This is a genomic window from Pollutimonas nitritireducens (assembly GCF_002849615.1).
In the GTDB taxonomy this organism is placed as follows: Bacteria; Pseudomonadota; Gammaproteobacteria; order Burkholderiales; family Burkholderiaceae_B; genus Pollutimonas; species Pollutimonas nitritireducens.
This window is the reverse complement of the sequence record NZ_PDNV01000002.1, coordinates 1-57,671: the sequence shown is the minus strand read 5'-3', so window position 1 is coordinate 57,671 and position 57,671 is coordinate 1. Positions and strand designations below refer to the sequence as shown.

The 57,671-nt window shown below is 57.7% G+C and carries 54 protein-coding genes (1 of these 54 running past the window's edge); 37 read left to right on the top strand and 17 right to left on the bottom strand.

Going from position 1 to position 57,671, the window contains the following annotated elements; translation table 11 throughout:
• On the bottom strand, positions 1-23 hold the beginning of the coding sequence (locus CR155_RS02725; protein ID WP_102068470.1) for an aromatic ring-hydroxylating oxygenase subunit alpha. 1,129 nt of this gene lie to the left of the window's left edge; 23 of the gene's 1,152 nt are visible here — the first part of the coding sequence; it begins with the start codon at positions 21-23; the stop codon falls past the left edge of the window.
• 289 nt (positions 24-312) lie between these two features.
• Here CR155_RS02725 and CR155_RS02720 point away from each other — a divergent pair, with 289 nt between their 5' ends.
• From CR155_RS02720 to CR155_RS02680, 9 genes are all read left to right on the top strand, one after another.
• Positions 313-576 carry an exodeoxyribonuclease VII small subunit gene (locus CR155_RS02720; protein ID WP_199171668.1) on the top strand — a complete coding sequence of 88 codons (264 nt, stop codon included), beginning with the start codon at positions 313-315 and terminating at the stop codon, positions 574-576.
• Position 577: 1 nt separating this feature from the next.
• Complete coding sequence (locus tag CR155_RS02715; RefSeq protein ID WP_102068468.1) at positions 578-1,492, top strand: polyprenyl synthetase family protein; 915 nt, start codon at positions 578-580, stop codon at positions 1,490-1,492.
• A gap of 77 nt (positions 1,493-1,569) precedes the next feature.
• A complete protein-coding gene (gene dxs, locus CR155_RS02710) occupies positions 1,570-3,468 on the top strand; it encodes a 1-deoxy-D-xylulose-5-phosphate synthase (RefSeq protein ID WP_102068467.1) in 1,899 nt (632 codons plus the stop codon).
• 103 nt (positions 3,469-3,571) lie between these two features.
• On the top strand, positions 3,572-4,411 hold the full coding sequence (gene folE2, locus CR155_RS02705) for a GTP cyclohydrolase FolE2 (RefSeq protein WP_102068466.1): 840 nt from the start codon (positions 3,572-3,574) through the stop codon (positions 4,409-4,411).
• A gap of 201 nt (positions 4,412-4,612) precedes the next feature.
• On the top strand, positions 4,613-4,990 hold the full coding sequence (gene rpsF / locus CR155_RS02700) for a 30S ribosomal protein S6 (RefSeq protein ID WP_102068465.1): 378 nt from the start codon (positions 4,613-4,615) through the stop codon (positions 4,988-4,990).
• A gap of 23 nt (positions 4,991-5,013) precedes the next feature.
• On the top strand, positions 5,014-5,331 hold the full coding sequence (priB, locus tag CR155_RS02695; protein WP_102068464.1) for a primosomal replication protein N: 318 nt from the start codon (positions 5,014-5,016) through the stop codon (positions 5,329-5,331).
• 94 nt (positions 5,332-5,425) lie between these two features.
• On the top strand, positions 5,426-5,698 hold the full coding sequence (gene rpsR / locus CR155_RS02690) for a 30S ribosomal protein S18 (protein ID WP_073108404.1): 273 nt from the start codon (positions 5,426-5,428) through the stop codon (positions 5,696-5,698).
• A gap of 16 nt (positions 5,699-5,714) precedes the next feature.
• Positions 5,715-6,170 carry a 50S ribosomal protein L9 gene (gene rplI / locus CR155_RS02685; protein WP_102068463.1) on the top strand — a complete coding sequence of 152 codons (456 nt, stop codon included), beginning with the start codon at positions 5,715-5,717 and terminating at the stop codon, positions 6,168-6,170.
• A gap of 121 nt (positions 6,171-6,291) precedes the next feature.
• Entirely contained in the window at positions 6,292-7,671 is a 1,380-nt protein-coding gene (locus tag CR155_RS02680; RefSeq protein WP_102068462.1) for a replicative DNA helicase, read from the top strand.
• Positions 7,672-7,678: 7 nt separating this feature from the next.
• Here CR155_RS02680 and CR155_RS02675 read toward each other — a convergent pair whose 3' ends face one another.
• The 5 genes from CR155_RS02675 to CR155_RS02655 form a co-directional block, all read right to left on the bottom strand.
• Positions 7,679-8,644: a bile acid:sodium symporter family protein gene (locus tag CR155_RS02675; RefSeq protein WP_102068461.1), complete on the bottom strand. Its 966-nt coding sequence runs from the start codon at positions 8,642-8,644 to the stop codon at positions 7,679-7,681.
• 51 nt (positions 8,645-8,695) lie between these two features.
• Positions 8,696-9,712, bottom strand: a complete 1,017-nt coding sequence (gene pdxA, locus CR155_RS02670) for a 4-hydroxythreonine-4-phosphate dehydrogenase PdxA (RefSeq protein WP_102068460.1) — start codon at positions 9,710-9,712, stop codon at positions 8,696-8,698.
• Positions 9,713-9,727: 15 nt separating this feature from the next.
• Complete coding sequence (locus tag CR155_RS02665) at positions 9,728-11,404, bottom strand: PhoH family protein (protein WP_102068459.1); 1,677 nt, start codon at positions 11,402-11,404, stop codon at positions 9,728-9,730.
• A gap of 82 nt (positions 11,405-11,486) precedes the next feature.
• Positions 11,487-11,954, bottom strand: a complete 468-nt coding sequence (locus tag CR155_RS02660; RefSeq protein ID WP_102068458.1) for a peroxiredoxin — start codon at positions 11,952-11,954, stop codon at positions 11,487-11,489.
• Positions 11,954-12,403 (bottom strand): Mth938-like domain-containing protein, encoded by a 450-nt coding sequence (locus tag CR155_RS02655; RefSeq protein ID WP_102068457.1) that lies wholly within the window; start codon positions 12,401-12,403, stop codon positions 11,954-11,956. The genes CR155_RS02660 and CR155_RS02655 overlap by 1 nt, the downstream gene beginning before the upstream one ends.
• 185 nt (positions 12,404-12,588) lie before the next feature.
• On the opposite strand from CR155_RS02655, the gene alaC reads away from it, so the two are divergent.
• The 5 genes from alaC to crcB all read left to right on the top strand — a co-directional run bounded on the left by alaC (position 12,589) and on the right by crcB (position 17,343).
• Entirely contained in the window at positions 12,589-13,779 is a 1,191-nt protein-coding gene (gene alaC, locus CR155_RS02650) for an alanine transaminase (RefSeq protein ID WP_102068456.1), read from the top strand.
• Complete coding sequence (locus tag CR155_RS02645; RefSeq protein ID WP_102068455.1) at positions 13,780-15,084, top strand: homoserine dehydrogenase; 1,305 nt, start codon at positions 13,780-13,782, stop codon at positions 15,082-15,084.
• Entirely contained in the window at positions 15,081-16,490 is a 1,410-nt protein-coding gene (gene thrC / locus CR155_RS02640) for a threonine synthase (protein WP_102068454.1), read from the top strand. Before CR155_RS02645 ends, thrC begins: the two co-directional genes overlap by 4 nt.
• A 95-nt stretch (positions 16,491-16,585) precedes the next feature.
• The gene (locus CR155_RS02635; protein ID WP_102068453.1) at positions 16,586-16,909 is read left to right on the top strand and encodes a hypothetical protein; all 324 of its coding nucleotides are present in this window, start codon (positions 16,586-16,588) and stop codon (positions 16,907-16,909) included.
• 26 nt (positions 16,910-16,935) lie between these two features.
• A complete protein-coding gene (gene crcB / locus CR155_RS02630) occupies positions 16,936-17,343 on the top strand; it encodes a fluoride efflux transporter CrcB (RefSeq protein WP_102068452.1) in 408 nt (135 codons plus the stop codon).
• On the opposite strand, the gene hpnE is transcribed toward crcB, so the two are convergent.
• From hpnE to hpnC, 3 genes are read right to left on the bottom strand one after another with little or no spacing between them, the layout of a single operon-like run.
• Positions 17,335-18,669, bottom strand: a complete 1,335-nt coding sequence (gene hpnE, locus CR155_RS02625) for a hydroxysqualene dehydroxylase HpnE (protein WP_102068451.1) — start codon at positions 18,667-18,669, stop codon at positions 17,335-17,337. The genes crcB and hpnE overlap by 9 nt on opposite strands.
• Positions 18,666-19,529: a presqualene diphosphate synthase HpnD gene (gene hpnD / locus CR155_RS02620; protein WP_102068450.1), complete on the bottom strand. Its 864-nt coding sequence runs from the start codon at positions 19,527-19,529 to the stop codon at positions 18,666-18,668. Before hpnD ends, hpnE begins: the two co-directional genes overlap by 4 nt.
• 58 nt (positions 19,530-19,587) lie before the next feature.
• The gene (gene hpnC / locus CR155_RS02615) at positions 19,588-20,415 is read right to left on the bottom strand and encodes a squalene synthase HpnC (RefSeq protein WP_102068449.1); all 828 of its coding nucleotides are present in this window, start codon (positions 20,413-20,415) and stop codon (positions 19,588-19,590) included.
• Positions 20,416-20,575: 160 nt separating this feature from the next.
• On the opposite strand from hpnC, the gene alr reads away from it, so the two are divergent.
• From alr to phoU, 13 genes are all read left to right on the top strand, one after another.
• Complete coding sequence (gene alr / locus CR155_RS02610) at positions 20,576-21,706, top strand: alanine racemase (RefSeq protein WP_102068448.1); 1,131 nt, start codon at positions 20,576-20,578, stop codon at positions 21,704-21,706.
• A gap of 91 nt (positions 21,707-21,797) precedes the next feature.
• Positions 21,798-22,514, top strand: a complete 717-nt coding sequence (locus tag CR155_RS02605; protein ID WP_102068447.1) for an SDR family oxidoreductase — start codon at positions 21,798-21,800, stop codon at positions 22,512-22,514.
• Positions 22,515-22,543: 29 nt separating this feature from the next.
• Entirely contained in the window at positions 22,544-23,896 is a 1,353-nt protein-coding gene (gene radA, locus CR155_RS02600) for a DNA repair protein RadA (RefSeq protein ID WP_102068446.1), read from the top strand.
• Positions 23,897-23,912: 16 nt separating this feature from the next.
• A complete protein-coding gene (locus CR155_RS02595; RefSeq protein ID WP_102068445.1) occupies positions 23,913-24,692 on the top strand; it encodes a sulfite exporter TauE/SafE family protein in 780 nt (259 codons plus the stop codon).
• Positions 24,693-24,696: 4 nt separating this feature from the next.
• Positions 24,697-27,201, top strand: coding sequence for an ABC transporter permease (locus CR155_RS02590; protein ID WP_102068444.1), 2,505 nt, complete (start codon positions 24,697-24,699; stop codon positions 27,199-27,201).
• Positions 27,198-27,914, top strand: coding sequence for a 3-deoxy-D-manno-octulosonic acid kinase (locus CR155_RS02585; protein WP_102068443.1), 717 nt, complete (start codon positions 27,198-27,200; stop codon positions 27,912-27,914). Before CR155_RS02590 ends, CR155_RS02585 begins: the two co-directional genes overlap by 4 nt.
• Positions 27,915-27,972: 58 nt before the next feature.
• On the top strand, positions 27,973-29,073 hold the full coding sequence (locus tag CR155_RS02580) for a polyamine ABC transporter substrate-binding protein (RefSeq protein ID WP_102068442.1): 1,101 nt from the start codon (positions 27,973-27,975) through the stop codon (positions 29,071-29,073).
• 4 nt (positions 29,074-29,077) lie between these two features.
• The gene (locus CR155_RS02575) at positions 29,078-30,208 is read left to right on the top strand and encodes an ABC transporter ATP-binding protein (protein WP_102068441.1); all 1,131 of its coding nucleotides are present in this window, start codon (positions 29,078-29,080) and stop codon (positions 30,206-30,208) included.
• A complete protein-coding gene (locus CR155_RS02570; protein ID WP_102068440.1) occupies positions 30,205-31,125 on the top strand; it encodes an ABC transporter permease subunit in 921 nt (306 codons plus the stop codon). Before CR155_RS02575 ends, CR155_RS02570 begins: the two co-directional genes overlap by 4 nt.
• Positions 31,122-31,922, top strand: coding sequence for an ABC transporter permease subunit (locus CR155_RS02565; protein WP_102068439.1), 801 nt, complete (start codon positions 31,122-31,124; stop codon positions 31,920-31,922). The genes CR155_RS02570 and CR155_RS02565 overlap by 4 nt, the downstream gene beginning before the upstream one ends.
• A gap of 17 nt (positions 31,923-31,939) precedes the next feature.
• A complete protein-coding gene (locus CR155_RS02560) occupies positions 31,940-32,305 on the top strand; it encodes a Spx/MgsR family RNA polymerase-binding regulatory protein (protein ID WP_102068438.1) in 366 nt (121 codons plus the stop codon).
• 80 nt (positions 32,306-32,385) lie between these two features.
• Entirely contained in the window at positions 32,386-33,069 is a 684-nt protein-coding gene (gene rpiA / locus CR155_RS02555; protein WP_102068437.1) for a ribose-5-phosphate isomerase RpiA, read from the top strand.
• A gap of 152 nt (positions 33,070-33,221) precedes the next feature.
• A complete protein-coding gene (gene phoU / locus CR155_RS02550) occupies positions 33,222-33,947 on the top strand; it encodes a phosphate signaling complex protein PhoU (protein WP_102068436.1) in 726 nt (241 codons plus the stop codon).
• A 64-nt stretch (positions 33,948-34,011) separates the two neighbouring features.
• On the opposite strand, the gene CR155_RS02545 is transcribed toward phoU, so the two are convergent.
• Positions 34,012-34,284: an oxidative damage protection protein gene (locus CR155_RS02545; RefSeq protein ID WP_102068435.1), complete on the bottom strand. Its 273-nt coding sequence runs from the start codon at positions 34,282-34,284 to the stop codon at positions 34,012-34,014.
• A gap of 75 nt (positions 34,285-34,359) precedes the next feature.
• Complete coding sequence (gene argA, locus CR155_RS02540; RefSeq protein WP_102068434.1) at positions 34,360-35,718, bottom strand: amino-acid N-acetyltransferase; 1,359 nt, start codon at positions 35,716-35,718, stop codon at positions 34,360-34,362.
• 79 nt (positions 35,719-35,797) lie between these two features.
• Between argA and hrpA the strand changes: the two genes are divergently transcribed.
• The 8 genes from hrpA to CR155_RS02500 are packed head-to-tail and all read left to right on the top strand — an operon-like array spanning position 35,798 to position 48,988.
• Positions 35,798-39,670 carry an ATP-dependent RNA helicase HrpA gene (gene hrpA, locus CR155_RS02535; protein WP_102068433.1) on the top strand — a complete coding sequence of 1,291 codons (3,873 nt, stop codon included), beginning with the start codon at positions 35,798-35,800 and terminating at the stop codon, positions 39,668-39,670.
• A 36-nt stretch (positions 39,671-39,706) separates the two neighbouring features.
• The gene (gene dnaE / locus CR155_RS02530) at positions 39,707-43,198 is read left to right on the top strand and encodes a DNA polymerase III subunit alpha (RefSeq protein ID WP_102068780.1); all 3,492 of its coding nucleotides are present in this window, start codon (positions 39,707-39,709) and stop codon (positions 43,196-43,198) included.
• A complete protein-coding gene (locus CR155_RS02525) occupies positions 43,195-44,295 on the top strand; it encodes a glycosyltransferase family 4 protein (protein ID WP_102068432.1) in 1,101 nt (366 codons plus the stop codon). The genes dnaE and CR155_RS02525 overlap by 4 nt, the downstream gene beginning before the upstream one ends.
• The gene (locus CR155_RS02520) at positions 44,292-45,134 is read left to right on the top strand and encodes a polysaccharide deacetylase family protein (RefSeq protein WP_102068431.1); all 843 of its coding nucleotides are present in this window, start codon (positions 44,292-44,294) and stop codon (positions 45,132-45,134) included. Before CR155_RS02525 ends, CR155_RS02520 begins: the two co-directional genes overlap by 4 nt.
• Entirely contained in the window at positions 45,131-45,892 is a 762-nt protein-coding gene (locus CR155_RS02515; RefSeq protein WP_102068430.1) for a glycosyltransferase family 2 protein, read from the top strand. The genes CR155_RS02520 and CR155_RS02515 overlap by 4 nt, the downstream gene beginning before the upstream one ends.
• Before the next feature lie 41 nt (positions 45,893-45,933).
• A complete protein-coding gene (locus CR155_RS02510; RefSeq protein WP_102068429.1) occupies positions 45,934-47,070 on the top strand; it encodes a glycosyltransferase family 4 protein in 1,137 nt (378 codons plus the stop codon).
• A gap of 23 nt (positions 47,071-47,093) precedes the next feature.
• On the top strand, positions 47,094-47,801 hold the full coding sequence (locus CR155_RS02505; RefSeq protein ID WP_102068779.1) for a polysaccharide deacetylase family protein: 708 nt from the start codon (positions 47,094-47,096) through the stop codon (positions 47,799-47,801).
• Between the two features lie 41 nt (positions 47,802-47,842).
• Entirely contained in the window at positions 47,843-48,988 is a 1,146-nt protein-coding gene (locus tag CR155_RS02500; protein WP_102068428.1) for a glycosyltransferase family 4 protein, read from the top strand.
• A gap of 131 nt (positions 48,989-49,119) precedes the next feature.
• Here the strand turns inward: CR155_RS02500 and CR155_RS02495 are convergent, their stop codons facing one another.
• The 4 genes from CR155_RS02495 to CR155_RS02480 all read right to left on the bottom strand — a co-directional run bounded on the left by CR155_RS02495 (position 49,120) and on the right by CR155_RS02480 (position 52,711).
• Positions 49,120-50,505 (bottom strand): FAD-binding oxidoreductase, encoded by a 1,386-nt coding sequence (locus CR155_RS02495; protein WP_102068427.1) that lies wholly within the window; start codon positions 50,503-50,505, stop codon positions 49,120-49,122.
• 197 nt (positions 50,506-50,702) lie between these two features.
• Positions 50,703-50,966, bottom strand: coding sequence for a YkgJ family cysteine cluster protein (locus tag CR155_RS02490; RefSeq protein ID WP_102068426.1), 264 nt, complete (start codon positions 50,964-50,966; stop codon positions 50,703-50,705).
• A gap of 3 nt (positions 50,967-50,969) precedes the next feature.
• Entirely contained in the window at positions 50,970-51,734 is a 765-nt protein-coding gene (locus CR155_RS02485) for a YdcF family protein (RefSeq protein WP_102068425.1), read from the bottom strand.
• 20 nt (positions 51,735-51,754) lie between these two features.
• Positions 51,755-52,711: a glycosyltransferase family 9 protein gene (locus CR155_RS02480; protein ID WP_102068424.1), complete on the bottom strand. Its 957-nt coding sequence runs from the start codon at positions 52,709-52,711 to the stop codon at positions 51,755-51,757.
• 119 nt (positions 52,712-52,830) lie between these two features.
• Between CR155_RS02480 and msbA the strand changes: the two genes are divergently transcribed.
• Both msbA and CR155_RS02470 read left to right on the top strand, forming a co-directional pair.
• Positions 52,831-54,612 carry a lipid A export permease/ATP-binding protein MsbA gene (msbA, locus tag CR155_RS02475; RefSeq protein WP_102068423.1) on the top strand — a complete coding sequence of 594 codons (1,782 nt, stop codon included), beginning with the start codon at positions 52,831-52,833 and terminating at the stop codon, positions 54,610-54,612.
• Positions 54,613-54,631: 19 nt separating this feature from the next.
• On the top strand, positions 54,632-55,054 hold the full coding sequence (locus CR155_RS02470) for a hypothetical protein (protein WP_102068422.1): 423 nt from the start codon (positions 54,632-54,634) through the stop codon (positions 55,052-55,054).
• Here the strand turns inward: CR155_RS02470 and rng are convergent.
• Together rng and CR155_RS02460 are read right to left on the bottom strand one after the other, a co-directional pair.
• Positions 55,047-56,510, bottom strand: a complete 1,464-nt coding sequence (gene rng / locus CR155_RS02465; protein WP_102068421.1) for a ribonuclease G — start codon at positions 56,508-56,510, stop codon at positions 55,047-55,049. The two genes, CR155_RS02470 and rng, sit on opposite strands and share 8 nt — an antisense overlap.
• Before the next feature lie 55 nt (positions 56,511-56,565).
• Positions 56,566-56,862, bottom strand: a complete 297-nt coding sequence (locus CR155_RS02460; protein ID WP_102068420.1) for a hypothetical protein — start codon at positions 56,860-56,862, stop codon at positions 56,566-56,568.
• Positions 56,863-57,671: the final 809 nt, after the last annotated feature.

The window sequence follows — 57,671 nt, the reverse complement described above, 5'->3', positions numbered from 1 at the left end:
GCTTTCCGACCAATGTCGGTCATAATTCGCCCCCGCGGTGAAAAACCAGGAGGATGGCGCGTCCTGGTGCGACGAAAAAAGGCCTGGCCGATAAATTGAGTAAGGGGGGAATTGTACCCCAAGTAGGGATCGTGACAGGCACAAACGAGAGTGCGATTTGCAGCTGCATGGGCGCCGACTAGAGGCCCGAATAAGGGTTTTCGGCAATTCGCAGGGCATCTCGTACAATTTGGACGAGATGCATAAAATGTGGGGCGTTCCCGACCCGCCTATCTTCTGGAATGAATCATGGTTGACACGAAAACAAGCGCTCTGCCTGAGAGCAAGAAATCGGCTGCCGAAGCAACCGCGTTGCCCCAGGATTTCGAAACGGCACTCGCGCAACTCGAAGCGCTGGTCGCGAAAATGGAAAATGGGTCATTGGCCCTGGATCAGTCGCTGGCCGCCTATGAAGAGGGCGTCGAGCTGGCCCGGATATGCCAGCGCCGGCTTGATCAGGCTGAACAGCAGGTCAAAGTGCTGCAGGGCAACCTGCTCAAGCCGTTGGCCGATGCACCAGAAGGCGATGAGGAATAGGATGGGTCGAGAACCGATCGATTTTTCCGTGTGGCTGCGAGAGCGTGTCGAACATATCGAGGACGTGCTCGATCGCCTGCTGCCGCCTCCCGAGACCATACCAGAAGGTCTGCACCAGGCGATGCGCTACGCGGTGCTTGGTGGCGGCAAGCGAGTGCGGGCGGCTTTGGTCTATGCTGCTGGCGAAGCTTCCCTGCAAACCGGCTCGGAAGCTTCGGCGCAGCGCATCGCGCTGGATCACGCCGCCGCCGCTGTTGAGTTGATCCATGCGTATTCGTTGATACACGATGACCTGCCATGCATGGATGACGATGACTTGCGTCGGGGCAGACCCACCGTGCACGTCAAGTTCAATGAGGCGACGGCCATGCTGGCCGGCGACGCTCTGCAGCCATTGGCCTTCGAGTTGCTTGGCCTTATGCCGATCGCACCCGCCCTTACCGTGCAGGCGACGCTGCTATTGGCGCGTTCGGCCGGCAGCCTTGGAATGGTCGGCGGGCAGGCCATTGATTGCGACAGCGTAGGCCACGCGCTGACAGGCGACCAACTGCAGCAGATGCACCGCATGAAAACAGGTGCATTGCTGGAAGCAAGCGTTTTACTGGGCGGGATAGTCGCCGGGGCCAGCTCGGCCACACGCGCCGGTCTGGAGAGCTATGCCGGCGCCATCGGCCTGGCGTTTCAAGTCGTCGACGACATTCTGGATGTCACTTCCGATACCGCCACGCTCGGTAAGACAGCCGGCAAGGATGCCGCTGAAAACAAGCCCACTTACGTGTCCATCATGGGGCTGGACGGATCCCATGACCTTCTGCACAGCCTGCGCGATCAGGCACAAGCCGCATTGCTGCCGCTGGGACCCTCGGCAGCCCACTTAGCCGGCATTGCGAACTACATCGTCGGACGCGATCGCTAGGTTCATTTCGCGGCGCCTGCGCTTACTGTTATTGTTGACGGTCTAAAATGCTGTCTGGACACTACTCTATCACTCGTATGACCCACGCTACTCTCGAACAAATTCATTCACCGGCGGACCTGCGTCTGCTGGATCGACGCGAGCTCAAAGATGTCGCAGAGCAATTACGTGAGTTTGTGCTGCATACCGTCTCCAAGACCGGCGGCCATCTGTCATCGAACCTGGGCACGGTCGAGCTGACTATTGCCTTGCATCATGTATTCAACACGCCTGACGATAGAATTGTCTGGGACGTGGGACACCAATCGTATCCACACAAGATCCTTACCGGCCGGCGCGAACAAATGGCCAGGCTCCGACAGAAAGGTGGCATTTCCGGTTTCCCCAAGCGCAGCGAGTCGGAGTACGACGCATTCGGCACGGCGCACTCGTCCACGTCCATATCGGCGGTGCTCGGTATGGCAGTCGCGTCGCGCAACGCGGGGCTCAGCGACCGTCAACATATTGCGGTGATCGGCGATGGCGCCATGACGGCTGGCATGGCCTTCGAGGCATTGAATAATGCCGGGGTAACACCGGGCGTCAATGTCCTCGTGGTGCTCAATGACAACGACATGTCGATATCGCCGCCGGTAGGGGCGCTGAATCACTATCTGGCGCGGCTTCTGTCGGGGCGTTTTTATGCCACGGCAAAGAACGTCGGGCGGGCGGTCCTGCAGCATGTGCCTCCCGTTCTCGAGCTGGCGCGGCGTTTTGAAGGGCATGCCAAAGGCATGGTCTCGCCTGCCACCTTATTCGAGGAGCTTGGCTTCAATTATGTCGGGCCTATCGATGGGCACGATCTCGATGCGCTCGTTCCAACGCTGGAAAACCTGCGCAGTCTTGGCGGTTTGCAGTTCCTGCATGTCGTCACAAAGAAGGGGCAGGGTTATAAGCTGGCTGAAGCTGATCCGGTTTTGTATCACGGGCCTGGCAAATTCGATCCCAGTGTCGGCATCCAGAAACCCAAATCACCGCCGAAGCAAACTTTCACCCAGGTTTTCGGACGCTGGCTTTGCGACATGGCTGCCGCGGACAGCCGTCTTTATGGGATCACCCCGGCGATGCGCGAAGGCAGCGGCATGGTCGCATTCGAGCAGCGCTTTCCCGCCCGATATATCGATGCCGGCATAGCCGAACAGCACGCCGTCACGTTTGCAGCCGGCCTGGCCTGCGAGGGCGAAAAGCCCGTCGTTGCCATTTACTCGACATTCCTGCAACGTGGTTACGACCAGTTGATTCATGATGTTGCCTTGCAGAATCTGGATGTGACCTTCGCCCTGGACCGTGCCGGAATTGTAGGCGCCGATGGCGCAACGCATGCTGGAAACTTCGATATCGCCTTTCTGCGCTGCATACCGAATATGGTCATCGCCGTTCCCTCCGACGAGAACGAGACCCGCTTGTTGCTGAGTACCTGTTATGAGCATCCCGGTCCTGCTTCAGTGCGATATCCGCGCGGACCGGGTTGCGGCGCCGAGGTCCAGGCCGACCTCGAAACAGTTGATATCGGCAAGGCAGTGCTCAAGCGTTCCGGCGAAAGAATCGCGATCCTGGCCTTTGGTCCTTTGTTGCACGAAGCCTTGCTGGCGGCGCAGGAAATCAATGCGACAGTCGTCGACATGCGTTTTGTAAAGCCGCTGGATGAAGCGATGTTGCAGGCGCTGGCCCAAGAACACGACGCCTTTGTTACTATTGAAGAGGCCGCGATCATGGGCGGAGCGGGCAGCGCCGTCCTGGAATATTTCAGCCGACAAGGGATTTTGCGCCCAGTGCTCCAGTTGGGCCTGCCCGACCAGTTCATCGATCATGGCGAACAAACCGTTATTCTCGGCGAGTTGGGGCTCAATGCACCGGGCATTCAGCTCTCTATACAGCAGCGTTTCGGCGCCCTGTTGACGGAGCAAGCCGTTCCCGTCGCTAGGCAAAGTACCTAATACCACCATGGTTATAGGGTTATACGGTGGCTCTATGCCGCATAATAAGCGGTTGTCTGCAAACCGGCGCTTCGTATAGTGAGTGCTTTATAGGTCTTTTATCATGAATATAATGATTGATTCTGCTGTTGCCATGCCTGACGTGCAAAGCAGCGTCGATATCCGGCATATTGCCATCGAGCGTGTGGGTGTGCGTGGCGTACGGCATCCCATGCTGATCGCCGCCGAGTCGGGTGGGTCGCTTCCTACGGTTGGCACCTGGGAGCTCACGGTATCTTTGCCGGCACACGAAAAGGGTACCCATATGTCCCGTTTTGTGGCCTTGCTCGAGCAGCACCGGCAAACACCCATGACACCCGCACGGTTCTGCGACATGGCGGTTTCCATGCTGGTGCTCCTTAATTCCGAAAAAGGCGATATCGCAGCATCGTTTCCGTATTTCATGACCAAGGTGGCTCCTGTTTCAGGAGTGGCAAGCCTGATGGACTACGAAGTCAAATGGACTGCCCGCGTGCAGACGGCGGCCGCATGCGGGTCCGCGGCGGCGAACACGGTTGGCCAGGCCGAATTCGAACTGTCCGTGCTCGTACCGGTAACCAGTCTTTGTCCTTGCTCCAAGGCCATTTCACAATATGGTGCGCACAATCAACGATCCCATATTACGGTCAACGCCGTATTTGCCGACCCGGCACTGGTTGAAGTCGATACGCTCATCCGCGGAATTGAACAGCAGGCGTCATGTGAACTGTGGGGGCTGCTCAAGCGCAGCGACGAAAAATACGTTACCGAGCGCGCCTACGAGAACCCGAAATTCGTCGAGGATCTCGTACGCGACGTGGCGGTGCAACTCCAGAACGTAGCAGGTGTCCAACGGTTTCGCGTCGAGGCCGAGAATTTTGAATCCATACACAACCATTCCGCCTACGCCGTAGTCGAAGGGTAAATCGCCACGACACCTTTCCATGGCGCTTGCGGTGGTTTACGCAACGATGGTAGAATGCTTGGTTGTTTCTTGCTCGACCCACATGTTTTCATACTGCTTGAGCCGCTATGGCGGCCCCTGGAGTTTTATGGGCGGGCTGTTCCTTTTGATGGCAGCGATATCGCTGGTCGCATCAAAAGATATCCACAAGGAGTGTAGTTTATGCGTCACTACGAGGTAGTGTTTATTGTGCATCCCGATCAAAGCGAGCAAGTGCCCGCCATGATCGAACGTTATTCGGCAGTGGTTACCAGCAATGGTGGTCAGATTCATCGCCTGGAAGATTGGGGCCGCCGCCAATTGGCTTACCCTATCCAGAAGCTGGTGAAGGCTCATTATGTTTGTTTCAACATCGAATGCGGACAGACCGTGCTCGACGAACTCGAACATTCCTTCCGCTACAACGACGCCATCTTGCGCCACCTACTCATCAAGACCAAGAAAGCGCACACCGCGCCGTCACTCATGATGAAGTCGGTCGAGCGTGAAGAAGCCCGCAAGGCAAGCGCTGAAGTCGCGCCGGCTCCACAGGCGGAATAAGGACCTGTGTCCCGAGTCAACGCGTGAATCAACTTCTGTTGTCTGCTTCAGCCCTCGAGGTCAAGCCATTACGGTATACCCCGGCCGGCCTGCCAGCAGTTGAAATGATGTTGAGCCACGAATCAGAGGTCCAGGAAGCCGGTCATATGCGTCGGATAGAGCTGGTACTTACTGCAGTTGCTCTTGGAGACATCGCTTTGTTGTTGGCCGATACCCCTTTGGGTGCATCTTTATCGATACAGGGCTTTCTTGCCCCGGCACGTAAAGGCTCCAACAAACTGGTATTGCATATACAACAGGCAAATCGGGTTTTTGCCGGCGGCGCAAGCGCCGTTGTATAGCAGGAATTCATGGTAAATCGCTGCGCGAGCGAATAAACGCTCGATGCATGGAACAGACAGCTTGGGCTAAGCCCAGACATTAAAGAGGCACATTATGGCTTTCTTCAAAAAAGGCAAAGAAAAACGCAAGTTCACGCAACAAAATCCGCTGTTCAAACGTCGCAAGTTCTGCCGTTTCACAGCTGCCAATGTTGACGAGATCGACTATAAAGATCTGGATACACTGCGTGACTTCATCCAGGAAAATGGCAAGATCATTCCTGCGCGTTTGACCGGTACCAAGGCACATTACCAACGTCAGCTCGATACAGCGATCAAGCGTTCGCGTTTCCTGGCCTTGCTGCCTTACACCGATAACCACAACTAATCCGGGGCCTATCGTCATGCAAATCATCCTGCTCGAAAAAGTCGTCAATCTAGGCAATCTCGGTGAAGTCGTCCGCGTACGCGACGGTTATGCCCGTAATTTCCTGATTCCCCAGAAAATCGCCCGTCGCGCCACTGAAACCGCTCTGAAAGAGTTTGAAGAGCGTCGCGCCGAACTTGAAAAAGTGCAAGCCGAGAAACTGGCGGCAGCACAGGCCACCGGCGAAAAGCTGGCCGACCTGTCTATTGTCATTTCACAGAAAGCCGGTGTCGACGGCCGTTTGTTCGGTTCCGTCACCAGCATGGACATCGCTGAAGCGTTGGCCAAGCAAGGCTACGACTCGGTCCAGAAATCGCAGGTTCGCTTGCCCGACGGCGCGCTCAAGGCTGTCGGTGAGTTTCCCGTGTCCGTTGCTCTGCATGCTGATGTAGTGGTCGAGATCACGGTTCGTGTACAAGGCGAAATGGCCTGATTCCAGATCAGCCACGTGGTACATTCCTTTGTTCCGGAATGTACGCCTCGCCCGCATGAAGCAAGAAGCCGGTGTATGCCGGCTTTTTGTATTTTGATCTGATTTGTTCCGGAGCGTCAATTTGGACAGCAAGAAAAAAAACAGTGATGCGCAGCTGGATTACCTGCGCGTGCCGCCGCATTCGGTCGAGGCCGAGCAGTCTGTGCTGGGCGGTCTGTTGCTGGACAACGCCGCCTATGACCGCATCACCGATGTGTTGAATGAAGACGATTTCTATCGTTTTGATCACAAGATCATCTGGCAGCACATCACGCGTCTTATCAGCCTGGCACGCCCGGCCGACGTAGTTACCGTCAATGAGTCGCTCGCCAGTGCAGGCAAGTCCGACGAGGTGGGCGGTCTGGCCTACCTGAATGCCTTGGCACACAACACACCCTCCGCCGCCAATATCAGGCGTTACGCTGAAATCGTTCGCGAACGCTCGATGCTGCGTAAGCTGGTGTCGGTTGCCGACGAAATATCGGCCGCCGCGTTCAATCCGCAAGGAAAAGAGGCCCGGCAGTTGCTGGACGAGGCCGAGTCTCGCGTGTTCCAGATTTCACAAGAGGGCTCGCGCGGTACTACCGGTTTCCAGGAAATCCAGCCGTTGCTGACACAAGTCGTCGAACGCATCGACGAACTCTATCACCGGGAAGGCGATTCCGACATTACCGGCGTGCCGACCGGCTTTACCGACCTCGACCGAATGACGTCGGGCCTGCAGGCGGGCGACCTGGTCATCGTTGCAGGCCGTCCGTCCATGGGCAAGACGTCGTTTTCCATGAATATTGGCGAGCACGTTGCCATTGAGCAGGGCTTGCCGGTTGCTGTGTTCTCCATGGAAATGGGTGCCGTGCAGTTGGCCATGCGCATGGTCGGTTCGGTGGGCATGCTGGACCAGCACCGCATGCGTACTGGCAAGCTGACGGCAGACGACTGGCCACGGCTTACGCATGCCGTACAGCAAGTCCAGGAAGCCCAGATCTACATCGACGAAACGCCGGCACTGACATCCATGGAAGTTCGCGCGCGTTCACGCCGGTTGGCCAGGCAGTGCGGCCAGTTGGGACTGATCATTATCGACTATATGCAGTTGATGTCCGCGAACTCTTCGGGCGAGAACCGCGCTACCGAGATCTCCGAAATCAGCCGATCGCTGAAAGGCCTCGCCAAAGAGCTGCAATGCCCGCTGATTGCCTTGTCGCAGTTGAACCGCAGTCTTGAGCAGCGCCCCAACAAGCGCCCGGTGATGAGCGATCTGCGGGAGTCGGGAGCAATCGAGCAGGATGCCGACCTTATTTTGTTCATCTATCGCGACGAGGTCTATAACCCCGATTCGCCCGATAAGGGTACGGCGGAAATCATCGTGGGCAAACAACGTAATGGCCCGATTGGGAGCGTGCGCTTGACATTCCAAGGTGCCAGCACCCGTTTCCTGAACTTCACCTCGGGCATGGGCTAGGGTTGAACTACTCGCGCCTTGCGTAGGCGCCGGCGATCATGGCGCAGATAATCAGCTGTATCTGGTGGAATATCATCAGCGGCAGCACGATGGTGCCGACCGAGCCGCCCGCAAAAAGGATATTGGCAATGGGAATGCCGCTGGTCAGGCTTTTCTTTGAACCGCAGAACATCAAGGTGATTCGATCTGCCAGGTCGAACTTGAGCAAACGTCCAAGCAGCAGCGAGATACCCAGTACGAGTCCGAGCAGGACCAGGGATATGAACACCAGGGCGACCAGGGCCGACAATGGCGTCTGTGACCATAATCCGCCGATCACGGCTTCTGAAAACGCGGTATAGACGACTAGCAGGATGGATCCCTGATCGACGATCTTGAGCATCCGGCTGCGCTTGACGACCCATGCGCCGATCCAGCGGCGAGCCATTTGTCCCAGTATGAATGGCAGAAGCAACTGAAGCATGATCTTGCCGATGGCATCGAAGGACAAGGGCACATTATTGACGCTGCTGCCGGCCAGCACCAGGCCGACAAGCAAGGGTGTGATGAATACGCCCAGCAAACTCGATGCCGAGGCACTGCATACCGCCGCCGACACATTTCCGCGGGCAATAGACGTAAACGCGATGGCCGACTGCACGGTTGCCGGCAAACAGCACAAGAACAGGATGCCGGTGTACAGGTCCGGGGTGAGGAACGGCTTTAAAAGCGGTCCCGACAAGATGCCCAACACCGGGAAGACCACGAAGGTCACTGCGAATATCGTGCTATGCAGGCGCCAATGCGAAGCCCCCGCAACGATCGCATCGCGGGACAATCGTGCGCCGTGCAGGAAGAACAGCAGGGCGATGGCCAGATTGGTGATCCAGCCGAAAATTGGCGTGCCTATGCCGTGGGCGGGGAGGAAGCTGGCAAGCAGGATGGCAAAAAAGAGTTTGATCAGGAAGGGATCGATGGAAATTCGCGGGGTCATCAGGGATACAGCAGAGAAGTTGCAGAGGATTGCACCAGCGGAAGACCACTGTCACAGGCTGGGATTATAGGCGCTGTCGGGCGTCATGGATAAGGCAAGGTCATAAGCGCAACGTAGAGAACCCGGATCGGCAATACCCTGCCCGGCAATGTCGAAGGCCGTGCCATGGTCGACGCTGGTGCGCACGAAAGGCAGTCCCACTGTTACGTTGACACCCTCGTCGACGCCCAGATATTTGACGGGTATCAATCCTTGATCGTGATACTGCGCGACGACGATATCGAATTCGCCTTGGCGAGCCCGCATGAACACAGTGTCGCCCGGAAGCGGGCCATGGACGTTCATTCCTTCGGCCCGGGCCTGATTGATGGCGGGCGTGATGACTGTAATTTCCTCCTGTCCGAATCTTCCGTCCTCGCCCGCGTGCGGATTCAGTCCGGCGACGGCGATGCGGGGATATTCGACTCCGGCTTGCCGGCAAGCCCGGTGAGCCAGCCGGATTGTGTCAAGCTCGGTCTCGTAGGTGATTAGGCGGCTGACCTGTTGCAACGGCAGGTGTATGGTGACCAATATGACCCGTAGCTCAGGGTTGACGAGCATCATCGCATAGTGCGAGGTACCAGTGCGTTCAGCCAGAATTTCAGTATGGCCCGGAAAATTGATACCAGCGGCCTGCATGGCTTTCTTATTGAGCGGGGCCGTAACAACGGCGCGCAGTTGCCCGGCTTGCGCGTCGTCGATGGCATGGCATAAATATTCATAGGCGCCACGCCCCGCTTCGGCACTGAGGCGGCCCGGGGGAAGGCTGGCCGGCAACGCCTGCCACCGGTTTAATACGGGGATCGAACCAGGGCTGTGCCCCGCGAGTTCCGCTGCGCTGACCAGTTCCACGTGCAGGGCATCCGACATATCCAGCTGTCCGATGGTGGATTGCAGGACCCCCGCGTCACCGTAGACGACTGTAGGGTAGGGCAGGCCGGCTGCAAACAGCTTGACGATTATTTCGGGGCCGATGCCTGCGGCATCGCCCATGGTGAGCCCGACCGGTGCGAGTGAAGGTTTGCTCATGTCGGTAGCAAAGACTTAAAGCGCTTCGCTGGCGTAGTCGGCCAGGCGGGAGCGTTCGCCTCGCTGCAAGGTGATATGCCCGGCATGTGGCCAGCCCTTGAAACGATCCACGACGAAGGTAAGGCCAGAGCTGCCTTCCGTAAGATACGGAGTGTCGATCTGGGCAATATTTCCCAGGCAGATGATTTTTGTTCCCGGGCCCGCACGGGTGACAAGCGTTTTCATTTGCTTGGGGGTAAGATTCTGTGCCTCGTCGATGATCAGGATCTTGTTCATGAAGGTGCGTCCGCGCATGAAGTTCAGGGACTTGACCTTGATGCGCGAACGTATGAGTTCCATCGTTGCATTCTTGGTCCAGTCCTGCCCGCCGGCGGCAGGCACGATGTCGCCATTGCCTGGCCCCAAATGCAGTACTTCCAGGTTGTCTTCGAGCGCGCCCATCCAGGGAAGCATTTTCTCTTCCTCGGTTCCCGGCAGGAAGCCGATATCGTCGCCCACCGGCACAGTGGCCCGGGTGATGATGATTTCGTTGTAGCGCTTGGTTTCCAGTGTTTGCGTCAAGGCGGCCGCCAGGGCCAGCAGCGTCTTACCCGTACCTGCCTGCCCCAGCAGGGACACGAAGTCGCAGTCGGGGTTCATGAGCAGATTGAGGGCGAAATTCTGTTCTCGATTGCGGGCCGTGATGCCCCAGACATTGTTTTTGCCGTGGCTGTAGTCGCGCAATGTCGCCAGCACGGCGCTTGTGCCGCTGACTTCCTTGACCTGAGCCTGCAGTGGAAGCTCGCCATCGAGATACACGAACTCGTTGACGATGAATTCGGAGCATAGAGGCCCTTTGATACGATAGAACGTTGTGCCCCCTTGTTGCCACGATTCCACGTCCTTCCCATGCTTGAGCCAAAAATTTTCCGGCAATGGCATGACCCCGTCGTAGAGAAGATCGGAGTCATCCAGGACGTGGTCGTTCAGGTAGTCTTCGGCGGGCATGCCCAGCGAGCGCGCCTTCAGGCGTATGTTGATGTCCTTCGATACGAGCACCACCGCACGCTTGGGATGCGATGCCTGGAGCGCGTGCACCACGCTAAGGATGACATTGTCAGCCTTGCCCAGCGGCAATTCTATGGGCAAATTCGAGTGCAGCGCGGTGGTCTGAAAATGCAATCGGCCCAAGGCTTCCTGATTGCCCAATGTGTCAAGCTCGACGCCGGGTTCCAGTTCGGTCGACGTTCCAACCAAGCCGTCGAGAAAGCGGCTGACCTGGCGTGCGTTGCGTGCGACTTCGGACATTCCCTTTTTTTGGTGATCGAGCTCTTCGAGCACGATCATCGGCAGAAAAATATCGTGTTCCTCAAACTTGAACAGGGAATTCGAGTCGTGCAGCAGTACGTTGGTATCCAGTACAAACAGCTTGCGCTTGGCCGCGGGCAGGCGGGCCTTGCGTGGATTGCGCGATGGGACGACCGCCAGCGGGGGCGCACTTGCCACCTTCGCCGGCGCGGGGGCTGGACTGGCGTTTATTGCCGGCGCGGCGGCCGGTGTGGCGGCGGCGCGTTTCGTGGAGGCCTTACGTGCAGGAACGCCCGCAGCGGGAGCCACTACTGCTTCTGCAGGTTCGGGTGCATTGCTTGCATCGTTGGATGCGGCAGGGGAAATCATGGCTCCCATGCGGGTCGGCAACTTCGGTAGCGGCATAAGGTGTGTGCTCCCTGAGCGTTCAGATAAGTAAGTGATCGTAGCAATCGAAATCAGGGCATTGCAGTTCGTGCCGGTGGCGTCATGCCTTTTCCCGCACGGCCTTCAACACCTCGTCAACGTGGCCGGGAACCCGTAGGCCTCGCCATTCTTGAATCAGCACGCCTTGTTCGTCGATCAGGAACGTGCTGCGTTCAATCCCCCGTACCTGTTTACCGTACATGTTTTTCAATTTCATGACCTTGAACATTTCACACAGATTTTCGTCGGGGTCGGCAATGAGCGCAAAGGGAAGACTTTGCTTTTCGGTAAAACTCGCGTGCGACTTCAGTGAGTCGCGCGAGACGCCTACGATCTGACAGCTGGCGTCGGTAAACTCGTGGTGGTTATCACGAAAACCCTGGGCCTGCGTCGTGCATCCCGGGGTACTGTCTTTGGGGTAGAAATACATGACGGTGCTGCGCCCGAGCAGCGTTTCGCGGCTTATGTTTCCGTGTGTACTGGCGGCGACGAAGTCTGGAATGGGTTTTCCAACGGCTACTTCGCTCATTATTTTGCCTCCCCGAGGGGCAATAGCGCGGCAATGACGCGGCGCCCTTCGGCCATCAGGATGTTGTAGGTGCGCGCCGCGGCCTGCGTGCTCATGGCTTCGACACCTATGCCTGCTTCAAGCAGCGGACGCGTGACGTGTGCCGGCAGCAGGTGCTGGCGGTTGCCGGTTCCGATCAGAAGAACCTCTGGCGCTCCCGCCGGCTTTTGCGGCGCGGCATCGGCATTCAGGAAAGCCAGGGGATCGATACTGGCGGTCGTGATGCCGGCGATCGCGCGCAGCGTATCGGCGGTGATGTCGCTGACCACATGCACCGACCAGGTATTGATGTCACCTTCAGGCGCGAAATAGACCGCGTGCCCATAGGAGACTTCATTGATTTCTATGTAATCATGCCCGTAGGCGGTCACGGTATTGAGCGCCGGGTTGGATTCGCTTTGCAATTGCACAAAAAAACTCCCAAAGTCTTGAAGATCATAGCGCAAAGACGGTCGATTTATGGCGACCCCGCGTTTTTTTTGGATCGTTTAAACTACTCAGCTGTTTCGCGCTCGCACGTTCGAACCGAACCCTCTTTTTTATTGCGCCGCATTCACCACTACCCATTTCCCATTTTTGTCGCCCAAGGACCATCATGACGAGTTTTCCGCGTATAGAGCGCTTACCGCCCTATGTATTCAACATTACCGGCGAACTGAAAATGGCGGCACGGCGACGAGGCGAAGACATCATCGACATGTCCATGGGAAACCCTGATGGCCCGACTCCCAAGCATATCGTGGATAAACTGGTCGAGGCTGCATCCCGGCCTGATACGCACGGATACTCGGTGTCCAAAGGCATACCGCGATTGCGCAAGGCAATTTCCGGATGGTACGAACGTCGATACGGTGTACAAATTGACCCCGAGACGGAAGCCATCGTCACAATAGGATCCAAGGAAGGTCTCGCACACCTTATGCTGGCCACGCTGGATCGGGGCGATACCGTGCTCGTGCCGAACCCCAGTTATCCCATCCATATCTACGGGGCAGTGATTGCAGGCGCCAACATACGTTCCGTGCCCATGACACCCGGCCTGGATTTTTTTGAAGAGATCGACAGGGCAGTACGTGAGTGCATCCCCAAGCCCAAAATGATGATACTGGGTTTCCCCAGCAATCCGACTGCCCAGTGTGTCGATTTGTCGTTCTTCGAGCGCGTCATTGCCCTGGCCAAAGAACACAATATCCTGGTCGTGCACGACTTGGCCTATGCCGACATCACCTTCGACGGCTACGTCGCGCCATCCATCATGCAAGTCGAAGGTGCACGCGATGTGGCCGTTGAATTCTTCACCATGAGCAAAAGCTACAATATGGCGGGCTGGCGCGTCGGCTTCATGGTCGGCAACCAGGAACTGGTCAACGCGCTCGCACGCATCAAGAGCTATCACGATTACGGCACATTCACGCCGATTCAGGTCGCTTCGATCGCCGCATTGGAAGGTCCTCAAGATGGAGTAAAGCAGGTCGTCGAGCAATATCGGATTCGGCGCGACGTCCTGGCCAAGGGCTTGCACGAAGCCGGCTGGATGGTCGATATACCGAAGGCGTCCATGTATATCTGGGCAAAGATTCCCGAGTTCTACCAGAAGCTCGGTTCGCTCGAGTTTTCCAAGAGGCTGCTGGCCGATGCCAAGGTGGCGGTCTCGCCGGGAATAGGCTTCGGCGAATACGGCGACGACTATGTGCGCTTTGCCCTGATCGAAAACGAGCAGCGCACCCGTCAGGCGGTGCGCGGCATTAAAGAAATGTTCCGCAAGGACGGGTTGGGTAGTAAATAAATGAGTCCTATGAAAGTTGGTTTATTGGGTCTGGGCGTTGTCGGCGGCGGGACCTGGAAAGTATTGACGCAAAACGCAGAAGAAATCGCGCGCCGGGCAGGCAGACGGATCGAAATCGTCGCCGTGGCGGTGCGCGACATTGAAAAAGCCAGGCGCCTGGTAGGCGACCAGGTTACGGTCACGACGGACGGCATGGAAATCGTGCGTAACCCCGATATCGATATCGTGGTGGAGTTGATCGGCGGCGATACGCTGGCACGCGACCTCGTCATGGAAGCCATCAACCAGGGCAAGCATGTGGTCACTGCCAACAAGGCGCTGCTCGCCAGGCATGGCAACGAGATATTTGCCGCGGCACATAAGAAGGGCGTCATGGTGGTATTCGAAGCCGCCGTCGCTGGTGGCATACCCATCGTCAAGGCCATACGCGAAGGACTTACTGCCAATCGTATCCAATGGCTGGCCGGCATTATCAATGGCACGACCAATTTCATCCTCTCGGAAATGCGTTCGCGCGGTCTTCCTTTCAACACAGTGCTTTCCGAGGCACAGCGCCTTGGGTACGCTGAGGCCGATCCCACCTTCGATATCGAAGGCATCGACGCGGCGCACAAGCTTACGTTGCTGGCCTCGCTGGCCTTCGGCATTCCGGTGCAATTCAACAAGGCTCATGTCGAAGGGATATCCTCGCTGGCACAGGAAGATATTGCCCACGCCGAGCGCCTGGGGTACCGCATCAAGTTGCTCGGTATTACACGCCGGCGCCCCGACGGAATCGAGCTGCGCGTGCACCCCACCCTGGTGCCTATGGAATGCCTCTTGGCCAACGTCGAGGGCGCCATGAATGCAGTGCTGGTACATGGCGACGCGGTCGGTCCCACGCTTTATTATGGCCAGGGTGCCGGGGAGCTGCCTACGGCCTCCGCCGTCATCGCCGATCTGATCGATGTCACGCGTCTGCAGTCGGCCGATCCGGATCATCATGTGCCTCATCTGGCTTTCCAGCCAGATGCCATGGATGACATTGCCATCCTGCCCATTGCCGATATCCAGTCCTCCTACTATCTGCGCTTGCGCGTCGAGGATCGTCCGGGCGTGCTGGCCGACCTGGCCCGCATATTGTCCGATGCCGGCATTTCAATCGGTTCGATGTTCCAGGAGCCCCATGGGGCCACAGAGGCCGACATAATCTTCCTGTCGCATTCGGCGCGGGAAGGCGACGTCGACACCGCACTTGCCAATATCCAGGCTTTGCCGTTTGTGCGTTCCCCGGTAACACGCTTGCGTGTGGAGAATCTAGTATGAAATATCGCTCAACGCGGGGTGCGATGGCGCCCATGGACTTTTCCGATATCCTGCTTGAGGGCCTCGCGCCAGATGGCGGCTTGGCGCTGCCTGCCAGCCTTCCGAAAATCAGTGCGGAAACGCTCGAGTCGTGGCGTGCTCTTGATTACGCCGACCTGGCCACTGAAATACTGGGCCTGTTCATCGACGACATTCCTCGCGCCGATCTTTCCCGCCTGACCCATGCGGCCTATAACGCCGAGGTGTTTCCTGGAGCGCAAATGGTGCCGCTCAAGCCGCTGGGCAAGGGCGTCAGTTTGGTGGGTTTGTCCGAAGGCCCTACCCTGGCATTCAAGGACATGGCCATGCAGTTCCTTGGCCAGGTTTTTGAGTATGTGCTGGACAAGCGCCAGGCAAGCCTGAATATCCTGGGCGCGACGTCAGGAGACACCGGGTCCGCCGCGGAGTATGCCTTGCGCGGCAAGCGCGGAGTAACGGTTTTCATGCTTTCGCCGCATGGCCGCATGAGCGAATTCCAGCGCGCGCAAATGTATTCGCTGCAGGACGGGAATATTCATAACATCGCCCTGAAAGGCGTGTTCGATGAATGCCAGGATATCGTCAAGGCGCTGGCCGGCGACCTGGAATTCAAATCGCGCTACCACCTGGGCGCGGTCAACTCCATCAACTGGGCCAGGATCGCCGCGCAGGTGGTTTATTATTTCTGGGGCTGGCTTCGTGCCACCACGGCACCCGGGCAGCGAGTTTCGTATGCCGTGCCGTCGGGCAACTTCGGCAATATTCTCGCGGGCCATGTCGCCCGCCAGATGGGCTTGCCGATACGCCGGCTGGTCCTGGCGACGAACGAGAACAACGTGCTCGAGGAATTCTTCCGCACCGGAATCTATCGTCCTCGTTCAGCTTCGGATACCCATGCAACCTCCAGTCCTTCTATGGACATTTCCCGGGCATCCAATTTCGAACGTTTCGTGTTCGACTTGCTGGATCAGGACGCCGGGCAGGTCCGGGATTGCTGGAAGCAGCTTGAAATCAAGGGAGAATTCGATTTGAGCCGACTCTTGCCCCTGTTCGAATCGCGTTACGGATTCGTGGCTGGCGTAAGCACTCATCAGGACAGGCTGGCAACGATCAAGAAGGTGTTCGGTGAAACCGGCTTGCTGATAGACCCGCATACCGCCGACGCGGTAAAGGTTGCCGCCGCCTACATCGAAGAAGGCATACCCATGCTCGTGCTCGAGACCGCACTGCCGGCCAAATTTGGCGAGACCATACAGGAAGCGATAGGCCAACCCGCTCCGGTTCCCGAACACCTGCGTGAACTGGCGGCGCTTCCGCAGCGCGTGCAAGTTATGGACTGCGACGTCCATGTGGTTCGAGATTACATCAGGCAGCATGCGCCCGCGTAGGAGCGCGTGGAATTGTAACAAAACCGCAATGAACCGTTGCAATCATGGACATTGCGGCTTGTTACACTAGCTGGGCACCTCATAAGGAGCTCTATATGCCAAATCAGAATCTCGCAGAAACTGAAGTCGCTGAAATACACCCGGACGGTCGGCGCGCTGTCGTTACCATCCGGACTGCTGGAAAGTCGTATTACCATGCGTTTGGACCCGATGGTCTGTCGGTGGGCGTTTATGATCTGGCCGATGAGGCCAAGTCCGCTGCGGAATGGGCATGGGACTTCTTGGAAGAGCGCCCGGCCATCAAACGTATTACCCTCATGCAGCTTATTGTCGACAAGCTGGTCGAGCAATATCCGCTGGAATCCGCCGACGTAACCTTGTCTCCCAAAGGGGCCCCCAAAGGGTCTTCGAAAGGTTAGGGTCCAAGCAAGGCACACGGAATTCCATGTTGACACCTATTAATTTCATGGCCATAGGCATAGGTGCCGCCGCGGGAGCAATATGCCGTTGGGCGCTGGGCCTATGGCTGAACCAACCCGGCTGGCATTTGCCGTGGGGTACATTGGCCGCCAACCTGATAGGCGGCTATTTTGTCGGACTGTTATTGGGCGGCCTGTCAATGTATCCGGAAGCGCCAATATGGCTCAAGCTCATGCTTATAACGGGCTTTCTGGGCGGGCTGACCACATTTTCGACGTTTTCCGGCGAGGCCGTGGGTCTGCTCGAGCGTGGCGCGTACTTGTCGGCGTTTGGCTATATCGGTTTCAGTCTTGTCGGCAGCTTGGCCCTGACCTGTCTTGGTTTTGCCACGGCCAGCCTGATATCCACCTTGAGCCAGGCCGGGTCACCTTAACGAACTGTAAATTGCCTGCGCGGCCTGCTTGCCGCTGCGCACCGCGCCCTCCAGAACCGCCGGATATCCTGTATCGGTCCAGTCTCCCGCGACCCATACCCGTGGCCAGGGTGTTTGATTCGGCGGCCGCTTCAGCCCCGGGACGGCGGCGAATGTCGCTCGTTTTTCAATGATGACCTCATGGTTGCGAACCTTGGGCATGTCTAGTCCTGATCCGCTCTGTTCCCTTACCTGATCTATCGTTGCGGCGATAACCTGCGCACGGGGATGTTCCATGAAGGCACGCGCATCGCTGATGACTATGTTCAGCAGGCATTGCGACTCTGCCGGGCCGCTGGCGCTGCGGTCGAAAAGCCACTGGCCATATTGCATATGTTGGGGACTATCCTTTAGCAGCAGTATGGGGCGTGTCCTGTTCCAGGGACGTTCCAGTTGCAGCGTGACGGTGGCGATCGGCAGGTACTGGAACGCCGACAGCATTGAAAGGTATTCAGTGCCCGATGCGCAAGGGTCCAGCTGTTGCAACAGCCGATGCGTAGCCGAAGCATTGGCGGCTACGATGACAGCGTCGAACGGTGTTCCGTCCAGTGTGACCTTCGATGACGACGTCTGCAATCCTCTCACGGCACTTCCGCGGCGCACTTCCAGTTCGCAGGCGCTATCGTCGGGCCGGTAATGCGCGACATGATCTGGCCATAACTCCGACAGATTGACCCGGGGTATGAGCACATCGGACGCGTGGGCAGGTCCGCCGAGACTGTCTTGCAGGACACGTGCGAACAACTGGGCACTGGCAGCGCCCATCGGCGTGTTGAGTGTGGCAAGGCACAACGGCTGCCAGAATGACTGGATCGCATGGTCCGATTGCGCGCCCTGATCCAGCCATTGCGCAACAGTCATATCCGGATGGACTTTCCAGCCCTGTCGGCGCAGCCCGGCGGTGACCGCGACGATGCGCAATCGTTCCATGAGACTTAACCCTCTCGCGCCGAGGATGGCACCCAGCAAGTGGAGGGGAGCGGGCAGCGCCGCGGCACGCAGGCCGAAGCAGCCGTCGGCTGAATCCAGCTGCAGGCATTCGCGCAAGAACAGCTTGTCCGGTTCGAGGCCGAGTTCCCGCATAAGTGCCAGCGTCTCGGTGTAGGCGCCCAACAATATGTGCTGGCCATTGTCGATGCGAGTATCGAGCGATGCCGAATGCACGCTGCGGGCCCGTCCGCCCAGGGTCCGTGATGCCTCGAATACGACAACGGAGCAGCCGTATTTTCTCAAGCGGATTGCTGCGCTGAGACCGGCCCAGCCGCCGCCGACTACCGCGATATTCATCTTGCCAGACGTTTTACCAGCCCGCGCCCGCCTCCTACCCAGATTTTCCAGGCCAGCCAGAATTTGCGAATAGGTGTCAGCGAGATACGCTGGTCCAGTACCTGCCAGTTGTCGCGTTCGATTTCCTCGAGCAGGGCGTGATAGATCGCGGCCATCATCAGTCCGGGTCGCTGCGCACGGCGGTCGACCTCGGGTAATGCCTGCATGGCCTCGCGGTAGCACGATCGCGCTCTTTCGGTCTGGAATCGCATCAGTTCCACGAAGCGTTCTGAATGTTGCCGGTCGATGATCTCGGATGCCGTGACGTTGAAGGTCTGCATGTCGTTGACGGGCAGATAAATCCGGCCGCGACGCGCGTCGTCGCCCACGTCGCGGATGATATTGGTGAGTTGGAATGCAAGACCGAGTTTCTCGGCATAGATCAGTGTTTCAGGCCGCGTATAGCCGAATATGCAGGCCGACAATTCGCCCACCACTCCTGCAGCATGCCAGCAGTATTTGCGCAGTTCCGGCCAGTCCACATAGCGGGACTGGTCCAAGTCCATTTCCATGCCTTCCACGATGGCGTGCATGCGTTTCGCCGTCAGCGTATAGGTATGAATGTGTGGCAGCAGGGCCTGCATGACGGGATGCTCGGCATGGCCTTCATACAGGCGTTCGACCTGCGTGCGCCACCATGCCAGCTTCATGCGCGCGACCGACGATTCGTTGCATTCGTCGACCACATCGTCCACCTCTCGACAGAACGCATAGAGCGCGGTTATGGCCTTGCGCCGTTCAGGAGGCAGGAAAAGGAAAGCGTAGTAGAAGCTGGAGCCGCTTTGGGCGGCCTTGTTCTGGCAGTATTCGTCGGGGCTCATGCGTAATGGTAGCGGGGCTCGGTAAGGCACAGTGGTGACTGGACCGCGGCAAGGCGTCTTACCATAGGGAGCGCCAAAGCAATAGGGTCCAGTCGCGTTTTGTCAAGGTGGGGCGGTGAAAGAACACGTCATAGTGTAATTGGTTGAGGCGTTCAAGGATACGCAATCCCCCATGGATGACAAGCTTGAGTTCCAGGCCTATACGCCCGGGCAGGCTTCGCGCCAGCGGCAACCCTGAACTTAACAGCTCGCGCGCCTGCTGGACCTGCACTTGCATCAGCGTTTGCCATGCTGGATCAGCGTACCGTTTTTGCGCAATGTGATTCTCGGTGGCGCCGTAAAGTCTGAGCTTCCCCTGTGGTAAATAGACCCGCCCTTTTTGCCAATCAACGGCAATGTCCTGCCAGAAATTGGTGAGCTGCAGGCCGGTGCAAATGGCATTGGACTGTGCCAGGTTCTGGGGCGTCGCAGCCTCATACAAATGCAGCATCAAGCGTCCCACCGGGTTGGCTGAGCGGCGGCAATAATCCAGCAGCTGCATGTCGTCCTCATAGCGAGTCGTGGTCACGTCTTGCTCGAAGGCCGATATCAAATCGAAAAAAGCCTCCATGGGAAGGGCGTACTGAGTGATGGATTGAGCCAGAGGATTAAACACTTGTGCTCTGGCGTCGTGCTCCGGCAGCGCGAGTGTGCCGGCTTCTATCTGCATCAGGGCGTCACGATACGTGGCAAGGTGCCGCAGGCGCTCGGCAGGAGTCGCATCGCCTTCATCCGCAATATCGTCGGCGCTTCGTGCAAAGCGATAGATATTTCTTACGGGAGCTTGCAGGCGGCGCGGCAACAGCAAAGATGCCACAGGGAAGTTTTCGTAGTGATCGACGGCCATAGGCGGGAAGTATAAGACATGGCATCCCGTCGTTTGCACCGCCCACAACGATCAGGGCTTTCATTGTGCCGCTTGCGGCGTTCCGGCTTGCACTGGCCGACCTCATGGTCGTACCATTCACGTCTTTGCGCTGTCATATCCTGGTCTTTTGGAAAGAATCATGCCACGTCCTATTTCGGCGACGATTTCGTTGTCGTCGCTCAGTCATAACCTGCACACTGTAAAGCGGAGATTAAGTGGCGCAGACACGCCGGCCGGCAGGAGGTCGCCCAAGGTATGGGCGGTCATTAAGGCCAATGCTTATGGGCATGGCATTGAAAATGCCATTCAAGGCTTCGGTGCGGCCGACGGATTGGCCATGCTGGATCTTGACGAGGCAGTGCGATGCCGGGAAGCGGGGTGGACCGGTCCCATCCTTTTGCTGGAGGGATTTTTCGAACCGGCAGATATCGCTATCATGGACCACTATCGTGTCGTGACCGTCCTGCATTGCCGGGATCAGCTGGATATGCTGGCGTTAGCCAGGATGGCCCACGCGATGGATGCCTTCGTGAAACTTGATACCGGCATGAGCCGACTTGGATTTTCCGTTGGCGATTACCCGGGAGCCTATGATCGGGCCCGAGCCATGCAGGCACAAGGCGTCCTCAACGGTCTGGGCAAGATGACGCATTTTGCGCGCGCGGACGATGACTCCAATCTCACACAACAGCAACTGCGGCTATTCCATCAGGTCACCATGGGTTTGCCCGGCCGGGTAAGCGTCTGCAACTCGGCAGCAACCTTGACGCCCGAGATCTGGGCATCCATTCCCGACGAGCAGGAACAGTGGGTGCGCCCGGGGATTTGCCTTTATGGCGCTTCTCCTTTTGCCGATAAGTCGGCCGAGTCGCTTCAGTTGCACGCAGCGATGACGCTGTCATCCCGCCTGATCAGTGTGCGCGATATACCGGAAGGTGGATCCGTAGGCTATGGCCATATGTTTACGTCCAGCAGTTCGATGCGGATAGGCGTCGTGGCCTGCGGCTATGCCGATGGTTATCCCAGGCATGCCGGCACCGGCACACCCGTCTCTGTCGATGGCGTGCGCACCCGTCTGCTGGGCCGCGTATCCATGGATATGCTTGTCGTCGATCTGACCCCGGTGCCTCAGGCCCATATCGGTTCACGCGTGGTGCTGTGGGGTGAAGATGGTCCGTCGGTCGATGAAGTGGCCGGCACGGCCGGAACGATAGGCTACGAACTGTTATGTGCCGTGGCGACTCGCGTACCTAAAATTGTCATTGCTTAGCGACGCGCGAGGCTAAACTGGAGTTTAATCGCTGCTTGGAATGGGCCCGGACATCCGGGCAGGCTCTCTACGACCGCTCAAAGGAATTCGCGTGAAAGACAAATGTGTATTGGTAACCGGAGCTACCAAGGGAATAGGGTGGGCAATAAGCCGGCGTCTGGCTGACCTGGGGTGTCACGTGGTTGGTCTGGCCCGTCATACCCAGGATATCGATTTTCCCGGTTATTTGTATTCCTGCGATCTGAACAATGCCGGAGAAACCGAGGACATCCTGAGAGTCATACGCGAAAAATATCCGGTCGACGCGGTGGTGAACAATGTCGGCCTGGTCATGCCGGAACCCCTGGGCGAAGTCGACCTGGCTTCGCTCTATCAGGTGTTCGACTTGAATGTGCGGGTCGCCGTACAGGTGACGCAAACTTTCGTTCCCTCCATGAAAGCGCGCCGGGACGGCCGCATTGTTAACATTTGCAGCCGCGTCACGCACGGAGCGGTCAATCGCACCAGCTATTCCGCGGCAAAAAGCGCGCTTGTCGGCTGTACCAAGACCTGGGCACTCGAACTCGCTCCTTACGGCATTACGGTGAATGCGGTGTCGCCAGGCCCCGTCGATACGGAATTGTTTCGTGCCTCGCATACCGAAGGCAGCGAGGCGGAAAAGAAGGCCCTTGCCTCCATACCCATGGGTCGATTTGGGCAGCCTTCCGATGTTGCCGCCGCAGTAACCTTCCTTCTCAGCAAGGAAGCTGGCTTCATTACTGGCCAGGTGCTGGGCGTGGACGGTGGCGGCAGCCTGGCCGGCCGATAGAAAACCTTCGCGCCGGTTAAACTCGCTGCATGGCCAAGATCAAAACTTTATTCGTATGCAGCGAATGCGGGGGAAGCTGCCCCAAATGGGAAGGCAAGTGTCCCCATTGCAATGCTTGGAACACCTTGGAAGAATCGCGGGACGTCGGCGTAACGGCGCACCGGTTTGCTCCGCTCGCCGGGAGCAGCCCAATACGCAGCCTGGCCGAGATCGAGGCGCGGGAATTGCCGCGCCAGCCCACCGGCATAAGCGAGTTCGACCGCGTTCTGGGTGGTGGTCTCGTAAAAGGCGCCGTTGTCCTGATAGGTGGAGACCCGGGTATCGGGAAATCCACGCTATTGCTCCAAGCCTTGGTATCCCTCTCGCATGCGGTCAAGGTGCTGTATGTGACCGGGGAGGAATCCGCCGAGCAGGTAGCGTTAAGGGCGCGGCGGCTGGAGCTGGCAACAGGCGACGTTGACCTGCTTGCCGAGATCCGTCTCGAGTCCATCATGGCGGCTCTGATGGAACAGCGTCCCAGTGTGGCTGTCATCGACTCCATTCAGACCCTGTATTCCAGTGAACTGAGCGCGGCGCCCGGCTCTGTGTCGCAAGTACGGGAATGTGCGGCGCAGCTTACGCGCATGGCCAAGCAGACGGGAATCACCATTGTCCTGATCGGGCATGTCACAAAAGATGGCACCCTGGCCGGCCCGCGTGTGCTCGAACATATCGTGGACACGGTATTGTATTTCGAAGGTGACACTCACTCTTCGTTCCGCCTTGTGCGGGCGTTCAAGAATCGCTTTGGCGCGGTCAATGAGCTAGGCGTTTTCGCCATGACCGATCGGGGCCTGCGTGGCGTGACCAATCCTTCGGCGCTGTTTCTCTCGCAACATGCGCAGGACGTCGCCGGCTCCTGCGTCATGGCCACACAGGAAGGGACGCGGCCCTTGCTGGTCGAAATCCAGGCACTGGTCGATACTGCCCACGTGCCGAATCCGCGCCGCTTATCGGTAGGACTGGAAGGTACCCGGCTGGCCATGCTGCTGGCAGTGCTGCATCGCCACGCAGGCGTTGTCACGTTTGACCAGGACGTCTTCGTCAATGCAGTTGGTGGCGTAAAAATCACGGAGCCGGCAGCCGACCTGCCAGTGCTGCTTGCCATTGTGTCGTCGTTGCGGGATCGGTCCCTGCCCAAGGGGCTGATCGTTTTTGGCGAAGTCGGCCTGGCTGGCGAGATCCGTCCCGCACCGCGCGGGCAGGAACGCCTTAAAGAGGCGGCCAAGCTGGGATTCAGCGTCGCGCTGATCCCCAAAGCCAATGCACCTAAGCAGCCCATAGAAGGGCTCGAGATATGGGCGGTGGACCGCGTAGAATCCGCTATCGAGCGCTTGCGCTAGCCTGAAGGGGTATGTATTGGAGTGGTATGGGGTAGTTCTGGCTTGTCTGGCGGCAGGCGCCTTGATCGGTTTTGCAGGCGGAGTGCTGGGAATAGGCGGGGGGCTGCTTGCCATTCCCTTGCTCGGACTGATGCTCGACATGGACCAGCAGGCGGCCCAGGGTACGGCGCTGATCATGGTACTGCCTGCCGTGCTCATGACGGTGCGCAAATACAACCAGAAAGCAAAAATCAATCTGCAGGCGGCGGGGGCCGGCGCCGCAGGATCTATCGTTTTCACTTGGATCGGCGCGCAGATCGCCCTCGGGATCGATCCTGTGTTGCTGCGCCGTATCTATGCCGCCTTTGTGCTGAGCATTGCTCTATTCTATTTTTACCAGAGCCGGCGTTCGGAACCACGGCAAAGTCGGCCACAAGCGCCGCGGCGCAATGTCGAGGATTTCCACAAGGGCTGGTTTGCCCTGATAGGCACTGTCGCGGGCCTGGCCGGCGGCATCTTCGGCGTAGGTGGATCAGTCCTCGTCGTTCCTATCCTGACCACGGTATTCCGCCAGACCCAGACCGGCGCGCAAGCTTTGGCACTGACCATGGTCATACCCGGAACCTTTGTGGCACTGTTTGCGTATGCGGTGCACGGGCAGGCTGATTGGACAATTGGTGTCCCGATGGCGCTGGGCAGCATCTTCCTGGTGCCCTACGGTGTGAGGCTGGCTTATTCCTTGCCGGAGCCGAGATTGAAACTAACCTTTGCCTGTATGCTTCTGGTTATCATGGTTTTGTTGTTGATAAAGGCCTGACATCATGCGTTCAAGCAAATTTCCCGACATCCGGCTAGGGGTGCGCGCGCTGCGACGCGATTGGCATTCGGGTGAAATTCGCCTGCTGATGCTGGCGTTGATCATTGCCGTATCGGCGGTAACCAGCGTGGGTTTTCTCGCGGACCGCGTAGGACGCGCGTTGCAACGTGATTCTGCTCAAATGCTCGGTGGCGATCTTGTTATTCAGGCTGACGAAGCCATACCTGATCGATTTATCGACAAGGCGGCGGAATTGCAGCTTGCCACTGCCCGGACCCAGCAGTTTCCGTCCATGGTGAGCAGCGGGGAAGGCGCCCAGCTCGTTTCGCTCAAGGCGGTATCGCCCGGCTATCCCCTGCGCGGCCAGTTGCGCCTGGCCGATACGGCCGCTGGAACCGGGGAGCCCCTGCGACAGCCGCCAGCGCCTGGAACGGTTTGGGCGGATGCGCAACTGCTGAGTTCGCTAGGCATAGCGATAGGCGACGCCTTGTCTGTCGGAGATGCCTCCATGACAATCGCCAAGGTGATTTCCTATGAACCCGATCGGGGCATGCAGTTCGTGAATGTCGCGCCACGATTGATGATGAACCTGGATGATCTGCCCGCAACAGGATTGGTTGCGCCGGGCAGCCGTATTGCCTACCAGTTAATGATCGCGGGTGACCCTGCGGCCATGGCGAACTATGAATCCTGGCTCGACGGCAAGTTGGGGCGCGGGCAGAAGCTGGTGACCATCGAGTCCAACCGGCCCGAAATTCAGCGCGCCCTGGTCCGGGCAAACCAGTTCCTGGTCCTTGTCGCATTGCTGACCGTCATGATAGCGGCTGTCGCGGTCGCATTGGCAGCCCGCCGATTCAGCTTGCGCCACCAGGATGGCATTGCCATCATGCGCTGCCTGGGAGCCAGCAAATCGCAGCTGAGCACACTGTTGTGGACAGAGTTCCTGTTACTGGCTTTGATTGCATCCGCAGCTGGGGCGATCGTGGGCTACGCGGTGCACCATGGGCTGGTTGCGTTGGTGGCGGCATGGCTGGATACCCGCCTGCCGGCAGCATCCTTGCGGCCGGCATTGCAGGGACTTGTGACAGGACTGTTGTTGCTGTTGGGTTTTGCCTTGCCACCCTTGGCGTCGTTGCGCCGGGTCCCCCCCGCGCGTGTCCTGCGACGCGATGCTTCGGGGGAGCTTATGCGACGCTGGCCTTCCACTATGCTTGGCCTGGCTGCATTCTTCCTGCTTATCGTATGGATATCCGGCGATTTGCGCCTGAGCGCCGTGGTAGCCCTGGGTTTCCTGGCGGCATTCCTGGTTTTTGCGGCGCTGGCCTACGGTTTGTTGCGGGTTCTGGCCGTTTTGCGCCGTCGCGTTCAGGGCCACCCATCCTTGCGATTCGCGCTGGCCGGCATGGTACGCCGTCGCGGGTTGACCGTGACACAGCTCTGTTCTTTAGCCATGGGCCTCATGATATTGCTGCTGCTGGCCATTACGCGCACCGATCTGCTGCAAGGCTGGCAAAGCACCCTGCCCGCCGACGCGCCCAATACCTTTCTCATCAATATCCAGCCTGATCAACGCGCGGCCGTAGCGGCGCGCCTCAAGCAGGCAGGCATTTCCAACCCCGTGCTTTCGCCCATGGTGCGGGGCCGTCTGCTTGCCATCAATAAAACGCCGGTGAATCCGGACAGCTATACCGATGATCGCGCCAAGCGGCTTGTCGATCGCGAATTCAATCTCTCTTATACGGAAACCTTGCCGTCCAGCAACGAGATCGTGGACGGACGCTGGCTCGACCCGGCGAAAGCGGAAGTCTCTCTGGAGAGCGGGCTTGCAGACTCGCTGGGGATCGTCGTCAATGACACGCTTACTTTCGATGTCGCGGGGCGCCCCACCGAAGTCATGGTAAGCGGGATCCGTGAGGTCAAATGGGACTCCTTCCAGGCCAACTTCTTTGCCATCATGACGCCGCTTGCCCTGGATGGCGCGCCCGCCACCTTCATCACTTCCATGTACGTGCCGGCAAGCGACACACGGCTTACGCAGGAATTGCTGCGCAGTTTTCCCAACCTCACCGTCTTCGACGTGGGATCAATATTGGGACAGGTGCAGAATGTACTCGACCAAGTCGTGCAGGCGGTGCAATTGCTATTCCTCTTTACGGTCGCCGCTGGGGTTCTTGTGTTGGGCGCCGCCTTGTTCTCGACACGCGACGAGCGGATGCATGAAGTGGCTGTCCTCAGAGCCTTGGGCGCCAGCGGACGCCAACTGGCGTCTGCGCTGCGCATCGAGCTCCTGATGCTGGGAGGAATGGCCGGATTGCTGGCGGCATTCGGCGCAGTGGCAGTTGCATGGGTACTGGCGCTACAGGTATTCGATTTCACCCTGACGCTATCGTGGTGGCCATGGGCGGCAGGCGTGGGAATCGGGGTGTTGGCGTCGGTCATAGGCGGAAGCATGACGCTGTCGGGCGTGTTGAAGACTCCGCCGCTGGTGTCGTTGCGGGAGGTCGTATGAGCGATGATATCCGTCCGCTCGATGTGGCCCTGGATGCTGGCTGTTTGCGCTACGACGCCAGCGGTATTTCCCGGCCCGGCCCGTTTCTTTTCGATCCTTCGAACGCACAACTCGAGGCCAAGGCGGTGGGTGAGGGCGGACGGCAGGCTGCGTGGTTTGTGAAAGGCGAGTTTGGCGCGGGCGTATTACGCCATTACCGGCGCGGCGGCCTGATGTCACGCATTAATGCGGATCGCTATTTTTGGGCTGGTGCGTCCGCAACACGCTCATTTGCCGAATTCGATCTGTTGCATGCCATGTGGCAACAGGGCCTGGCTGTGCCTCGACCTATCGCCGCCGCATATTGGCGCCGCGGCCTGGGTTACCGTGCCGCCATACTCATCGAGCGTATACCGCAGGTCCAGCCTTTGGCGACCATGCTGGACCGGGCAAGCCACACGGCAGTAGCCGCCGCTATTTTTGCCATGCATGAAGCCGGAGTCTGGCATTCAGACCTGAATGCCTACAATATATTGGTCGATGCGGCCGGAAAAGTGTGGCTAATCGATTTTGACAAATGCCGCCGCCAGGATTTGTCGCTGGAGCGCCGCCAAGCCAATCTTTTGCGCTTGCGCCGTTCACTGGAGAAAGTCGCCGATATGGCCGGAGTGCTCTGGTGGGACGAGCTCAGCCGGGCATACTCCCTGCTTGCCCGTGCGCAAGGAATACTTTAGTCAAAAAAGGCATTATTATCATGCCTTTTCGCTGTTGGTATTGTCTTTGGAGGCCACAATGAGATTCAGTATGGCGAAGCGGGTACTGCTGGGCGCGGTGTTGTTGACGGGACTGTCAACAGCATGGGGGCAGAGCAGGGTGGTCAACGTCTATAACTGGGCGGAATACACGGCTCCCGATACGATTTCCGGCTTCCAGAAAGCCACCGGCATACAGGTGCGCTACGACGTTTACGATAGCAACGACACACTGCAGGCCAAGCTCCTCACCGGGAAGTCCGGCTACGATGTCGTAGTTCCGTCCACGCACTATGCCGCCCGGCAGATCGAAGGCGACTTGTTCCAGAAGCTGGATAAGTCGAAAATTCCCAATTGGAAATACCTCGACGAAGATCTCATGGCTCTGGTGGCCTCCGTCGACCCTGGAAATCAATACCTGGTCCCGTGGGGATACGGCACGAACGGCCTTGGCTATAACGTCACCAAGGTGCAGGAGATCATGGGCAAAGATGTACCTCTGGATAGCTGGGAAATGCTGTTCAAGCCTGAGAATGCGGAAAAATTGAAAGCCTGCGGCATTTCGGTGCTGGATGAGGCGGCGCAGGTTTTTCCGGCGGCATTGCATTATCTTGGCAAGAATCCCAACAGCAGTCAGCCCGAGGACTACAAAAAGGCGCTCGAGCTGTTGAAATCCATACGGCCCTACATTCGCCAGTTCAGTTCATCCGGCTATATCGATGAGTTGGCCGGTGGCGATCTTTGCATGGTATATGGATTTTCCGGAGACGTCCTGATTGCGGGCAACCGTGCCCGCGAGGCGCGCAAGGACTACAGCATCGATTACTTCATCCCCCGGGGTGGGGCGCCGGCGTGGTTCGATACCATGGCCATACCCAAAAGTGCTTCCAATGTTGATGAAGCGCATGCCTTCATCAACTATATTGAAACGCCACAAGTGCACGCGGCAATCACCAACACCATGTTCTACCCGAATGCCAATAAAGAAGCTCGAAATTTTGTGGTCAAGGACGTCGCCGATAATCCGATGATCTATCCGGATCCCGAGGTGGCAAAGACCTTGTACGTGATCAAGCCGCAGCCGCTGGCCATCATGCGTCTGCAAACCCGCATGTGGGCCGAACTCAAGTCGGGAAGATAGTCCTATGTCTGATGCCCGTCCTGCCGTTACTTCCTGGTCTGGCGACGCCGATGACTTTGTACGCCTCGAGGAGGTCGTCAAGATTTTCGGCGACACCGTGGCGGTGCAGTCGGTCAGTCTTTCCGTGCGCCACCACGAAGTGTTTGCCCTCTTGGGGAGTTCGGGCTGTGGAAAGTCCACCTTGCTGCGCATTTTAGCCGGCTTCGAACAGGTAAGTTCCGGCCGTCTTTTTCTCGATAACCAAGACATCACCGATCTGCCTCCCTATCGACGACCGGTCAACATGATGTTCCAGTCCTATGCGCTATTTCCGCATATGACTGTGGAGGCAAATGTGGCCTTTGGTCTAAAACAAGAGGGTGTCCCCAAAAACGAAATACATGATCGTGTTTTCGAAGCCTTGGACCTGGTCCAGATGGGCGGGTACTCGCGACGTAAACCGCAACAGCTTTCTGGCGGCCAGCAGCAGCGGGTAGCGCTGGCACGCAGCCTGGTCAAGCGGCCGAAGCTGCTGTTGCTGGATGAGCCGATGTCGGCGCTGGACAAGCAAATTCGGCAAAAGACCCAGATCGAGCTGGCACGCATACTCGATGAAGTCGGCGTCACCTGCATCATGGTGACGCACGATCAGGAAGAAGCCATGACCATGGCGCATCGACTGGCTGTCATGTCCGAGGGCCAGATCGTCCAGTGCGGCACGCCCCAGGATGTCTACACGTTTCCGAATTCGCGTTTCGTGGCGGGCTTCATCGGGAACACCAATTTGTTCACCGGAACGATAGTGGTCGACGAGCCGGATCACGTTCTGATCGAAAGCAACGATCTCTCACGCCCCCTGTATGTGAATCATGGCATCAATGAGCCCCTGGGCATGGAGGTCCACGTATCGGTACGCCCTGAACACATACGGATTCTGCGGGACCAGCCGGAGTCCGACTCAAACTGGGGGCGCGGCATGGTCAGCCATGTAGCCTGGATGGGCAGCTATGCCCGCTACCAGATCCGGCTCGATTCTGGATTGGTGGTCGAGGCGATGGTGCCCAGTATTGCTCTTTCGCATGCCGATACGCCAGGGCTGGACGACCAAGTATTTGCAAGCTGGGACAGCGGCAGCGCCACCGTATTGCCATCATGAAAAACGTCACCTGGCGCGGGGCCTTGCCCTCGAGGAAGACACTGGCTATCGTGCCGCCGTTCTTGTGGCTGATCCTGTTTTTGCTCGTCCCGTTCATCCTGGTCCTGAAAATCAGTTTTGCGGACCTCAAGTTCGGTGTTCCGCCTTATACGTCGCTTACCGAGATCAAGGATCAAACCGTGTCGCTGGTTTTAAACCTGCGCGGTTACGAACTTCTGTTCACCGACAGCCTGTACATCGCCACCTACTTGAATTCCATAAAAATGGCGCTGGTTACCACGGTATGCTGCATCTTGATCGGCTACCCCATGGCCTACTATATCGCACGCTCCAGCCCATGGATACGTAACCTGCTGCTTTTGGGTGTCATTCTTCCATTCTGGACCTCCCTGCTATTGCGCGTGTATGCCTGGGTGGGCATATTGCGCAATGATGGCCTGCTCAACAAGCTATTGCAGTGGCTTGGCATCATCAGTGCGCCCTTGGAAATCTATCGAACCGATCTGGCGGTGTATATCGGCCTGATATACGCCTATCTGCCGTTCTTTATCCTTCCCTTGTACGCCAATCTGGTCAAGCTTGATGTTCGGCTGCTCGAAGCCGCCTATGACCTCGGCGCCAGTCCTTGGCGCGCCTTTCTGGCGGTGACCTTGCCGCTTTCGATACCGGGCGTCGTGGCCGGAGCGATGCTGGTTTTCATACCGTCCGTGGGCGAATATGTAATACCGGAAATGCTGGGCGGCGCCAATACACTGATGATGGGCCGCGTAATGTGGACGGAATTCTTCAATAACGCCGATTGGCCGATGGCGGCGGCAGTCACGTGTGTGATGGTCATGGTGTTGCTCGTGCCATTGGTCATATTCCAGTACAACGAGGTCAGGCAGCTGAAGACGGATAGGCGGGAGGCGGCATGACCAAACCCGACCCAACGCTCCGGGCTGTCGTGCTGGCGATTGGATACGCGTTTCTGTATGTGCCCATCTTTTGCCTGATGGTATTTTCGTTCAATGATTCGTCGATGATGACATCATGGAGCGGGTTCTCGCTGAGGTGGTATGCCGAGCTCTTCAATGACCAGGCACTCTTGTCCGCCGCGAGGTTGTCGCTGCTTATTGCGACGCTCACTGCCACCGCCGCCGTCTTTATCGGCACATGGGCCGGCTATGTTCTCGCTCGGATGGGGCGTTTCAGGGGGTTTCCCATGTATATCGGCATGCTCAGCGCTCCATTGGTCATTCCCGAAGTGGTGCTGGGCATTTCGCTGCTTCTTATGTTTGTAGAAATCAGCGATTTGCTCGGATGGCCGGCTGGCAATGGCATCTTCACTATATGGGTGGGCCATGTAACGTTGTGCATGGCCTATGTCGCGGTCATCATCCAATCGCGCATCCGCGACCTGGACCGCTCCCTGGAAGAAGCCGCCCTCGATCTTGGGGCATCGCCGCTCAAGGTGTTTTTCGTTATCACGTTGCCGTTAATCTTCCCGGCGATCCTCGCCTCATGGCTGCTCGCCTTTACCCTGTCGCTCGACGATGTGGTCATAGCATCGTTCTTGTCGGGTCCCGGCTACACTACCTTGCCGCTCGAAGTTTTCTCCCGGGTGCGCCTGGGTTTGAAGCCGGAAATAAACGCTCTCGCCACATTGTTCATGCTTGCCGTTGGCATAATTGTGGTCGTGATCAGTCGCATGCAGTGGCGCAAGCAATCTTAGCAAAGGGAAATGACGCAATGGCTATTGTGCAGTTGTATGGTTTGAAAAACTGCAGTACCTGTGTAAAGTCGATGGCGTGGCTCACGCAACATGCAATTCCTTACACATTCACTGACTACCGCGAACAGCCGATATCCGGCGGACAACTGGTCGAGTGGGCAGCGGCGATCGGGGGCTGGGAAAAGCTGGTGAACCGCGCTTCCATGACCTGGCGCAACCTGCCCGAGAGCCGCAAGGCGCCCGACAGCGAACAACAGTGGTTGATGCTGATTGCCGAGTTTCCGGCCCTGGTGAAAAGGCCTGTAGCCGTGACCGGTCCCGGCAATGTCGCGGTCGGATTCTCCGACAAGAAGTACGGCGAACTTTTCGCGCCCGGCACATAGCCCCGGGCCATGAACACCAACCAGTACATGTCCATCGAACATCGTCACACTTGTTATTGCATACGCCAGGAATCTTCATCATGCTTACCCAGACCGAGCTCAAACAGAATGTCGCCCAGGCGGCTGTTCAATACGTTCTCCCTTTCTTGACACCGGAAACCATCCTTGGCGTGGGTACCGGTTCCACGGTGGATATTTTCATCGACAGCCTCGCTCCGCACACAAGCCGTTTCCGGGGCGCGGTGTCCAGCTCGGAACGCAGTTCGGCGCGCATGGCGGCGCTAGGTATCCAGGTCTTTGACTTGAACGACGTACAGGCGATGCCGTTTTACGTCGATGGCGCCGATGAAATCGATCGCGGACTCAGCATGATCAAGGGCGGGGGCGGGGCGCTGACGCGCGAGAAAATCGTGGCCTCGGTGGCCGACCAGTTTGTGTGCATCGTGGACGAATCCAAGCAAGTCGACCACCTGGGTCGGTTTCCCCTGCCGGTGGAGGTCATACCGATGGCACGGGAGTCCGTCTCGCGTCAGTTGGCACAGTTGGGAGGCAAGCCCTCCTTGCGTAGCGGTATCGTTACGGATAATGGCTGCCAGATTCTCGATGTATCAGGCCTGAGCATCTCCCAACCCGCACAGCTGGAATCGCGCATCAACAACATTCCTGGTGTCGTCAGCTGCGGCCTGTTTGCGATCGCAGGTGCCGACGTGGTGCTTGTCTCGACGCAAGGCGGTGTACGGCAACTCAAAAAAAACGCGTCATAATGGTGTCATGATCTGCGTGTAGCCTTGCTGCGGTGACACCCGCGTCAGCCACATGCCTGCATGCGATCGCCGCGGCGTATGTAGTGCACACAAATCGCGCCCATGGTGCTACGCTATTTATTTATTGATTCCTGTATTGACCGAAGGCTGACATGTCCGAGCATACCAATAAGCAGTACACATCCGACCTTGAAACCACGCGTTCCCTGTTCCTGCAAATGGGCGGGCTGGTCGAGGCCATGGTTAAAGACGGAATGGAGGCTCTGGCAACCGGGGATCTCAGTCTGGTCGATCAGGTGCGTGAACGTGAAAAGGAAGTCAATCGGCTCGAGGTGGAAATCGACGAGCGCATAGGCTTGCTGATCGCGCGCAACCAGCCCACCGCCGGTGACCTGCGCCTGTTGCTGTCCGTCTCGAAAATGCTCACCGATATGGAACGTTGCGGCGACGAAGCCGAGAAAATTGCCAAGATGGCGCGCCGCCTGCATGAATCAGATGTTCGCTACGAACCGGTGGTCGAGCTGCGGCATATGGCGGGTTTTGTCACAACCATGATACGCGACTCGCTTGACGCCTTTGCCCGCCAGGACCCCTTGCATGCTGCCCAGGTCGTGCGTAACGACAAGGAAGTTGACAAGGAATGGAAGGGATCGTTGCGCCACATCATCACCTATATGATCGAAGATCCGCGCACGATTTCACGATCCATAGATCTTATATTCATTGCGCGTGCCCTCGAACGCATAGGCGATCACGCCAAGAATATGTCCGAACGGGTCATCTATATGGTGCGCGGCGATGACGTACGCCATACCGGCATCAAGAACACCGAGCGCCTAGCCCGTGGCGAACCAATAGACGAAGACAGCGAAGTCTAAGGGCCTTTCTGGCGCTCCGCCAGCCCGAGCCCCATGTGCATCGCCGCGGGGCCGGGCATTTGCCTTAATCGGACGGGGGTACGTAACCCTGAGCCTCGACATCGGCATCGTCGAACAAAAAGCTTTCCATCTGTTGAGCCAAATACTTGCGTGCCCGGGCATCGGCGAGGTTCAGCCGGTTTTCATTGACCAGGCGGGTTTGGGTATCCATCCACTGCGCCCAGGCATCCTTGGAAACGCTTTGCCAGATGCGCACTCCCAGGTCGCCGGGATAGGGCGGATAATCAAGGCCTTCTGCCTCGCGTTTGAGCTTTACACACTGAACCATACGTGCCATGACAGTCTTACCTTTAGAACAAGTTATCCAACCTGGGTATTGTACCCAGGGTTCCGCGGCAAGGTCCCAGCCGCTCTAGAGTTTCTTGATGAAAACCAGGCTATTGCGTGAACGGTTGTAATGTGCCTGGCGCTCTTTGGGAAGATCCGAAATCCCGCCTTGCACGAAGCCGCGCTTGATAAACCAGTGTGATGTGCGCGTGGTCAGCACAAACAGCCGCTTGGCGCCCATGGCGCGAGCCTTGGACTCGGCATGGCGCAGCAGTACTTCGCCTTCGCCGGAACCTTGCCATTCCGGCTGGACAATAAGGCAGGCCATTTCCGCCATGTTTTCTTCCAGGTACGGCATCAAGGCCACGCAACCGTAAATCACACTGTCATGTTCCAGCACGGTGAATTTTTCGACGTCACGTTCTATCACTGATCGACCGCGCGGCACCAGAGTACCGTCTGCCTCGAGCGGCTCGATGAGTTGCACGATGGCACCGACGTCATCGACGGTGGCGGGGCGCAAGTCGTCCAGCGTATCTTCCACAACCATGGTTCCGACGCCGTCGTGGGTGAAAATTTCGAGGAGCACGCTGCCATCGAGTGTGTAGGGCACCAGGTGCGCGCGCGCAACGCCGCGTTTTACAGCACGTGAAGCGTGGGTCAGGAACGAGGAAGTGTCTTCCTCGAGCGTGCCGGACGCCAGCAGCTTGTCGGCATCTTCGCGAGCCAGTTCTGTATCGACGGAACCATCTTCATTGCAGACCGTCTTATTCTGAGTGAGGAAAATGAGCTTCTCCGCGCGCAGGGCGATGGCGGCGCTGGTCGCGAGGTCTTCCATGGCCAGGTTGAAGGCCTCGCCCGTCGGTGAAAAACCAAGGGGCGAAAGCAGTACTATTGCGCCTTGGTGAATTATCATCTTTATGGCGTCGATATCCAGCTTGCGCACGGCGCCTGTGTGTCTGTAATCGATCCCGTCTATAACGCCTACCGGACGAGCCGTGACGAAATTGCCGGAAATGACGCGGATCTGCGCATGCGACATTGGTGTATTCGGCAGCCCCTGGCTAAACGAGGCTTCGATGTCAAGCCGGATTTCGCCGGCGGCTTCTTTGGCACATTCCAGCGCTTCGTCGCTGGTGGGTTCGGTGCCGCGACCGAACTGGGTCGCGTAGCCTTTCAGCTTGAGCTGGTCGTTTACTTGCGGACGCGAGCCATGCACCAATACAAGCTTGACGCCCAGTGCCGATAGGAGCGATAGATCTTGTATCAGTGCATTGAGCGCATTGTCGCTGACCAATTCGCCGCCAAAGGCGACGACGAACGTCTTGCCCCTGAAGTCGTGCACGTAGGGCGCGACCTCGCGAAACCACCGTACGAATTGGGCTGGGGCGAATTCAGGCGCGTCCTGCGCAGAGAGAGTGGAATCGATGTCGCTAGAGGTCATGAGGTGATGTAATGTGTCCGCAAATGTTGAGGTCCGGAGCAAAATTATAATGACGGACTGCCCACTAAAAAGAAGTTTCATGCAAGAGCAACCCGATTTGTCGGAAAACCAACACAAAGCCAAGACCACGAAGCCCTCAACCGGGCGAAACGCGCCGCGTCGCCCGCAGGCCAGGTCGGGGATCAAGCGGGCCTTGCCGCCTGTCAACTACCCCGAGGACTTGCCCGTAAGCGCGCGTCGAGACGATATTGCGGCGGCGATCGAGGCGAACCAGGTGGTGATTGTTTGCGGCGAAACCGGTTCAGGCAAGACCACCCAATTGCCCAAGATCTGCCTCGAGCTGGGCCGCGGCCAGGACAAAATGATAGGCCACACGCAGCCGCGCAGGCTGGCGGCCACGTCTGTAGCCAAGCGGATTGCGGAAGAGCTCAAGACCGAACTGGGCGACTGGGTGGGGTACCAGATACGGTTCAACGACCGTACGGGTCCCAATGCTGCAATCAAATTGATGACCGATGGGATTCTCTTGGCCGAGTCGCAGCGCGATCCGCTGCTGCGTCGTTATGACACTATCATTATCGACGAAGCCCACGAACGCAGCCTCAATATCGATTTCCTGCTGGGATTCCTCAGACAGTTGCTGCCCAGGCGTCGTGACCTCAAGGTGATCATCACCTCCGCGACTATCGATGCGGACCGCTTTTCCCAGCATTTTGCACAGAATGGCAGGCCCGCTCCGGTCATCGAGGTATCCGGCCGCTTGTATCCGGTCGACATTGTTTATCGGCCTGTCATGCAGGACAAAGAAATCGAAGGCGTCGAGCCTGGAAGTCGACGGGCCAATGCCGACGAGGAGCGCGACCTCATCGACGCGATCGTCGAAGGCGTAGCGGACTGCGCCCGCCATGGTCCGGGCGATGTGCTGGTGTTCCTGCCTGGCGAGCGCGAAATCAGGGAGACGGTCGAAGCGCTGCGCAAGAGCCATCCGCCCAGCACGGAAGTGCTTCCGCTCTATGCCAGGCTCTCCCAAGGTGAGCAGGAGCAAATTTTCCGTCCGCAAAGCAATGCACGCCGTATCGTACTCGCCACCAACGTGGCTGAGACTTCTCTTACGGTGCCGGGTATCCGTTACGTGGTGGATAGCGGACTGGCACGGGTCAAGCGTTATTCCTGGCGCAACAAGGTCGAGCAATTGCGTATCGAACCCATAAGCCAGGCATCGGCGAACCAACGGGCGGGACGCTGCGGCCGTATCGGTCCTGGCGTGTGCATACGGTTGTACGACGAGGCGGATTTCAAGAACCGCGCCGCGTTCACCGACCCGGAAGTACTGCGCTCGTCATTGGCATCGGTCATTCTGCGCATGAAGGCGCTGAAGCTGGACGATATCGAGACCTTTCCTTTCGTGGACGCGCCCACCGGCCGCGCCATTGCAGACGGCTACCACCTCTTGCAGGAACTGGGTGCCCTTGACGAGGACAATCGCCTGACCGAAGTCGGACAAGCCTTGGCGCGCCTGCCCGTCGACCCGCGCCTGGCGCGCATGATACTGGCGGCCAAAGACCACGAATGCCTGGCCGAAATCCTGATCATCGCGTCGGCGCTGTCCGTTCAGGACCCACGCGACAGACCTATGCAAGAGCGCGAGGCATCGGAAGCGGCTCACGCCAAATTCGGCGACGAGAAGTCTGAATTCTTGTCATACATCAAGCTGTGGCGATGGTATGGTGAACAGGTCGAGCACAAGGCATCGCAGCGCAAGCTGGTGGCGCTGCTGCGGCAGAATTTCCTGTCGCCGCTGCGCCTGCGCGAATGGCGCGACGTGCATAGCCAGCTGGCTTCCATTGTCGGGGAGCAGGGCTGGCGCATGAACACCCTCGATGCAACCTATGAGCAGACCCATCTGGCCCTGCTCTCCGGACTGTTGGGAAATATCGGCCTGAAAAGCGAGGATGGCGGCGCCTACCAGGGCGCCCGCGATATTCGTTTTACCATTCATCCGGGCTCGCGCCTGGTCAAGAAGGCCGGACGCTGGATAGTCGCCGCCGAGCTGGTGGAAACCACGCGCCTGTACGCGCGCTGCGTCGCACGGATAGATCCCGTATGGCTGGAGAAAGTCGGTGCGCACCTCATACGGCGCAGCTGGTCCGATCCGCGTTGGGAAAAAAAGGCTGGTCAAATCGTCGCCAACGAGCGCGCCACGCTTTATGGTTTGCCGGTCTATACCGGACGCCGGATCCACTACGGCAAGGTCGATTCCGTTCAGGCGCGGGAGCTGTTCATCCGCCAGGCGCTGGTACCGGGAGACATAGAAACCTCTTTGCCATTTATCCAGCACAATCGCCAGCTGATCGCATCCATAGAAAAGCTGGAGCACCAAACCCGGCGGCCGGATATTCTGGTGGACGATGCCCTGATCTATGCTTTCTATGATCAGCAGATACCCGCCGAGATATGTCAGACCATAACGCTGGAAAAGTGGTTCAAGCGTCTCGATAAACAACAGGCGCAAGCGCTGATGCTGACCCGCGACGCCTTGATGCGGCATGACGCCGCCGGTGTCACGACCGACGTCTTTCCTAAGAAGGTGGAATGGCAGGGGGTGCAGATGGCGCTCGACTATCATTTCGAGCCGGGCTCGCCGCGCGACGGCGTAACGCTGACCGTCCCGCTTTTCGCTTTGAATAAGATCGATCCCTTACGCTGTGAATGGCTGGTGCCGGGCATGCTGAAGGAAAAAGTCCATTTGCTGCTCAAGTCGCTTCCGCAGAAGATCCGTCGACATTGCGTGCCCTTGCCCGACTATGCCGCCGGATTCGTGGACCGATGGTTCGATCAGGCATCCGATCCGGAGGAGGGGCTGTTGGAGGCCATAGGCTCGGACATGTGGACGCAGCTTAAGGTTCGGCCGTTGCGCACCGATTTCAAGGTGGAAACCTTGCCGACCCATTTGCTCATGAATTTCAAGGTCGTCGATGAGCACGGTCGGATGCTGTCTGGCGGGCGTAATCTGGACCAGCTCAAGGCCGAGCATGGCAAGCAGGCCCAGGCATCGTTTCAGAAGTTCGCGGCGCGCGATGAGCAGGTTGCCCAAGCCCTGGCTCACGAGAAGCTAACTGACTGGACTTTTGGTGCTTTGCCCGAGATCATGGAAATACGTCGCAAAGGGCAGTCCTTCGTGGGCTATCCGGCGCTCGTGGATCGCCAGACGCATTGCGACCTCGATGTCTATGACGATCCGGGGGAAGCGCGGGTGCAGCACCACGCGGGACTGCTACGGCTTTTCCGCCTAGCATTACGCGAGCAGGTGAAGTTTCTGGAAAAGAATCTTGGCGACCTGACCCGGATGAGCATGCTGTACATGAGCCTGGGTACACAGGAAGAACTGCGCGATCAGATCATCGATTGCGCGCTGGACCAGGCATGCCTCGCCGAGCCGTGGCCGAACAACCAGCAAGCGTTCGAATTGCGTCGCAGCGAGGGAAAAACCAGGCTGGGGCTGCTCGCCCAGGAAATTGCGCGGCTCACTGGCCAGATATTGACGGAATGGGCAGCGCTGCAGAAGAAGTTGCCGCAGGCCAAGCCCCATGCTGCGGCCTACGCCGACCTGCAGAAACAGCAAGCCCAGTTGATGACTAAATGGTTTGTGAAGGATACGCCTTATCGCCAGCTTACCCAGTACCCGCGCTACCTCAAAGCGGCGCTGGTGCGCATCGAGAAGTTGCGTGCCGATCCGGCCCGTGACAGCCGCCTGATGGCCGAGATGGCACCGCTGATCGTTCAGTATCAGCGCGCTCTTTTGGCGCTGAAGGGCGCGCCGGATGCACAGATGGATGACTACCGCTGGTTGCTCGAAGAGCTTCGCGTTGCATTGTTCGCACAGGAATTGCGTACGCCCATGCCGGTTTCGGTAAAGCGCCTGCAAAAAGCGTGGGCGAGCATGCAGCGCTAGGGCGCGCGAGGGTCGATCACTGGGTACAATTCGATGATGACCGAAGCGAATTCATCTCCTCTATTTGTACACCTGCGCATCCACTCCGAGTTTTCAGTGGTGGATGGTATTGGCCGCATCCCCGATCTTGTCGCGAAAGCCGCCGAGTATGGGCAGCCTGCCATGGCGCTCACCGACCTATGCAATTTGTTCGGTTTCATCAAGTTTTACAAGGCAGCCCGCAAGGCTGGCCTCAAGCCTATTGCGGGCGCCGATATCTGGCTGGAAAACGAAGTCGATCGTGAAAAGCCATTCCGGCTGCTCCTGCTTGCCAGCAGTCAACAAGGCTATCTGGCACTTTGCGAAATACTCAGCCGAGCCTGGCTCGAGAACCAGTATCGGGGTCGCGCCGAGGTGCGCCGCGACTGGCTTATGGGCAGAGACGGCCTTATCATGCTTTCGGGTGGCCGCCAGGGCGATGTGGGCCAGATGCTCGATGCTGGCAAACCGGCTGAGGCAGCCGTCCTTGCGGCAAGCTGGGCCAGGGCGTTTCCCGGCAGTTATTATGTGGAACTCCAGCGTGCAGGGGTCGATGGCGATGAAGCCTACGTACAGCAGGCTATGCGGCTGGCCGGCGAGCTCAGCCTGCCTGTCGTGGCGACTCATCCTGTGCAGTTTGTGCAGCGCAGCGATTTTCGCGCCCACGAGGCCCGCGTGTGTATTGCGGAGGGTGAGCAATTAGCCAATGCCAAGCGGGTGCGGCGTTTCACCGAAGACCAGTACCTGCTCAGCAGCCACGAGATGGCGCTGCGCTTTGCCGACGTGCCCTCGGCGCTGGCCAATTCCGTCGAAATCGCCAAGCGCTGCAATCTGACGCTGGTTCTGGGCAAACCGCACTTGCCCGACTTTCCTACGCCGGAAGGGATCACCCTGGATGACTACATGAGTCACCTGGCGGAAGAAGGTCTGGCTGTACGCATGGCCCAGTTGTTTCCGGACGAAACCGAGCGCCAGGCACGCTATCCGCAATATCTCGAACGCCTGCAATGGGAATGCAAGACCATCACCAGCATGGGCTTTTCAGGCTACTTCCTGATCGTTGCCGATTTTATCAACTGGGGAAAGAAAAACGGAGTTCCAGTAGGGCCGGGCCGCGGATCAGGTGCAGGTTCGCTGGTCGCGTATTCACTGGGCATTACCGACCTTGACCCCATTTGCTACGACCTGCTTTTTGAACGGTTCCTGAATCCGGAACGGGTTTCCATGCCCGACTTCGACATTGACTTCTGCCAGGACAATCGCGAACGCGTCATCGATTACGTCAAGCAGAAGTACGGAAAAGAGGCTGTAAGCCAGATCGCCACGTTCGGGACGCTGGGCGCCAAGGCGGTAGTCCGCGACGTCGGCCGTGTGCTGGAAATGCCTTATATGCTGTGCGATGGCCTGTCCAAGATGATTCCCTTCAGTCCGGCCGATCCCTGGACGCTCTCCCGTGCGCTAGCTGAAGAACCGGCGTTCAAGGAACGGTACGAGCAGGATGAAGAGGTCAGGGCGCTTATCGACCTGGCACGTCCGCTTGAAGGCTTGACCCGCAATATCGGCATGCATGCAGGCGGAGTACTGATTGCACCCGGCAAGCTGACGGATTTTTGCCCCCTGTATTGCCAGCCGGGTGTCGACAGCAATACCGTTTCACAGTTCGACAAAGACGACGTCGAGGCGGCTGGTCTCGTCAAATTCGACTTTTTGGGTTTGCGCAACCTGACTATTCTGGACTGGGCGGTGCGCTATGTGCGCCAGTTCAACGAGAGCAAGCGTGATTTCGACATCATGGCGCTCAAGCTCGACGACTTGCGGGCTTACAAGCTGCTCAGCGAGGGCAACACCACGGCGGTGTTCCAGCTCGAATCGCGCGGCATGAAAGAGTTGCTCAAGAATCTAAAGCCCAATACATTCGAGGACGTCATCGCGGTGCTGGCCCTGTATCGTCCCGGGCCGCTTGAATCGGGTATGGTGGTCGACTTCGTCAATCGCAAGCATGGGCGCGCCGAGGTCGATTATTTCCACAAGGACCTGGAACCGGTACTCAAAAGCACCTATGGTGTCATTGTGTACCAAGAGCAGGTCATGCTCATCTCGCAGATCATAGGCGGATACTCCTTGGGCGGCGCCGACCTCCTGCGACGCGCCATGGGCAAGAAGAAGGCCGAGGAAATGGCCGAGCATCGGGCCATCTTCGAGAAAGGAGCGGTCGAAAAAGGCTATGCGGCAGAGCTTGCCGTCAAACTGTTCGACCTGATGGAAAAGTTTGCGGGATATGGGTTCAACAAGAGCCACTCCGCCGCCTATGCGCTGATTGCCTACCAGACTGCCTGGCTCAAAGCCTATCACCCGGCCGAGTTTATTGCTGCCACCCTGTCTTCCGATATGGACGACACCGACAAGGTCCAGATTTTCTGGAAGGATGCGCTGGCCAACGATGTACGGGTATTGCCTCCTGACGTCAATGCGTCGGCCTACCGGTTCGAACCTGTCATCGACGAGCACTCGGCAAAAGGGCTGCCGCCACGCACCATGCGTTTTGGGCTTGGCGCGGTCAAGGGCACTGGGCAGGGCGCTGTCGAAGCCATTATCAAGGCGCGCCAGGAAGCGGGACCCTTCGTCAGCCTGTTCGACTTCTGCCGCCGCATCGATCGGCATTCCGTAAACCGCCGTAGCATCGAAGCGCTGATCCGAGCGGGCGCTTTTGACCAGATCGAAGAGAACCGTGCCGCCTTGCTGGCGACGGTGGGAAGCGCCATGGAGGCCGCCGAGCAGGCAGAGCGCAGCGCCAACCAGGTTTCCCTGTTTGCAGACGATGCCAACGACATTGTCGAAGGCGAATTGGCCAAGGTCTCGCCGTGGGATCTTCAGACGCGGCTGACGGAAGAAAAGGCGGCGCTGGGTTTTTTCTTTAGTGGCCATCTCTTTGATGCCTGGCGCGATGAGGTGCGACGTTTCGCACCGCAACCGCTGGCCCGTCTCGAGCCGTCACGAAGCCTGCAATGGTTTGCGGGCGTGTTGTCGTCGGTGCGGCCCAAGATGACGCGCCGGGGCAGGATGCTCTATGCCTTGCTGGATGACGGGTCGGCTCAGGTCGAAGTGGCCATTTTCAACGAGCTGTACGAGCAACACCGGAACCGTCTCAAAGAGGACCGGCTTGTCATCATCCAGGGCAAGGTCAGCAACGATGATTATTCCGGTGGGCTGCGTGTATCGGCCGAGTCCGTATTCGACCTGCAATTGGCTCGTGAGGCACGTGCGCGGAGCTTGCGTGTCACACTCAATGGCAGTGCCGACGCGCAGCGGCTGCGTCAGCTGTTGAACCCGTTCCGCGCGGAACCCGAGAACGGCGTGCCCGGCATACCAGTTGAATTGCGGCTCAAGCGCAACGAGTTTCAATGCACCGTACGTCTGGGCGAAGAGTGGCGCGTGCGCATGGCCGATACCATGCTGGAACAGCTTGCCGCCTGGGCGGAACCCGACGGCGTGGAGATCAACTACTTATGACACCATTGCGCATTTTGCATTCCGAAGCTGCCACAAGTTTTGGCGGCCAGGAACAGTATATTTTAAGGATGATGATCGCTATGCGCGAGCGTGGCCATTATCTGGAAGCCGTCTGCCAACCCCACGCCAAGCTCGCGCAGCGGCTGCGGGACGAGGGATTCACCGTCCACACCGCGTACATGGATGGCGCGGTCAACTTCGTCAAAGGTGTCATCAAAATCCGGCAGATACTTAGGAAGGGCCGCTTTGATGTCCTGAATACGCACAGCCGGCGCGATACGATACTGGCTGGGTGCGCTGCACGCCTGGCGGGCACGCCCCTCATCGTACGTACCCGCCATCTGGCCAAGAAGGTGGGTTCACTATTGTCGTATACGATCATTCCGCATCGCGTTACCGCGGCCAGCGACTTCGTGCGCAAGCACTTGATTTCCCGTGGCGTTCGTCCCGAGCACGTCGCTACCCTGTATCCGGCCGTGGACTTGCAGACTGTACCGGAACAATCGACGCTTCGACAGGAACTTCATCTGGCGCAGAACGATATTGTCGTCGGCTGCGTGGCAGTGATGCGCGCGCAGAAGGGACATCGCGACCTCGTCGACGCCATGGAGCCGCTCATCCGTGAACGGCCCAACGTGCATTTGGTATTTGTGGGCGGTGGATCCCCCGTGTTCGAAGAAGTACAGGCCTATGTCGCCGACAAAGGCCTGGGGAAGCGGGTGCATCTGCTGGGCGCGCGCCAGGACGTCCCTAATTTGCTGGCCGGCTTTGATGTATTTGCGCTGGCAACTCGCGAAGAGGCGTCGGGCACGGTATTCATCGAGGCCGGCGCTGCCGGACTGCCGGTGGTCGGTACAAAAGTAGATGGCGTTCCCGAAATGGTGCGTGACGGCATCAACGGCTTTCTGGTGCCGCTGGATGACCAACCCGCAATGACTCAGGCGCTGAAGCAACTTATCGACGATCCCGCACTGCGCCGCAAGATGGGTGAGGCCGGCCTGATGTTCTGCAGGGTCGAGCGCCGGTTCAGCGCAGAGTCCATGGCCGAGCATGCTGAAAACAATTACGTGCGTTGGCTGAAGGAACGGACATCATGAGGTGTGCGCAGACGGTGCCGGTACTGATGTATCACCATGTCTCTCCTGTCGATGGCATGATCACGGTATCGACGACGAATTTCGAGAATCAATTGCAGTGGCTGCAACGCCGTGGCTACCGTTCCCTTTCCAGCGATCAGTTCGCGGGCCATCTGAATGGACTAGCGGTTCCCCCAAAGTCCGTTCTCATCACCTTTGACGACGGCTATCTCGACAACTGGGTGTACGCCTATCCCTTGCTTAAGAAGTATGGCTACACCGCGCTCGTTTTCCTGGTGACTTCCTGGATAAAAGACGGCCCGCCGCGGCATTGCCTGGGGCAGGGCGAACTGCCCGAGACGCCTTCGCATCGCGAATGCGAGCGACGCATCGAAGCTGGCCGCAGCGACGAGGTCATATTGCGCTGGAGTGAAATAAAGGCCATGCGCGCTGACGGCGTCGTCGAGTTTCACAGTCACACGCATACGCACACCCGCTGGGACCAAACGACGCCGTCGGAGAAAAACCAGCATATGACCCAAGAGCTTGCCGCAAGCCGTGCGGCCCTGGTGGAAAACCTTGGCGAGGTGTCCCAGCATTTCTGCTGGCCCCAGGGCTACTTCGATGCCGAATACAGTCGGCTGGCCCAAGCGGCGGGATTTCGTTATCTCTATACGACCAAGGCTTTTGGACAGAATCGGGCCGGCACGGACCCCGCACACATTTATCGCTTCGCGGTTCGCAATACGTCGGGCAACTCGGTAGGGCGCCGCATCCAGGTTGCAAGCCATCCTGTCATCGGACCATTGTTCAATAAGTGGAAGCTATGGAAACGCGGCCTGCGCAAGAAGGGCGCATGACTCTGTCTGTCATCATCATTACCAAGAACGAGTCCGCACATATTGCCGACTGTATCGATTCAGTCAGTTTTGCCGATGAAATCATTGTGGTCGACTCCGGCAGCGTCGATGGAACGCGCGAAATAGCGCAGGCCAAAGGCGCCAAGGTCAGTGTGACCAGCGACTGGCCCGGATTTGGCCAACAAAAAAACAGGGCGCTGGACCTGGCCAGTGGCACCTGGGTGTTGTCCATCGACGCCGACGAACGGGTGACGCCGGAATTGGCACTCGAGATACAAAAAGAACTCGCAGCCCCCCGTTCCGAAGCCTACAAGATTGCACGGCTTTCCAACTTTTGCGGGCGTTGGATTCGCCATAGCGGCTGGTGGCCAGATCACGTATTACGCCTGTTCAAGCGTGGTACCGCGCGCTTTAAAGACGTAGCGGTACACGAAAGTGTGCAGACCGCCTCGTCCGTCTCGACGCTGAAAAATCATTTTCTGCATTACCCCTATGCCGACTTCGAATCGTTCATCGCGAAGATCAATCATTACTCATCCGAGGCGGCAGGCATTATGCACGCCAATGGACGCCAGACCAGTGTACTGGGCGCCACGGGTCATGCCATATGGACGTTTATTCGAATTTACCTGATCCGCCGCGGGTTTCTCGATGGCAAGGAAGGTTTCATTTTGGCAACAATGGGCGCTGCTGGCAGTTTTTTTCGTTACAATAAGTTGCTGATGCTAAATAAACAAAATAAACAACGATACGGCTAAGTCCATGAGGGCTCGCCATTGTAGGATGCTGCGGGCCCACGATGAAAATCCTGATCACCGACATACACCATGGAAATGGTGGCGGCCATGTCACTTACGTCATGAGTCTGTTGAAAGGGCTGAAAGACGACGCCGATCTCACCATTGCGGCACCCCCGACAGGGCGACTTTACAGGTACGCGGCCGGCCTGCCGGGAGTCCGCGTGTTGCCTGGGCTCTACACTTCCAGGCCGCTTTCTTTATTCAGTGAAGTCAGGCTTCTGCGAAGGTTTCTGAAACAGGAGCGCTTCGATATCATTCATGTAAATGGGGGGGCCGATCACCGCCATATTATGTTAGCCAGCCTAGGATTGCGACATCGTCCTGCAATTGTCTGGACCAAGCACAATACCAATCCGGTTTCCAGTTTAGGGCATCGCTTGCGCGCCAAGTTTGGTACCCACATATCCATTGCGGTCTGCGATTACGTTGCACGGATGTTGTCAGAATCGAATTACAGGCGTCACCCCATTCATGTTGTTCGGAACGGAATCGATATTGATTCCTTGCGGCCGGTTACTGCATCTGTGAAGCATGACTGCAGGCAGCAATTATTCGGAACGCTGAGCGATGCTGTGGTGGTATTACGCAGCATAGGTGGGACTGATTACAACAAAGGATGGCTGGTTCTTGCGGAGGCGATCTCGCGTCTGGACCCGGACTGTCGCAGCCGTTTCCGCATGGTGGTTGCCGGTGATCCACCCTCGCAAGAAATGCTGGACAAGGTAGCGCTTCTCGGTTTGCAGAACCAACTCGTGTTTCCAGGCTTGGTCAAGGATGTGCGCACGGTCCTGGCTGCTTGCGATATCGGCTTTGTACTTTCATATCGTGAAGCAGCCTCCTATGCCAGCTGCGAGACCATGGCTATGGGCTTGCCAGCGCTGGTTTCGGACGCCGGCGGCCTGCCAGAAAACGTTCGAGATGGGCTCGATGGGTGGGTGGTGCCAGCCGGTGACGTTGATGCGTTGGTCCGGCTATTGAACCAGGTATCCGCTGACCCTTCTTGCCTATCGGAAATGGGACAATCAGCGCGCACGCGGGTGGAGCAGGTATTCTCCACGCCCAGCTTTCTGGAAGGCACCAAAAAGGTCTATGAACAGGCTCGAGATTTGGTACGGAAGCTGCCCGCGCCGATATAATCGTTTGCATGATACCTATCCTCATGTACCACCAGATAGGGCAGCCCGCACCCAAAGGCACGCCCTATCGCAGTCTTATCGTCCACCCCGCAGATTTCCGACGGCAAATGACATGGCTGCGGCGCTTCGGTTATCGGGGCCTTTCCATGCGCGGCCTCATGCCTTATTTAAGTGGCGAGCGCCAAGGCAAAGTGGTGGGCATAACATTCGACGACGGCTACCGCAATGTCTATCAGCATGCCTTGCCGATACTGGTGCAGCAGGGCTTTACCGCCACTAATTATTTCGTCGCCCGACAACTGGGCGGCGGCAATGTATGGGACCGGGAGAAAGGCATAGCCCATTCCGACCTCATGTCGGTCGATGAAATGCGGGCGTGGGCAACTGCCGGCATGGAGGTCGGCTCGCATACGCTGGACCATCCCTATTTGCCCAAGCTTTCTCCGGAGCTTGCCGATCAGCAGATCCGGCAGTCTCGGCATGAACTGCAAGACGCCATTGCCGCAGAGGTTACGGCCTTCTGCTACCCCTATGGTGGAGAGACCCCGGAACTGCGCGCCATGGTGCGCAATGCCGGCTATCTCAATGCCACTACGACGCAGGGTGGCTTGGCCAACTCCTCCGACGATATCTATGGTTTGCCACGGGTAACGGTGGCAAGATCCACCAATATCTTTCGCTTTCTCCAGAAATGCATGACGCGGCTCGAAGAGAAACGACGCAACGCTTAGGCCCGGCCCAAGTGGCTTTTATTCACACTGATTGCACGCCTATGCCGACGCAGAGACTCAGAATAGCTTTTGTAGTAGATCGATTCGGTAATCGTTTTGGCGGCGCCGAAGCTTATGGTGTCGCCTTGATGCGCGAGCTGGTACGGGATCACGACATCACTGTGTATGCACGCGAATACGATGACGCGTGCGATTTGCGATTGCCTTTCGTGCCTCTGCGCTCATGGTCTCGCTGGCCAAGCTGGATCCGTGTACTGATTTTTGCGTGGCGGGCCCGTATGGCCACCCGCCACAACTACGATATTGTTCATTCGCACATGAATGGATGGTGTGGCGACATAGAAGTGGTCCATGTCACACCGGTGCGATATAACTGGCGTGTCCGTCCGCTGCCTACAATAAAGAAGCTGCTTTCGTACGTCAGTCTGCGCGTCAATACGTATCTGAGCCTGGAGGCAAGGCGTGTGAGACCCCGGCCGGCGCATCGTACAGTGGCAGTTTCAGGCCTTATTGCAGAGCAACTGCGCCAGGCCTATGGTGCCGGATTTTCCTGCCCCGTCATTCCACCAGGAGTTACCCGCCCGCAGAACCTTTCCGTTGCCGATAGGGAAGAAGTCCGGAACGCCATGGGCTGGACACTGGATGATTGTGTATGCCTGCTGGTTGCCCGCAACCCACTACGCAAGGGCTTGCCCACCGTATTGAAGGCACTCCAAAAACTCCCGGAACATTTCAAGCTGCTGGTTGTCGGCGGCAATGCGAGCACTCGGGAATACATACATCGATCCGCAGCGTTTAGTTCGCTGGAAGACCGTATACGGTTGGTGGAAGAAACGCCTGATGTGTCGCCCTATTATTCGGCGGCGGACATTTACGTGCATCCGACCTTGAACGATAGCTTCGGCATGGCGCCGCTGGAAGCCATGTCATTCGGCCTGCCCGTCATCCTGAGCCCTGAACCATGGTGTGGTTTCGCCCAGTATGTGCGCGATGGGCACGAGGCCGTCCTCTTGAAGCACCCGGAAGATGCCGACCAACTGGCGCAGATGGTCCTGAAAATCAGCGATGACGCGGCATGGCGCGAACATCTGGTCCGGGGCGGTGGCCAAGTTGTGGACCGCCACAGTTGGCCCCGGGTGGCTGGCCGGTACGTGGAACTTTATACGGAAGTCCTCATGGAGCGTTAATCGAAGGCCGTTTGGCTTGAGTGTCACGTGGCACGCCGGGCACATCGGATGCCTGAACGGCGCAGAGAGGCGTCGATATGGTCCGATGGCCACGGCGACCAGGTGTACTGAGCGGGGATGTCCTCATTCATTCATGCCGGCACGATATTCTGGTTTATGTGGAATAGATTCTGCGGATCGTATTTCCGTTTGATCTGTGCCAGGCGATCATAATTCGGACCATAAGCGGCACGGACCCGATCGACCTCTTCAGAGGTCAGAAAATTGACATAAACACCACTGCTTGCATACGGTGCCGAGGCGTTGAAGAAATTGCGAGCCCACGCAATACAGCGCGTGTCGTCGGCGGGATCGTCCCACCTGCCATGCACATTCATCACAAAGCGGGCGTCTCGGTGGGCGTAAGCGGTGAAGTTCGGGGCTTTCCGGGTCGTCTCGCCACCAATTGCTCCGAAGAAAATTTCGCATTGTGGCGATGGAAGCCTTCCTATGTAGTCGATGACGGCATCGAACAGGCCGTCATCGAGCTTTGTGAAATTGTGGGATTTCCAATAATTGCGTGCGCCCGGCGCCAACAGCGGGTCAAAGGTTTTTTGCCAGTCAACATAAGGCTGAACGCCGGTGTGCTCGCCCAGCAAGGTGCCAAAGCCGCGCAATGGCGCGATGGCCTTTTCACCATCTTCAGGGGGGCCTACATAAAGCATCGCGAGGACTACGATCTCCTGTCCATGAACATCGGACGGTAGAAAAGGCAGTGGCGGTGCTTGCCGAAGGACAGCCCATACCGTAAGTTCGTCGGGGGCGGCTGCGATGAAGTCACGGTATTGCCGAAGCACCGCTTTTGCCTCGGATACCGGGTACACCATCAGGCCGCTCAACAGGTTTGGTCCAACTGGATGAAGCTTGAATGTAAATTCGGTTACCGCACCGAAGTTGCCTCCTCCGCCCCTCAGTGCCCAGAACAGGTCAGGATGTTCGGTCTCATTGGCATGGAGTAGTCTGCCATCCGCCATAATGACTTCTGTTGATTCCAGGTTGTCTACCGTCATGCCGAATTTTCGGCTGAGCCATCCAAAACCTCCACCCAGCGTCAGGCCCGCTACGCCAGTGGTGGAGTTGATGCCTAGCGGCGTGGCGAGGCCGTGCTTTTGTGTGGCAGCATCCATGTCGGCAAGTGTCGCTCCGCCTTCCACAGTAGCATGGCGAGCGGCGGGGTCGACGTTTACGGCCTTCATGGCTGAAAGATCAATCACGATACCGTCATCGCAAATGGCATTGCCCGCGATGTTGTGCCCTCCACCCCGCACCGCGAGCAGAAGTCCTTTATCCCTTGCAAAATCGACAGCCCGGGCGACGTCCCGAGTGGCGGAGCATCGTGCAATCAGCGCAGGGCGCTTATCGATCGTTGCGTTCCAGATTTTGCGTGCATTTTCATATAAGGAATCGCCGGGAAGTAGGATATCTCCGCCGAATCCTTCTTTTAATTCCTTGATGTTCATGGCTTGAGCAGTGGTCATGGCGCGCTCCATAGTCGTTGTGCGCCCAGTGCACCGACTATGCTGCTGAACGCAGAACTCGCCGGATACCCTCCGGCACTCGATCAAAGGGTGCGTCGTCTGGCCTGCGCCCTTTGTCCACTGTTCAATATACGCTTGAGCAATACTTCGTCGATAGGGGTCCGAGGTTTATTTTTTGTATCTGCAACCAAAGCCCCTTATCGCTGGTTTGGCGCGGTGATTTCTTCCAAGTATCCGAGCCATTGCAATGCGTACTCGCGGTTTATTCCGCACATGATAGGTTCCGGCCGCAAGGATGCGCAAACACTTGGCCGTTCAGGATGGCCGAAGATCAAACATTGTTCGTTCTCGTCGAGCTGGACGCAGCGGACTCCTGCCTCCTTTCCATTGGGCATGCCGGGAATCGGACTCGAGATGGATGGTGCGATGCAGCAGGCGCCGCAATGACGACGACATTCCATGGTTCAAATCCAGCCGCGTACCCAATACACCAGCAGGCCGACGTATTCCTTTACGATGGAACGGCTGGCCTGCAACGCTCGCATGCTGGGTTGCCAGAACGAGAAACCTTGATCGTCAGGCACCACGATTTGCGGTGCTGATGGGGCAGCTATTGCATCAACCCCCTGTTTTTTGAAGACGGCCATCGCGCGCGGCATATGAAGCGCCGAGGTCACCAGCAGTACACGGTCGATATTGCGCCGTTTGAGCTCCTTGCTGGTGTTCACCGCATTCTCATAAGTGGTAAAACTGTCACTCTCCATGACGATCGCTTGTTGGGGAATGTTTTGTTGCGCGAGAGCATTGGCCATGATTTGCGCTTCGCTGATATTGCCTTCCAACGCTGCGCCTGACACGATGATGAGCGGAGCGCGATGCGCCTTGTAAAGAACGGCTGCGGTATCGACACGGGCCGTGGCCGTGCCGCTGTCGTAGGGTTCGAACCAGTTCAGCCGGTTATTTGCGGTGCTTCCTCCCAGCACGACGATGGCCTGCGCACTGGGCAGCTTCATCGGCATGCTATGCGGATACAGCTGTTCCAGGCGCCCGCCGGCCCATAAGGACGATGCAGGCAAAGACCAGAACAAGGCCCAGCACAGGCCGATCACGGCAAAAAAGAAAGCAGTCTTGCGCTGTCGCAGCATAAACAGTACAACACCGATCACCAAAAGCGTGATGCTCAGGTTCAAGGGAATCACCAGGTTGGTCAGGAAACTTGATAGTGTCATGCGTGCCGTTCAATTTTCTTCTATTGCAATAGGACAAGAACCCGTTGCTCAGTTTCCTCGAGAGTAGGCCATGCGTGCGCTGACCCCAGGCAGCTCGCATTCTCGGACCAAGGGCCGGTACGCTCGCGCTGCGTTACGCCAAACAAGGAAAGCTGTCGAGCATTGGTTGCCGCAGCGAGATGGGAAACTCCCGAATCGTTGCACACGACCAGCGAAGCAAGTCGGGTGAGTGTAGCAAACGCGCCCAGGCGCAGCGGAGGAAGGCAGATCGCGGTGGGGGCATTCGTCCTGGCAGCTTCTGCTTCAGTCGCTGGTGGACACATGGCCACTTTGTAACCACGTTGCTGCAGGCTTCTGGTCAGCGCGTCGAAATGCGGCCATACCTTGGCTTTGCCTCGATGCAGGCCCGTCGCAGTCGGCGCAATCAAAATGAACTGACCAGCGGAGAGGTCTGCCCCGCCGAGCGCATGCATCGCTTCAGCGCGGTGTCTGTCGGTAAGTTGAAGGCCAAGGCTCGGCGGTGGATCGGCTGGCGGCGGTAGTTGATTCCATCGTTTCAGCGCCTGGCTGGTAATGAAATACCAGGACTCCACGGCATGCAAGCGCGCCGCAGGTTTATTGATCGGCCAGCGTAGTATCAAGCTGCGCCCATCGTCACGATATCCGGCGCTTGGAACCCCCGCAAACTTGAACACCATGGCACTGGACAAGGAGTCCGTAAGCAGCAAACCTCGCGGATGAGCGTGCTGGGCTTTCTTGCGAAAGGCATGCACGGTGGCGCGGTCTTCACGCCATCGTCCTTTCATTTCTATGAAACCGCCCAGTTTGTAGGCGGAGAGCAGATCCCGGGCCCACGGCCTTGCGCATACCACGATGGGCAGGCGGGTGTTCAGCAAGGCATGCAAGCTGGGCAGGCTCATGCAAACATCGCCGATCCAGTTGGGTAGACGCACATAGATAGCTGAAAGATTAGGCATGTATTGCAGGCAGTAGCGGGGAAGTATGATGGCTGATATTCTTGTTCAACGACGCATGCACGGCCATGCCTTGGCAAGAACGCTAAAATGATGCATCCATTAGTATATAAGCGAGTTAATTGTTGAAGTCTTCCCCTCAAGCCACTTCGTCACATTCTGATCCCGTTAAATTCGAACTGTGGCGTCGGATCTACACTCGCGTCGGAGTCTATTGGAAAGCGGTACTTGTGGCGGTCTTACTGGTAAGCGTGGCGGCGGCGACCCAGCCGACGCTGGCCATCATCATGAAACCTTTGCTGGACCAGGGTTTTTCCGGCAACAAGCCTTCGTATATCTGGTCGATTCCGCTGGCTGTCGTCGGACTGATGTTCCTGCGCGGTATCTGCAGCTATGGCAGTACCTATCTGCTGGCCTGGGTGGCCAACAATATGCTGCTGGGACTTCGCAAAGAAATGTTCCAGCGTTTGCTCGGACTTTCCGACGAGCATTTCAAGCGCGGCGACTCCGGCCGGCTGTTGAACCGATTCACCATTGATGCCGGCACCGTCACAGGACTCGCCACCGAAGTGATAACGGTGGTGGTACGCGAAACATTGGTGGTTGTGGCATTGCTCGCCGTCCTGTTGTACATGTCCTGGCAGCTCACCCTGATCGTGCTGATCATGTTGCCCGTTTCCACACTGATCGCCCGCGTCTTCATCAAGCGATTGCGGCGTATCAACCGCGAAACGATAGGCATGAACGCGGAACTGACCCGGGTGGTCCGCGAAGGCATCGATGGCCAGCGCGTCATCAAGCTGTTCGATGGCTATGATCGCGAGGCGGGTCGCTTCGAATACGTCAACGCCCGCTTGCGACGCTTCGCCATGAGGGCGGCGGGTGCCGACGCCGCCATGTCGCCGCTTACCCAGTTCTCCGTGGGCTTGTCAGTGGCTGCCGTCATCGCGGTCGCCTTGTACCAGGCCAATACCGAAGGGCTCACCGTGGGCAGTTTTGCAGCTTTTATGGCAGCCTTGGGCCAGATATTCGATCCCATGAAGCGTCTGACCAATATCGCCAGCGCCATGCAGCGTATGCTTATTTCTGCCGAAAGCGTCTTTACGCTGATCGATGAAAAGCCCGAGGATGATAAAGGTACGCAGACGCTGGCTCTCCCGGTAAAAGGGCGCGTCGAATTCAGTCATGTCTGTCACCGCTTTCCGACTTCCCAGACCGATACGCTTTCCGATGTATCGTTTCTTGCAGAGCCGGGGCAAACCGTGGCGCTGGTGGGTCGCTCCGGTAGCGGCAAGACCACGCTGGTCAATATGTTGCCGCGCTTCGTCAATCCACGCAGCGGAGAGGTGCGGATCGATGGACAGAACGTCAAGGACGTCCCCTTGCGCGATTTGCGCGCCCAGCTTTCGCTGGTCAGCCAGGACGTCGTACTCTTCGAAGGCACTATCGCGGAAAATGTGGGATATGGCTCGCTCCACGAGGCCAGCCGGGAAGAAATCCGCGATGCCCTCGATGCGGCGAACTTGCTTTCATTTGTCGAAGGTTTGCCCCAAGGCCTTGATACGCCTGTCGGCGAGAATGCCGGCCAGTTATCGGGCGGCCAGCGACAACGCCTGGCGATCGCCAGGGCATTGATCAAAAACGCGCCCATTCTTATTCTCGATGAAGCCACGTCCGCATTGGACAATGAATCCGAAAGGCAGGTACAGGCGTCACTTGAACTGTTGATGGCCGGGCGAACGACGCTGGTCATCGCCCACAGGCTTTCCACGGTCCAGAAAGCAGACCGTATCGTGGTGTTGGACGCCGGACGGGTTGTAGAACAGGGCCGCCACGAAGAATTGCTGGCATTGAATGGTTTGTATGCGTCGCTTTATCGCATGCAGTTCCGGGACGAGATTTGAACATGAACGAGAAAACAACATGAAGAAAATGACGATTATGGCTGCCGCACTGGTGCTGGCTGGTTGCGCCGCGGGTGCGGCGGGCCTGCGGCTGGTCGATTTGCGCGATCCAAAATATTCCCGGGGCGAACGCACCATTCCGCTAACTTTTCCCAAGATTCAGATGGCCTTGTTCAAGCACAAGGACGCATGCGGCAGTGCGCCGCATTTTTCAGTGGACCCGCGCCAGACGAACTACGCCACCATCGTCGATAAGCCGGCAGACGCTGAAAGTTTCGAACAGGCTGTGCTGGTTGATCTTGTCCAGTACCAGTCCACCATGATGGATGAAGAGCGAACGAGAGGGCAGATCTTCACCTACTATGCCGACACTGCCACCAAGAAGCGCGTTGACAATCTCTTCAATGCCATCCTGCATCCCGAGGTGTGCCCGGCTAAATAAGAACAATATCGTATTGTTCCTGGGAATAAAGGCTCTCGACTTCCAGCGAGATCGGCTTGCCGATGAAATCGCCCAGCATGGCAAGGTGTGAACTTTCTTCTTCCAGAAACAAATCCACGATGGCCTGTGACGCCAGTATTCGGAATTCTTTGGGATTGAATTGGCGCGACTCACGCAATATCTCGCGCAGGATTTCGTAGCACAGGGTACGAGGCGTACGCACATTGCCGCGCGACTGGCAGGTGGGGCAGGGTTCGCAGAGCTGGTGAGCCAAGGAATCGCGTGTGCGTTTTCGCGTCATTTCGACCAGGCCGAGCTGGCTGAATCCGCTGACCGTCATGCGGGTGCGATCCTTGGCCAGCGCCTTGTTAAGCTCGGCCAGCACCGAGCTCCGGTGGCCGGCATCGTCCATATCAATGAAGTCAAGAATGATGATACCGCCCAGGTTGCGCAGCCGCAGTTGACGCGCAAGTGCCACGGCCGCTTCCAGGTTGGTCTTGAATATGGTGTCGTCGAAGTTTCTGCCTCCGACGAATCCGCCGGTATTCACGTCGACAGTGGTCAGGGCCTCGGTCTGGTCGATGATCAGATAGCCGCCGGATTTCAGGTCGACGCGACGCGACAGGGCACGCGCTATTTCTTCATCGACATTGGCCGTATCAAACAGCGGTCGTTCGCCGCTGTAGTGGCGGATGCGGCTCAACACGGAAGGCGTGTAGGTGGCCGCCCAGTCCAGGAGTTCCTGTGCGGTGCTGCGGGAGTCCACCGTGATCATTCCAGTCGACGGCCCCACCATGTCGCGCAAAACACGCTGGGCCAGCGTCAGGTCGGTGTACAGCACAGATGGTGTAGGTTGGGACTTTGCTTTGGTCTGTATGCTATTCCATATCGTGCGCAAGTAGGACTGGTCCGCCCGCAGCTCATCGTCGGTGGCGCCCTCAGCCTGGGTCCGGACGATGAATCCACCGTTTTCGCCTTCCGGCATGAATGAAAGCACGCGTTCGCGCAATGAAGCCCGGTCTTCTTCCGATTCGATTTTCTGCGATATTCCGACGTGAGGGTCGTAAGGTAGATAAACCAGCATGCGTCCAGCGATACTGATTTGTGTGGAAAGCCGCGCGCCCTTGGTGCCCAGCGGGTCCTTGATGACCTGGACCATGAGCGACTGGCCTTCGAACAACAACTTCTCGATGGGAGTGGCAACCATGCCGTTCGAGCGCTCGACCCGGTTCTGCCTGAGGTCGGCAACATGAATGAAAGCGGCTCTTTCGAGCCCGATGTCGACGAAGGCGCTTTGCATGCCGGGCAGCACCCGTACCACTTTGCCCAAATAGATATTGCCCACATGCCCGCGCTGGATACTGCGTTCTATGTGCAGCTCCTGGACCGACCCTTGTTCGACCAGAGCTACACGTGTTTCGAAAGGCGTTACGTTGATGAGAATATCTTCAGTCATGTGCGGGCTTGTCTTCATTCTGATGAGCAGGTTTCCACTATAGGCTGTCTGGGCATTAGGTGGGAATTTTCTGTAGGCGCCGGACGAACATGGGTTTGACGATAAGCTCATGTCCTATGCGCTGCAAGTGGCTCCTGAGTGTCCTGGGCGATCTGCGACGCGGCTTGCGTCCGCTTCCCGGCCACCGAAAGGCGCGGTTCACATGGGAGAGCTGGATCGTCGCGGGTTCATTGGATGCGAACAGGCTTTCAAGCGCATTGGCCGATACGGATTGGACCAGTTGCGCGAAGCCGTTATCCAGGCAGACATCGTCTTCTAGAGTGACGGCATAGGGAAGGGTGCGCTCAACCATCTCTCTTCTATATATAGATGTGGCTCAGTGATGTTCCGATCCCGGCCCTGGCCAATGCGCCGTATTCTCTTTCGGCTCTTGTTCTGTCACATGGCTTTCGAGGACGTCTCAAACCAGGTTCCATCGAGCGGCGTCGCCCAGTAGGAGTCAAGGTTAACGACGAAGCAAGGCGTCTGCGGATTCATGATCATGCAATGTAATTAAGTACGGGTGTCGCTGATTATAGTGGGATGTCCACAGCTGATCTCCCCGCATTTCATGGATAAATCCCATATGGGTATTAATAAGGTGCCGATCGATACGTGAACTATTCTCTATAAAACAAGCCGTTCGAACTGCTTTCGCTACAGAATGGAACGGGCCGCTTCAGGTGGGTCGGACTATTGTCCTTAAAACGCATAGAACTGTGCTTTATCGATATATGGAAACGGTCGCGTGGGAGGCGCCCTATAGACCGATGTGTCAATTCAGCGGGTAAAACCGTCCCAATTCCGTCGCTTTTGCCTTCCCTCGGCCCATGCCCTGAAAATATTTTACGCGCGCCCCTAAAATATATTTCATATTTGTTTCAATAGCTTACGTGCGGGCCGTGCGCGTGGCGGCGGGTTTCTATTGATTTGGCCCGAATTGCGTTTGCGCGGCGCAAAATACCTGTGCTATAGTTTCGTTCTTCGCTGCTCTACCACCTAGGGTTTACCCGGGTTCTGGGCAGTAAAGCGCAGGCAAACGCAGGCTTTCGGGCCGCTGGGGCATGCGGCAGTGGCGCCAGGTTGGCGGTTTGTGTTGGTTAGGTCTTTAGGGCCACCGCC

Excerpts from the sequence above, each read along its gene's own strand:
- CR155_RS02715 (WP_102068468.1), top strand. The coding sequence starts at position 578 with ATGGGTCGAGAACCGATCGATTTTTCCGTGTGGCTGCGAGAGCGTGTC.
- dxs (WP_102068467.1), top strand. The coding sequence starts at position 1,570 with ATGACCCACGCTACTCTCGAACAAATTCATTCACCGGCGGACCTGCGT.
- folE2 (WP_102068466.1), top strand. The coding sequence starts at position 3,572 with ATGAATATAATGATTGATTCTGCTGTTGCCATGCCTGACGTGCAAAGC.
- rpsF (WP_102068465.1), top strand. The coding sequence starts at position 4,613 with ATGCGTCACTACGAGGTAGTGTTTATTGTGCATCCCGATCAAAGCGAG.
- rpsR (WP_073108404.1), top strand. The coding sequence starts at position 5,426 with ATGGCTTTCTTCAAAAAAGGCAAAGAAAAACGCAAGTTCACGCAACAA.
- rplI (WP_102068463.1), top strand. The coding sequence starts at position 5,715 with ATGCAAATCATCCTGCTCGAAAAAGTCGTCAATCTAGGCAATCTCGGT.
- CR155_RS02675 (WP_102068461.1), bottom strand. The coding sequence starts at position 8,644 with ATGACCCCGCGAATTTCCATCGATCCCTTCCTGATCAAACTCTTTTTT.
- pdxA (WP_102068460.1), bottom strand. The coding sequence starts at position 9,712 with ATGAGCAAACCTTCACTCGCACCGGTCGGGCTCACCATGGGCGATGCC.
- CR155_RS02665 (WP_102068459.1), bottom strand. The coding sequence starts at position 11,404 with ATGCCGCTACCGAAGTTGCCGACCCGCATGGGAGCCATGATTTCCCCT.
- CR155_RS02660 (WP_102068458.1), bottom strand. The coding sequence starts at position 11,954 with ATGAGCGAAGTAGCCGTTGGAAAACCCATTCCAGACTTCGTCGCCGCC.
- alaC (WP_102068456.1), top strand. The coding sequence starts at position 12,589 with ATGACGAGTTTTCCGCGTATAGAGCGCTTACCGCCCTATGTATTCAAC.
- CR155_RS02645 (WP_102068455.1), top strand. The coding sequence starts at position 13,780 with ATGAGTCCTATGAAAGTTGGTTTATTGGGTCTGGGCGTTGTCGGCGGC.
- thrC (WP_102068454.1), top strand. The coding sequence starts at position 15,081 with ATGAAATATCGCTCAACGCGGGGTGCGATGGCGCCCATGGACTTTTCC.
- CR155_RS02635 (WP_102068453.1), top strand. The coding sequence starts at position 16,586 with ATGCCAAATCAGAATCTCGCAGAAACTGAAGTCGCTGAAATACACCCG.
- crcB (WP_102068452.1), top strand. The coding sequence starts at position 16,936 with ATGTTGACACCTATTAATTTCATGGCCATAGGCATAGGTGCCGCCGCG.
- hpnE (WP_102068451.1), bottom strand. The coding sequence starts at position 18,669 with ATGAATATCGCGGTAGTCGGCGGCGGCTGGGCCGGTCTCAGCGCAGCA.
- hpnD (WP_102068450.1), bottom strand. The coding sequence starts at position 19,529 with ATGAGCCCCGACGAATACTGCCAGAACAAGGCCGCCCAAAGCGGCTCC.
- hpnC (WP_102068449.1), bottom strand. The coding sequence starts at position 20,415 with ATGGCCGTCGATCACTACGAAAACTTCCCTGTGGCATCTTTGCTGTTG.
- alr (WP_102068448.1), top strand. The coding sequence starts at position 20,576 with ATGCCACGTCCTATTTCGGCGACGATTTCGTTGTCGTCGCTCAGTCAT.
- radA (WP_102068446.1), top strand. The coding sequence starts at position 22,544 with ATGGCCAAGATCAAAACTTTATTCGTATGCAGCGAATGCGGGGGAAGC.
- CR155_RS02590 (WP_102068444.1), top strand. The coding sequence starts at position 24,697 with ATGCGTTCAAGCAAATTTCCCGACATCCGGCTAGGGGTGCGCGCGCTG.
- CR155_RS02585 (WP_102068443.1), top strand. The coding sequence starts at position 27,198 with ATGAGCGATGATATCCGTCCGCTCGATGTGGCCCTGGATGCTGGCTGT.
- CR155_RS02580 (WP_102068442.1), top strand. The coding sequence starts at position 27,973 with ATGAGATTCAGTATGGCGAAGCGGGTACTGCTGGGCGCGGTGTTGTTG.
- CR155_RS02575 (WP_102068441.1), top strand. The coding sequence starts at position 29,078 with ATGTCTGATGCCCGTCCTGCCGTTACTTCCTGGTCTGGCGACGCCGAT.
- CR155_RS02570 (WP_102068440.1), top strand. The coding sequence starts at position 30,205 with ATGAAAAACGTCACCTGGCGCGGGGCCTTGCCCTCGAGGAAGACACTG.
- CR155_RS02565 (WP_102068439.1), top strand. The coding sequence starts at position 31,122 with ATGACCAAACCCGACCCAACGCTCCGGGCTGTCGTGCTGGCGATTGGA.
- CR155_RS02560 (WP_102068438.1), top strand. The coding sequence starts at position 31,940 with ATGGCTATTGTGCAGTTGTATGGTTTGAAAAACTGCAGTACCTGTGTA.
- rpiA (WP_102068437.1), top strand. The coding sequence starts at position 32,386 with ATGCTTACCCAGACCGAGCTCAAACAGAATGTCGCCCAGGCGGCTGTT.
- phoU (WP_102068436.1), top strand. The coding sequence starts at position 33,222 with ATGTCCGAGCATACCAATAAGCAGTACACATCCGACCTTGAAACCACG.
- CR155_RS02545 (WP_102068435.1), bottom strand. The coding sequence starts at position 34,284 with ATGGCACGTATGGTTCAGTGTGTAAAGCTCAAACGCGAGGCAGAAGGC.
- argA (WP_102068434.1), bottom strand. The coding sequence starts at position 35,718 with ATGACCTCTAGCGACATCGATTCCACTCTCTCTGCGCAGGACGCGCCT.
- hrpA (WP_102068433.1), top strand. The coding sequence starts at position 35,798 with ATGCAAGAGCAACCCGATTTGTCGGAAAACCAACACAAAGCCAAGACC.
- dnaE (WP_102068780.1), top strand. The coding sequence starts at position 39,707 with ATGACCGAAGCGAATTCATCTCCTCTATTTGTACACCTGCGCATCCAC.
- CR155_RS02525 (WP_102068432.1), top strand. The coding sequence starts at position 43,195 with ATGACACCATTGCGCATTTTGCATTCCGAAGCTGCCACAAGTTTTGGC.
- CR155_RS02520 (WP_102068431.1), top strand. The coding sequence starts at position 44,292 with ATGAGGTGTGCGCAGACGGTGCCGGTACTGATGTATCACCATGTCTCT.
- CR155_RS02515 (WP_102068430.1), top strand. The coding sequence starts at position 45,131 with ATGACTCTGTCTGTCATCATCATTACCAAGAACGAGTCCGCACATATT.
- CR155_RS02510 (WP_102068429.1), top strand. The coding sequence starts at position 45,934 with ATGAAAATCCTGATCACCGACATACACCATGGAAATGGTGGCGGCCAT.
- CR155_RS02505 (WP_102068779.1), top strand. The coding sequence starts at position 47,094 with ATGTACCACCAGATAGGGCAGCCCGCACCCAAAGGCACGCCCTATCGC.
- CR155_RS02500 (WP_102068428.1), top strand. The coding sequence starts at position 47,843 with ATGCCGACGCAGAGACTCAGAATAGCTTTTGTAGTAGATCGATTCGGT.
- CR155_RS02495 (WP_102068427.1), bottom strand. The coding sequence starts at position 50,505 with ATGACCACTGCTCAAGCCATGAACATCAAGGAATTAAAAGAAGGATTC.
- CR155_RS02490 (WP_102068426.1), bottom strand. The coding sequence starts at position 50,966 with ATGGAATGTCGTCGTCATTGCGGCGCCTGCTGCATCGCACCATCCATC.
- CR155_RS02485 (WP_102068425.1), bottom strand. The coding sequence starts at position 51,734 with ATGACACTATCAAGTTTCCTGACCAACCTGGTGATTCCCTTGAACCTG.
- CR155_RS02480 (WP_102068424.1), bottom strand. The coding sequence starts at position 52,711 with ATGCCTAATCTTTCAGCTATCTATGTGCGTCTACCCAACTGGATCGGC.
- CR155_RS02470 (WP_102068422.1), top strand. The coding sequence starts at position 54,632 with ATGAAGAAAATGACGATTATGGCTGCCGCACTGGTGCTGGCTGGTTGC.
- rng (WP_102068421.1), bottom strand. The coding sequence starts at position 56,510 with ATGACTGAAGATATTCTCATCAACGTAACGCCTTTCGAAACACGTGTA.
- CR155_RS02460 (WP_102068420.1), bottom strand. The coding sequence starts at position 56,862 with ATGGTTGAGCGCACCCTTCCCTATGCCGTCACTCTAGAAGACGATGTC.